Consider the following 56,009-nt stretch of genomic DNA (forward strand, 5'->3'; position numbering starts at 1 on the left):
GTCCTTGCGACCGGTCTTGCGCAAATCCTGGCTCTGGCAATTTGGACAGTCCATCCTTTTTCTCCCCACCAAATCACATGATAGGCAGCAGAAGAATCCAAAAACAGTCGGATGTAAACAATGCCCCACCTGTGGGGGAGATGTCCGGCAGGACAGAGGGGGGCGCCTCGCGATTCCGTCAAAACAGGAAACGCTCTAAAGCTTCGTCCAGGCGGCGTTCTTTTTCGACGATTTCACGCAGGCCTCGACAAAGGCGACGCCTTCGACCCCGTCCTTGACGGTCGGGTAGACAACGTCCTTTGCCGGCTTGCCGCCTTTGCGGCGTGCAGCGCGAATTGCGCGCGCGGCTTCCGCATAGATATTGGCAAAGCCTTCGAGATAGCCTTCAGGGTGGCCGGGTGGCACGCGGCTGACACGCGCCGCAGCAGGTCCGGCGCCCGCACCGTTGCGGGTGATCAACTGCTTCGGCTGGCCGAACGGCGTGTACCAGAGATAGTTCGGGTCAGCCTGCGTCCATTCCAGCCCGCCCTTGATGCCGTAAACGCGCAGTTTCAGCCCGTTTTCATTGCCGGGCGCGACCTGACTTGCCCAGAGCATGCCCTTCGCGCCGCCCTTGAAGCGCAGCATCACGTGGGCATTGTCGTCCAGCGCGCGGCCTTTGACGAAGGAATCGAGATCGGCCGAAAGGCTGTCCAGTTCCAGACCCGTTACGAAGCGGGCGAGATTATAGGCGTGGGTGCCTATGTCGCCCGTCGAGCCGCCGACGCCGGACTGTTTCGGATCGACGCGCCATGACGCCTGTTTCGAACCCGTATCCTCGACCTTCTCGGTCAGCCAATCCTGCGGATATTCGGCCTGCACGACGCGAATGTCGCCGAGCTGGCCTTTGGCGATCATCTCGCGCGCCTGCCGGATCATCGGATAGCCGGTGTAATTATGCGTCAGCACGAAAACCTTGCCGGTCTTTTCGACAAGGGCAGCAAGCTTCTTCGCATCGGCCAGATTGGAGGTCAGCGGCTTGTCGGAAATCACATGGATGCCAGCTTCGAGAAAAGCCTTGGCCGCCGGATAATGCATGTGGTTCGGCGTGACGATCGAGACGACTTCGATGCCATCGGGCCTTGCCGCTTCTGCCTTGGCCATTTCCTGAAACGAGGCGTAGCTGCGCTCCGGGTCGAGACCCAGCTCGGCCCCGGAAGCTTTTGCGCGCGCCGGGTCGGACGACAATGCGCCCGCGACCAGCACGAACTCATTGTCTATCCGGGCTGCTATGCGGTGCACCGCGCCGATGAATGCGCCCTGCCCGCCGCCGACCATGCCAAGCCTTATCGGCCGGTTTGCCTTTTCACTGCGTCCCTCTATCGCCATGCCGATTCTCCCTCAGATGCCCATCATGGAGCGGAGCAGTTTCTTGTCGGTCGTGCCGCTGGCGAAATCGTCGAACGCTTTTTCGGTGACACGGATGATGTGGCTCTGGATGAAGGGAGCGCCTTCGGCTGCACCATCTTCGGGGTGCTTGAGGCAGCATTCCCATTCGAGCACCGCCCAGCTATCGTAATCATAGCCGGAAAGCTTCGAGAAAATACCGGAGAAATCGACCTGCCCGTCGCCCAGCGAACGGAAGCGGCCCGCGCGGTTCAGCCAGCCCTGATAGCCGGAATAGACGCCCTGCCTGCCATCGGGATTGAACTCGGCATCCTTGACGTGAAACGCCTTGATGCGTTCGTGATAAATGTCGATGAAGGCCAGATAGTCGAGCTGCTGCAACAGGAAATGCGACGGGTCGTAATTGATGTTGCAGCGCTTGTGCCCCTTCACCGCATCAAGGAACATTTCGAAGGTCACGCCGTCGAAAATATCCTCGCCCGGATGGATTTCGTAGCAGAGATCGACACCGGCATCCTCATAGGCGTCGAGAATGGGCGACCAGCGCTTGCCGAGTTCGGCGAAGGCCTCCTCGATCAAGCCTGCCGGGCGCTGCGGCCAGGGATAAAGATAAGGAAATGCCAGTGCGCCGCTGAATGTGACCGAGGCTTTCAGGCCGAAATTCTTCGAGGCCTTCGCGCCCCAGCGAAGCTGCTCGACCGCCCATTTCTGGCGGGCCTTGGGATTGTTATGCACCTTTGCGGGCGCGAAACCGTCGAACTGCGCATCGTAAGCCGGGTGGACCGCGACGAGCTGGCCCTGAAGATGGGTCGAAAGCTCCGTCACCTCGACACCTGCGTCAGCGCAAATGCCTTTCACCTCGTCGCAATAGGTCTTCGACGATGCGGCCTTTTTCAGATCGAACAGACGCCCGTCCCATGTCGGAATCTGGACACCCTTATAGCCGAGGTCGCCTGCCCATTTCGTGATGCTTTTCAGCGAATTGAACGGGGCAACATCCCCGGCAAACTGCGCAAGGAAAATCGCAGGCCCCTTGATCGTCTTAGACATTCGCAATGTCCTCCCGGTTTAGAAATGACGTCTCAGAGACGTTCGTTTCAATTTTCTCCACGCCGGGCATCCGGCGCCTCTCCCCGCACAACATTCGACCGAGAAAGGCCAACAGTCAACTGGTCCTACCAGATTTTCGCGAACATCGTGCGGGGCAAGGAATTATCCGGTCAGGCGTTGCTTCCCCAAGGTCCGTGGAATGCGCCGGGTCCGTCGATCCGCTCAAAACCATGCGCGCCGAAGAAGTCGCGCTGTCCCTGAATGAGATCGGACGTGCCGCGGCCCTGACGGTAGCTGTCGAAATAGGCGAGGGCGGAGGCAAGGGCTGGCACCGGCAATCCGGCTTCCGAAGCTTTCGCCACGATGCGGCGCAGCGCCGGATGCGCTTCGCTCATCATCTCGACGAAGGCCGGAGCCATCAGGAGATTTGCCACTGGCGCGCCGCCGAAAGCGTCGGCCAGCGTGCCGAGAAACTGCGAACGAATGATGCAGCCTGCGCGCCAGATCTTGGCGACGGTCGGCAAGGGCAGGTTCCAGCCGAATTCTTTCGATGCCGCATCCATAACCGCAAAGCCCTGTGCATATGCGGCGATCTTGCCAGCAAAAAGCGCCAGTTCGAGATCGGCAAGCACCGCATCCCTGTCTTTCGAAAGTGCGGTGACATCCGGCTTGCCATAGGCTTTTTCGGCAGCCAGTCGCTGGTCTTTCATGGATGAAAGCACGCGCGCGGAAACGGCGGCCTCGATCGTGGTTGCTGGAACGCCCAGCGTCTGCGCCTCGATCGCCGACCATTTGCCGGTGCCTTTCTGGCCCGCGCGGTCGAGAATGATATCGACGACAGGCTTGCCGGTTTTCGGATCGTCGGCTGCAAGCACTTCCGCGGTGATTTCGATCAGGTAGGAATTCAGCCTGCCCTTGTTCCACTCACCGAACACTTTGCCGATGTCCTTCGGCGCCATGCCGAGCCCGTCACGCAAGATGCCGTAGACTTCGGCGATCATCTGCATGTCGCCATATTCGATACCGTTGTGGATCGTCTTGACGAAATGCCCGGCACCATCCGTGCCCAGCCAGGCAGAACATGCCTCGCCCTCATATTTCGCGGAGATCGCGGTCAGCACATCCTCGACGCGGGCATAGGCTTCCTTTGTGCCGCCAACCATGATGGAGGGTCCGTGACGCGCGCCTTCTTCACCGCCCGAAACGCCCATGCCGATAAAGGTCAGGCCGGAATTTTCGAGTTCGGCAAAACGGCGCACCGTGTCGCGGAAATTCGCATTGCCCGCATCGATCATGATGTCACCGTCCGACAGGACGCCGCGCAGATGTTCGATCTGTTCATCGACCGGCTGGCCTGCCAGAACCATGATGATGACCGGGCGCGGCGGGCGGATTGCCTCGGCCAGTTCCTCCAGCGACTTGCACGGAATGATCCGGTCGCGCAATTCGCCCGCACTGGCAACGAAAGCGTCCGTCTTTTCCGGCGTACGGTTATAGACCGCGATGCGGTGTCCTTTTTCCGCGATGTTCAGGGCGAGGTTGGAGCCCATGACGCCCAGACCGATGAGGCCGATATCGGCTTTTTCCATCACGCTATTCCTTTGCAGTTTGTTTCGGTCAGCCGGAAACGGCTGGCTGTTATGTTGAAATCGCTTTGTTTTAAACTAACCCGCGCGGCGCTTGCGTCCGTAGAGTTCCAATCTGTGATGGACGATATCATAGCCGAGTTCCCTGGCTATCTCGTCCTGCAGGGCCTCGATGCGGTCCGAATGGAATTCTATGACATCACCGGTGTCTAGGTCGATCAGATGATCGTGATGATCGCCATCCGCCTGCTCGAAACGCGAAGGCCCGCCCTCGAAAGCGTGCCTGTGTATCGCGCCCATGCCCTCCAGCAGCTTCATCGTGCGATAAACCGTCGATAGCGAGATCGAATTGTCGATCGCCACCGCGCGCTGGAAGATTTCGAGGGCATCGGGATGCGATCCCGTTTCACCCAGAATGCCGAGAATAATACGACGCGGCCGCGTGATGCGCACGCCCGCGCCCCGCAGCATTTTCTCGTAATCAGGGTTTCTATTCACCGTCTTTGCCATGGCACCACTATGCGCCAGATGACACCCAGTTGCAAAGATTGCCGGGGCAGAAAACCGTGGATGGATTTTCTTCTTGCAAACGATTTGCAATTGCATTGACAAGTTGCGAGCGCTGCCCTAGCTCTAGGGATGAGAATTCCGCACATCCGTAAAACCCCAAGAAAACCATCAAGGAAAAACCATTGAGACTTCTGCCTGCGCTCTTCGCTTCTCTCGCCCTGACCGGCATGACGCTCTTCCCGGCCGCGAGCCAGGCGGAAGAGAAAATGAAGGTCGTGACGACATTCACCGTCATTGCCGATATGGCCCGCAACGTCGCCGGTGAAGCCGCCGACGTCGAATCCATCACCAAGCCGGATGCCGAGATTCACAATTACCAGCCGACGCCGGGCGACATGATCAAGGCGCAGAATGCAAAGCTCATTCTCTGGAATGGTCTCAATCTCGAATTGTGGTTCGAGAAGTTCTTTTCCAATCTGAGCGACGTGCCGAGCGCTGTCGTCTCGGAAGGCGTCGAGCCGATGGGCATCGCCGAAGGCCCCTACACCGGCAAGCCGAACCCGCACGCATGGATGTCGCCTGATGCGGCGCTGATCTATGTCGAAAACATCCGCAAGGCATTCGCCGAGCAGGACCCGGCCAACGCTGAAATCTACGCGAAGAACGCCGCCGCCTATTCCGAAAAGATCAAGGCGACCTTCGTGCCGATCCGCGCGGAAATCGAAGCGATCCCCGAGGATCGACGCTGGCTCGTCACCAGCGAGGGTGCGTTCTCCTATCTGGCGCGCGATTTCGGCCTAAAGGAGCTTTACCTCTGGCCGATCAATGCCGACCAGCAAGGTACGCCGCAGCAGGTTCGCAAGGTCATCGATGCGGTGCGTGAGCACAAAATCCCGGTCGTCTTCAGCGAAAGCACGATTTCTCCCGACCCGGCAAAACAGGTCGCCCGCGAAACCGGCGCGAAATATGGTGGCGTGCTTTATGTGGACTCGCTCAGCTCCGAAAGCGGCCCGGTGCCCACCTATCTCGACCTGCTCAGCGTAACTGCAAAGACAATCGTGGATGGTCTATCGGAATGAACATTCTAAGCCAGGCCAGGGAAACCGACGCGCAGTCCGAGGGGCTGCGCGTCGAGCATATAAACGTCACTTATCGCAATGGCCATACGGCGCTTCGCGACGCGAGTTTTGCGATACCGCGCGGCACGATTACGGCGCTTGTCGGCGTCAATGGCAGCGGCAAGTCGACATTGTTCAAGGCGATCATGGGGTTCGTGCCGCTCGGCAAGGGCTCCGTTTCCATTCTGGGCAAGCCTGCCGCCGTGGCGCTCAAGGAAAACGCCGTCGCCTATGTCCCGCAAAGCGAGGATGTCGATTGGAACTTCCCGGTTCTCGTCGAAGACGTCGTCATGATGGGCCGCTACGGCCACATGAATTTCATGCGCGTGGCGCGCGCGGCGGACCGCGAAGCCGTTGACGCCGCACTCGAGCGCGTCGGCATGAGCGCCTATCGCAAGCGCCAGATCGGCGAATTGTCCGGCGGCCAGAAGAAGCGCGTTTTCCTTGCCCGCGCACTTGCCCAGAACGGCCGTATCATCCTGCTCGACGAGCCTTTCACCGGTGTCGATGTGCGCACCGAGGAAGCGATCATCACGCTCCTGCAATCGCTGCGCGACGAAGGCCGCGTCATGCTGGTTTCCACGCATAATCTCGGCAGTGTTCCGCGCTTCTGCGACCGCGCGGTTCTCATCAATCGTACTGTGCTTGCGGCGGGGAAAACCGAAGACGTGTTCACCCGCGAGAACCTCGAAAAAGCATTCGGCGGCGTGCTGCGCCAGTTCACGCTGGGCGGTGCTGACCTCCACGACGATGACGACAAGCGCAAGGTCACCGTTTTGACCGACGACGAGCATCCATTCGTCATCTATGGCGACGGCGACGACCGCAAGCCGGAAAACGTAAAATGATAACGCTGCTCACCGAGCCATTCACCTATGGCTACATGGTCAATGCGATGTGGGTCAGCGCGCTTGTTGGTGCCGTCTGCGCCTTCCTCTCGGCCTATCTGATGCTGAAAGGCTGGTCGCTCATCGGCGATGCGCTTTCACACTCCATCGTTCCAGGCGTCGCCGGGGCCTACATGCTGGGCTTCCCGTTTGCCTTCGGCGCATTCATCTCCGGCGGTCTGGCCGCAGGCGCGATGCTGTTTCTCAACCAGCGCACGAAGCTCAAGGAAGACGCCATCATCGGGCTGATCTTCACGTCCTTCTTCGGCCTTGGCCTGTTCATGATCTCGCTGTCGCCAGCCTCGGTGAACATCCAGACGATCGTGCTCGGCAACATCCTGGCGGTGACGCCAGAAGACACGCTTCAGCTAGTGCTCATTGCCGGCGTATCGCTTGTCGTCCTTCTGATAAAATGGAAGGATTTGATGGTCAGCTTTTTCGATGAAAACCACGCCCGCTCCATCGGCATCAACCCCGACCATATGAAGGTGCTTTTCTTCACGCTGCTCAGCGCATCGACGGTCGCAGCCCTGCAAACGGTCGGCGCGTTTCTCGTCATCGCCATGGTGGTGACGCCCGGCGCCACAGCCTATCTTCTCTGCGACCGCTTCCCGCGCCTGATCGGCGTCAGCGTTCTGATCGGCAGCGTCACAAGCTTCGTCGGCGCCTATGCGAGCTACTTTCTCGACGGCGCAACGGGTGGCATCATCGTCTGCCTGCAAACGCTGATCTTCCTCACAGCCTTCGTCTTCGCACCAAAACATGGAATGCTCGCCGCGCGTCGCCGTACGCGCGAAGCCTTGGAGGCGGGCCTATGATCGAAACTCTCATCCAACCTTTCGCCTTCCCCTTCATGCGGGAAGCCTTCGTCATCTCCATTCTGGTTGCGATACCGATGGCGCTGCTGTCGTCCTTCCTCGTCCTGAAAGGCTGGTCGCTGATGGGCGACGCGATCAGCCATGCCGTGCTTCCGGGCGTCGTGCTGGCCTATATTGCCGGTCTGCCGCTCGCCATCGGCGCTTTCGGTGCGGGTATGGTCTGCGCACTGGCAACCGGCTTTCTCAAGGAAAACAGCCGCATCAAGGAAGACACGGTCATGGGCGTCGTGTTTTCGGGCATGTTCGGGCTGGGCATCGTGCTTTACACGAAGATCCAGTCGGACATTCACCTCGACCACATATTGTTCGGCGACATTCTGGGCATTAGCTGGCGCGACGTTCTCGAAAGCGGCATCATCGCCGCGATCTCGACCGGTGCGGTCTGGATTTTTCGCCGCGATCTGCTGCTGCATTCCTTCGACCCGCAACACGCCCGCGCCATCGGACTGCCGGTGCGCCTGCTGCATTACGGCCTGCTCACTATCCTGTCGTTGACCATTGTCGGCGCACTTAAAGCAGTCGGCATCATCCTCGCAATCGCCATGCTCATTGCACCGGGCGCCATCGCCTATCTGTTGACCAACCGCTTCGACCGCATGCTCCCGCTCTCGGTCGCAATCGCCGTGGTCGCCTCTTTCCTCGGCGTCTATATCAGCTTCTTCATCGACAGCGCGCCTGCACCTACCATCGTGCTCATCATGAGCATCTTCTTCATCGCCGCGTTCCTCTGGTCGCGCTGGGCGATTGCAAAGACAGAGCGCAGCGTGACTTTGGAAAGCTAGAGCCCTTCGCTTTAGATAGATAAGCCGGCGGGACAGCGCCCCCCTCTGTCCTGCCGGACATCTCCCCCACAAGTGGGGAGATTACCCCATCATGAACGCTCGGCACTAATTACTGAACGCTGCAGAATGAAAGCGGAGAGAGTTGTGTCAGCCAATCTCCCCACCTGTGGGGTGAGGAATGGTCCGCGCAGCGGACGAAAAGCCAACGATTTGGCTTTTCGAATGACGAACGCCCGGAGCCATAGCGAAGGGCAGGGTCCGGCAGGACAGAGGGGGGCGCCTCGCGATTCCTTTAAACAACAGCGCGTGGATAAAAAACTCCAATTTCATGTTTTTTATTCACCCCCTTTTCCACACTCCTATCATCTCCCCACTGTCTGAGCGGGAAGCCGGTGCGCACCGGGTATCGGTTCAGACAGCGGTGACCTCCTATTTGCGACTGCGGTAGTCGTGAGACCCGAGGGGTGAGGCATGTCCGACCATAGGTCGGCAAAAAGCCAACGATTTGGCTTTTTGAATGTCGAACGCCCGGAGCCATAGCGGAGGGCCGGGACAGGTCGGCGCGTTGAAGATGCGTTCATGGCAGGAAGTGACAAACCCTGTCGATGAAACATCCCAAAGCGTGCGGAGAAACCGCGATGTTTTCCTGCACTATTGAATGCAGAAACATTGTGCCCGACCGACCGGATAGCAGGTGAGGAGCGGTCCGCGCAGCGGGCGAGAAGCCAACGATTTGGCTTCTCGAGCTCCGAACGGCGGGGTGCGGACGTCGCGCCACATAATTACTTACACTAGGAAGGCACGGCCAAGCGCCCCGCTTCCCGGTTCTTGACAATGGCCAGACGCAATTGCGGGCGTGGCGATGGTAAAGTGTGCGATTTTCACAGCACGAAGCACCCCCGCTATCGACAACCCCCGCCAAGACCGTTAGGCGAACCGAAAGATTTACGGAGCCAATGCCATGAGCGGAAAAACATTGATTGCGCCGTCGGTTCTATCGGCGGACTTCTCGAAACTCGGTGACGAGGTCGAGGCCGTGGCGGCGGCGGGTGCGGACTGGATTCATCTGGACGTGATGGACGGGCATTTCGTGCCGAACATCACTTTTGGCCCGCCCGTCATCAAGGCGATCCGCAACCGCACCGACAAGATTTTCGACTGCCATCTGATGATCGCGCCAGCCGACCCTTATCTCGCGGCATTCGCCGACGCAGGCTGCGACTACATTACCGTGCATGCCGAAGCCGGTCCGCATCTCGACCGCTCGCTCCAGACCATCCGCAATCTGGGCAAGAAGGCCGGCGTTTCGCTGAACCCTTCGACGCCCGAAAGCGTGATCGAATATGTGCTGGACCGGCTCGATCTCGTTCTGCTGATGACCGTCAATCCGGGCTTCGGCGGACAGGCTTTCATTCCGGCAGTCGTCGAGAAGGTGAAGCGCATCAAGGCGATGATCGGCAGCCGCCCTATCCTTATCGAGATCGATGGCGGTGTTTCGCCCGAAACCGCACCGCTCGTTACCGCAGCCGGAGCCGATGTGCTGGTCGCAGGCGCCGCAGTCTTCAAGGGTGGGAACGAAGACGCCTACCGCGCCAACATCGCGGCAATCCGCACGGCGGGCGACAAAGCGCGCAGCTAAGCCTCAAAAACAGGCGCGCCGTCAATCCAGACCTTTCGCACGACCAGATCGGCGGACAGCGCAACGATATTCGCCGCCGCTCCAGCGGTGAACCGCCCAAGCCTGTCGGCTTGCCCAACGCTCTCAGCCGGATAGAGCGAGGCCATGCGAAGCGCCTCGCCGAGTTCGAGCCCAATGCGCTCATGCATGAAACGGACCGCCGAGACCATGTCGAGATCGGCACCTGCCAGCGTGCCGTCGGCCAGTGTCAGGCGGCCGTTTTCGCGATAGACCGTGCGCCCGTTCAGCGTGAAGGATTTCATGTCCGTTCCGATGGTCGCCATCGCATCGGTGACGAGGAAAATACGGCCCGGCCCATTCTTGGCGCGCAGCGCAATCACCATCGTCGCCGGATCGACGTGAATACCATCCGCGATGAGACCGGCGGACAACGCGCCGACATCGATCGCCGCACCGACGAGACCCGGTTCGCGATTGCCGATCTGGCTCATGGCGTTGAACAGATGCGTGGTCATCGATGCGCCCGCCGCGGCATACTGCGCGGCGCGCTCATAGCCTGTATCGGAATGGCCGAGACTGACCACGACACCCGCCTCGGCAAGCGCCTTGATCTGCTCCGTCGAAACGGATTCCGGCGCGACCGTCGTCAAAAGAACCGGCATCGCCTTGCGGCCCGCGACGACCGAGGCCAGATCGTCGGCCTCCATCGGGCGGATCAAGGCCGGATCGTGCGCGCCTTTGCGGGCAAGCGAAAGATGCGGCCCCTCAAGATGAAGGCCGAGAAAACCCGGCACGTCCAGCCGTGCCGCTTCTGCTCCGGCATTCAGCGCGGCCCGCACTATCTCGCGCGTATCGGTGATCAGGGTCGGCAGCAGTGCCGTCGTTCCGAATGGCGCATGCGCGGCGCATATCGTTCTGATCGTCTCGACGTCCGGGTGGTCGTTCAGCATCACGCCGCCACCACCATTGACCTGAAGGTCGACAAAGCCCGGCACAAGCATATCTGCCTGCGCGGAAACTGTCGTGATATCGCCCGGCAAAGCGCCTTCAGGTACCACGCCTTCGACCGTTCCGCCGCGCACGATCAAGGCTGCATCGTCGTGCCAGCTTTCGCCGTCAAAAATGCGCGCGGCCCTTATGGCGTAGAGATCGCTCATACGGTTTCGGTCACTTTTCTGAGGTTGCGCGGCTCGTCGGGGTTCAGCCCCCTGTGACGCGCAAACGCCTCCACGAAGGCATAGAAGGAAACGATCAACGACAGCGGGTCGGTCAAAGGATGGCCGGTCGGTGCGAAGGGAAGCTTTGCCGCCTTTTGGCTAAGAGCCGATGTCGCATAAATCGACGCGCCCTTCTCGGCCAGGCGATCGGCGGTATCGACCAGCGACGCCTCGGATGCGTCGCGCGCGGTGAGTGCCAGAACGGGGAAGCCCGGATGAATGAGGGCCAGCGGGCCATGCATAACTTCGGCGGCGCTGTAGGCCTCCGCATGCATGCCGCAGGTCTCTTTGAATTTCAGAGCCGCTTCATTGGCAATCGCGACCGACGGTCCGCGTCCGAGAATGAACAGCGAAGGGTTGCCCGAAAGCACGCCTGCAATTTCCATCCAGTCGCAATCCACTGCCTTGCGAAAATGCCCCGGCAACTCGCGAAGTGCGGCGAGCAACGGCTCGTCATTCGTGCAATGCGCCATGAGCAGCAGGCCGGCAACCGCCGAATTGACGAATGTCTTGGTCGCCGCAACGCTCTTTTCGGTGCCTGCCAGAATGTCGATTGCATGGTCGGAAGCGGCAGCCAGCGGCGAATCTGCCGTATTGGTAAGTGCTATCGTCAGTGCTCCGGCCTTTCGCGCCATCTGCGCCATCGCAACGATGTCGGGGCTTTTACCTGATTGCGAAATTGCCAGGCAGGCCGAGCCGTTCAGCTTCAATTTCGCCTTGTAGATCGAGGCAACGGACGGCCCGACCGAAGCCACTGCCAGCCCCGCGGTCAACTCGATGGCGTATTTCAAAAACGTCGCCGCATGATCGGACGAGCCGCGCGCAACGGTGACGATAAAATTCGGATCGAGCGCATTGATGGCGCGGCCCGCAGTGGCAATTACGTCACCCGAACCGTCCAGCAAGCGCGCGACTGCATCGGGAATTTCGACGATTTCGCGGCGCATATGCGTTGTTTCAGTCAATTGCGGTCTCCTGCGCTGATTTCGGGCCGGGTCAGGCGCAATTCCGCGACGAAATCATAGGTATCGCCGCGATAGACCGAGCGCGTAAACTCGATCACCCGGCCGCTTTCGAGATAGGAAATGCGCTCGATATTCAGCCCCGCCGAACCCGCTGGAACCTGAAGAAGTTTTGCATCGGCCTCGCCAAGATTGGCTGCCGATATACGTTGCACGGCGCGCACCGGATGGTTTCCGGTCTGTCCCAAAGCCGCATAAAGTGAAAGGCCGATCGCTGCCGGATCAGGCAGAATGCTGGCCGAGATTGCGGCGCGCTCGATTGCCAGGGGCATGCCGTTTGCAATGCGCAGGCGGCTGATACGCGCAACCATCTCTTTGGACGAAAGCCCCAGCACCATCATTTCGTCCGGCGATGGCGGGAAGATGCCGCGATCCAGCCATCGCGAATGCACCTCCATGCCGCGCCGCGCCATGTCTTCAGTGAACGAAGTCAAACGCGACAGGGATTGCTCGACGCGTTCGACGCGCGGCGCGACGAAAGTGCCGGAGCCATGGCGCTGAACAAGAATGCCGCCCTTCACCAGATCCTGAACGGCCTTGCGCACCGTTACCCGCGAGACGTCCGCTTTAATTGCGATGTCGCGCTCGGAAGGCAGTGCGTCGCCCGGCCCGATCACGCCGCTGGTGACGGCATCCTCGATGCTGCGCTTGAGCTGGAGATAGAGCGGCGCGCCTTTGAGCGGCGCATCCTTTACGCTCGAAAATATCCGCTCGGCAGCATCAGACATGACCCGCCGGCTCCTTTTGGCCAAGCGCGCGCACCGCCATCATGACCGCGCCGCCCAGCGCATCCTGCAGCGGCGGGTGAACGATCTTGCGATAACGCTCCGAAAGATGCGGCGTGAAAAGCTGTGCGAGGCCGCCGAGCAGACAAAGACGATCATCCGCATCGAGCTTCAAAACGTCGAGCGCCTCCTCGATATCCGAAACGGCGCGCGCCAGAACGCGGACGGCCACCGCGTCACCCTTGTCGATATAGTCGAAAACCATCGGCGCGAATGTTCCGAAATCGGAAGGTTTGGAAGCTGCCCCGAATTTCACGATTTCGCGCGGATCGCCGGAAAACTTCTCCATAACCGCGCTGGAAAGTGCCGAACCCGGCCGAATGTCGTCATGGACGATGAGCGTTTCCTGAAGCAGATCGCGCCCCATGCGCGCACCGCCACCCAGGTCGCCCAGCATGAAACCCCAGCCGCCTATGGTGGTGAGTTTGGCGCTTTTGCGCGACATGAATATCGAGCCGGTGCCGATGATCGCGATTGCGCCGTCATGATCGCCAAGCGCGCCATTCAGCGCGATCAGCGCATCGCTTTCGACGAAGCTTTGGCGGAAAGGAAGAACATCCTTCAACCGCTGCCCATAGCCGCCGACATTGGTTCCGGCGAGGCCCAGAACGGCGGTCGTTTGCGGGATCAAAGCAGGGTCTTTTCCAGCGTCCACGAATGCCAGACGCGTGGCCTCGAGAATATTGTTTCTCGCGCCATCGAAATCGGACATGATGTTGGAAGGGCCGCTTTTACCACGGCCAAGCACCTCGCCTGACGAGGTTGCCAGAGCAGCCCTGCAGCTTGTGCCGCCGCCATCGATACCAAGCACCAGATCCACTGAAAGGCCTCCTGAACTGAATAATACCAATAAAATACCAATAGCCAAGGATTAATTTTTACAAGGCCAGCCGATCTATAGGATAACCAACAACTAGCTGTAATTGTTTAATTTTTCAAAAACTCACCCTTTTGCCTTCCTGACAATCGTTAACGCCGCTAGACAAGTGGTATTTTTTTGGTATTGTCGAGCGCAATGGGAGAACAGATATGGTGCTGGCGCGTACAGAAGCGATGCACAGGGATGCTGACGGGCTCGACACGAAGTCGCCCGAGGCTATTCTTCAACTTCTGAATGACGCGCAGATCGAAGCCGCCAAAGTACCGCTCGACGCAATTTCCGAGATCGTAGACGCTGCGAAGTGCTTCGCGCGCACCCTCTCCAATGGCGGTCGCATCGCTTATGCAGCAGCCGGAAGCTCCGGCCTGATGGCGCTGGCCGATGCGCTCGAACTTCCCGGCACTTTCGGCATTCCGCGCGACCGCATAATTATCATGCTGGCAGGCGGTGTTGAGGCGCTGACCAATCTTGCAGGTGCGCCCGAAGACGATGTCGATCAGGCGCTTTCGGACTTTAAAACGAATGGCCTGAAAAAAGGCGATTGCCTGATCGCAATCAGCGCCAGCGGTTCGACGCCTTATGCGTTGGCGGCACTTACCGAAGCCAAACGCGTTGGCTTGGAGACGATCGCGATAGCCAACAATGCCGGCACGCCGCTGATGCAAACCGCAGACATTCCAATCCTGCTGCAGACGCCGCCGGAAGTCGTCGCAGGCTCGACGCGCATGGGTGCGGGAACCGCCCAGAAAATCGCGCTGAACCTCATGTCCACATTGGCGGCGATCCATCTCGGCCATGTCCATGACGGCCATATGGTCAATCTGCATGCTGATAATATCAAGCTGCGTGTACGCGCCGCGCGCATCGTCGCTTCTATCGCAGGGTGTACGCAGGCAGAGGCGGAAAAGCGCCTCGCGGAAAGTAACGGCTCCGTGAAAGCGGCAATTCTTCTGGCCGCCGGGGCAAAGAGCATCGATGCTGCCAGAGAACTTCTCGAAGGGACAGGCCAGAAATTAAGGCCGGCCCTTTCGGAACTCGAGGGGAACAAAGCCTCTCATCAAAACCGAACCTGAACAGGTCAACAGGGAGAATAAAATGGGAAATGGATATTTTAAGGGGCTGCTTCTGGCCTCCAGCATTCTAGGCTCGGCAAGTGCCGCCTTCGCCCAGGATGTGACGCTCAACATCGAAAGCTGGCGCAATGACGACCTTGCCATCTGGCAGGAAAAGCTGATTCCGGCATTCGAAGCCAAGAACCCCGGCATCAAGCTCGTCTTCGCGCCTTCGGCTCCAACCGAATACAACGCGGCGCTCAATGCCAAGCTCGACGCCGGTTCCGCAGGCGACCTCGTGACCTGCCGCCCCTTCGACGCCTCGCTCGAACTCTTCAACAAGGGCCAGATCGCCGACCTGACCTCGCTGCCGGGCATGGAGAATTTCTCCGACGTCGCGAAATCCGCATGGACCACCGATGACGGCTCCAAGACGTTCTGCGTGCCAATGGCGTCCGTCATTCACGGCTTCATCTACAATGCGGACGCCTTCGAAAAGCTCGGCATCACGCCGCCCGCGACCGAGGCCGAATTCTTCGCAGCCCTCGACAAGATCAAGGCAGACGGCACCTACATCCCGCTGGCAATGGGCACCAAGGATCTCTGGGAAGCCGCCACAATGGGCTACCAGAATATCGGCCCGACCTACTGGAAGGGTGAAGAAGGCCGCCTGGCGCTGATCAAGGGCACCGAAAAGCTGACCGATCCGCAATGGGTCGAGCCATATGCCGTTCTTGCTAAGTGGAAGGACTATCTGGGCGACGGTTTCGAAGCGCAAAGCTATCCGGACAGCCAGAACCTGTTCACGCTCGGCCGCGCAGCGATCTTCCCCGCCGGTTCGTGGGAAATCTCGGTGTTCAACACGCAGGTCGATTTCAAGATGGGCGCTTTCCCGCCACCGGTGAAAAACGCCGGTGACACCTGCTACATCTCCGATCACAACGACATTGGCATCGGCCTGAACGCCAAGAGCAAGAATCCCGAAGCTGCGAAAACCTTCCTGACATGGGTCGCATCGCCGGAATTCGCCGAAATCTACGCCAATGCGCTGCCGGGCTTCTTCAGCCTGTCCTCGACGCCGGTGAAGATGGAAGACCCGCTGGCGCAGGAATTCGTTTCGTGGCGCGAAAAGTGCAAGCCGACGATCCGCTCGACCTACCAGATCCTGTCGCGCGGCACGCCGAACCTCGAAAACGAAACCTGGGTCGAATCGGCCAATGTCATCAACGGCACCGATACGCCTGAAGTCGCCGGTGAGAAGCTCCAGAAGGGTCTCGATAGCTGGTACAAGCCGGCTAAGTAAGGCAGCGACGACGCCCCTCATCCGCCTGCCGGCACCTTCTCCACGTGAACGGGGAGAAGGATCAATGGCGCGGTGGATGCTCCCATGAGGGAAAATAGCGTAGACATAAGCCCCATCCTTCCTTCTCCCCGCCTGCGGGGAGAAGGTGCCGGCAGGCGGATGAGGGGCAGATGCGAAAACCATTTCGCTGAAACCAGGAAAAATCGAATGGCGGAAGAAACAGAACGCAGGAGGCCGATCCGCTGGCACATCGCGGTCTTTCTCGCGCCCGCCGTTCTGATCTACACGATCGTTATGATCCTGCCGCTTTTCGGCACGCTGCAATTGTCGTTCTTCCGGACGCAGGCGCAGGAACTGTCCTTCGTCTGGTTCGACAATTTCCGCACCCTGTTCGGCGACCCGCGCTGGTCTGCCAGCTTCTGGAACGCGCTGGGCAACAATACGTGGTTTTTCATCATTCACATGCTGGTGCAGAACCCGATAGGTATCGCACTGGCAGCCTTGCTTTCCAGCCCCAAGCTGCGGTTTTCGAGTTTCTATCGAACTGCGATTTTCATTCCGACGATCCTTTCCTTCGTGATCGTCGGCTTTGCATGGAAGCTGATACTCAGCCCGCTCTGGGGCATCGCGCCCAATATGATGGATATGGTTGGCCTCAAAAGCTGGTTCACGCCGTGGCTTGGCAAGGAAGAGTATGCGCTGACGACGCTCAGCCTGATCTCGGTCTGGCAGTTCGTCGGCATTCCCATGATGCTGATCTATGCCGCGCTGCTTTCCATTCCCGACGAGGTGATCGAGGCCGCCGAATGCGACGGCATTACCGGCATGGCGCAATTCTGGAAGATAAAGCTGCCGCTCATCCTGCCCTCGATCGGCATCATCTCCGTGTTGACCTTCGTCGCCAATTTCAACGCCTTCGACCTGATCTATTCGGCGCAAGGCGCACTGGCCGGGCCGAACTATGCAACCGACATTCTGGGCACTTTCCTCTACCGCACCTTCTTCGGTTTCCAGTTGCAGACCGGCGATATGCATATGGGCGCGACCATTGCATCGATGATGTTCGTCATCATTCTCGCGGGCGTGTGCCTCTATCTCTTCGCCGTCCAGACGCGCCTGCGTCGGTATCAGTTCTGAGGGGATGATAAAAATGACAAGCGCCCCCACTCCGTCTCGCTCCGCTCGCCACCTCTCCTCCTGTCCGTGGGAGAGGAATCGCTGCCGCAACACCAGAGCTAATCCAGCTTGGGTTCCTCTCCCCCGGGCAGGGGGAGAGGTGGCCCGAAGGGCCGGAGCGGGGGTGCTTCACATTTCAGGAATGGCGCCATGAGCCGCGCGACGCAATCGCTTCCCCGCAATATCGCAGCCCATGCGATCCTGCTGACTTACACCGCAATCGCTCTTTTCCCGGTGGTCGTCATCATCATCAACTCGTTCAAGTCGCGCAATGCGATCTTCCGTTCGCCGCTTTCGCTGCCGACACCGGAAACCTTCGATTTGATCGGCTACACCACCGTTCTGCGGCAGGGCGATTTCTTCCTCTATTTCCAGAACAGTGTCATCGTCACCGTCGTTTCGCTGACTCTTGTCCTGATCTTCGGCGCCATGGCGGCGTTCGCGCTTTCTGAATACCGCTTCAAGGGCAATAGCCTGATGGGGCTCTATCTGGCGCTCGGCATCATGATACCGATCCGCCTCGGCACGGTCGCGATCCTTCAGTTGATGGTGGCAAGCGGGCTGGTCAACACGCTGACCGCGCTGATCCTCGTCTACACGGCGCAGGGCCTGCCGCTTTGCGTGTTCATTCTCTCCGAATTCATGAAGCAGGTTTCCGACGATCTGAAAAATGCGGGCCGAATAGACGGCCTTTCAGAATACCGCATCTTCTTCCGGCTGGTGCTGCCGCTGGTGCGCCCGGCCATGGCGACGGTTGCCGTCTTCACCATGATCCCGATCTGGAACGATCTGTGGTTCCCGCTGATTCTTGCGCCTTCGGAAGCCACCAAGACGGTGACGCTCGGCGCGCAGATATTCATCGGGCAATTCGTGACCAACTGGAACGCGGTTCTGGCAGCACTGTCGCTCGCCATCCTGCCCGTCCTCATTCTTTATCTGATCTTCTCGCGGCAGCTTATCCGCGGCATCACATCCGGGGCAGTCAAGTGAGCAGTACGAAAGATCAACCCTTGCGCGTGCTGGTGGCCGGGCTTGGCAATATGGGCCGCAGCCATGCGCTCGCCTATCACGACAATCCGGGCTTCGAGATCGTCGCGATGGTCAACCGATCCGATGTGCCGCTGCCGTCCGAACTGTCAGCTTATAAAATCCGCCGCTCGTTCGAGGAGACGCTTGCCGAGTTGAAGCCGGATGTCGCGTCGATTAACACCTATTCGGACAGCCATGCCGAATATGCGATAAAGGCGCTGGAAGCTGGTTGCCACGTCTTCGTGGAAAAGCCGCTGGCGACCACCGTCGCCGATGCGGAGCGTGTGGTGGCCGCTGCGAAGGCCAATGGCCGCAAACTGGTGATCGGCTATATTCTGCGCCACCACCCTTCATGGATGCGGCTGATTGCCGAAGCACGCAAGCTTGGCGGGCCTTACGTGTTCCGCATGAACCTCAACCAGCAATCGAGCGGCGCGACCTGGGCAACCCACAAGCAGCTCATGAAAACCACTTCGCCGATTGTCGATTGCGGCGTGCACTATCTGGATGTGATGTGCCAGATAACCGATGCCAAGCCCGTTCAGGTGCGCGGCATGGGCGTACGCCTGTCGGACGAAATTGCCGACGACATGTATAATTACGGGCATCTTCAGGTGCTGTTCGATGACGGATCGGTTGGCTGGTACGAGGCAGGCTGGGGGCCGATGATTTCGGAGACGGCCTTCTTCGTGAAGGATGTCATGTCGCCCAACGGGTCGGTCTCGATCGTCATGGACGAGAATGCTAAATCCGACGACATCGACGCGCATACCAAGACCTCGACGATCAAGCTGCACAGCGCGAAGACCGCTGCGGACGGCGCATTCGCAAGGCAGGACGAATTGCTTTCCATGGCAGGCGAGCCCGGCCATCAGGAGCTTTGCGATCTGGAACAGGCTTTTGTGCTGAAAGCCATTCGCGAGGATATCGATCTGACGCGCCATATGGACGACGCTGTGAAATCGCTGCGCGTCTGCCTTGCCGCCGACGAAAGCGTTCGCAGCGGTCAGGCGGTGATGTTGTGATGCGGGCAAACACCCCCACTCCGATTTGCTACGCAAACCACCTCTCCCCCTGCCCGGGGGAGAGGAAACGCTGCCGCGAGGCCGGCGCTTTTCCAGCCTGGGTTCCTCTCCCCCTTGCAGGGGGAGAGGTGCCCCGAAGGGTCGGAGTGGGGGAAATTCATTCTATCGGGGGCGGCGCATGGGCTCTTTAACAATCGAAAACATCAAGAAATCCTTCGGCCAGGTCGAGGTGCTGAAGGGCGTCGATCTGGATGTGAAGGATGGCGAACTCATCGTCTTCGTTGGGCCTTCTGGCTGCGGAAAATCCACGCTGTTGCGCATTATCGCCGGGCTCGAGGATGCGACGTCCGGCAGCATAAAGATCGACGGCAAGGCTGTGAACAACGTGCCGCCCGCAAAACGCGGCATCGCCATGGTGTTCCAGACCTATGCGCTCTACCCGCATCTGACGGTCAAGAACAATATGGGGCTTGGCCTCAAACAGGCAGGTACACCGGCCGCCGAAATCGAAAAACGCGTGGCGGATGCGTCCTCGATGCTTTCGCTTGAACCATACCTCGCCCGCCGCCCCGCCGAGCTTTCGGGCGGGCAACGCCAGCGTGTCGCCATCGGCCGGGCGCTGGTTCGCGAGCCGAGCCTGTTCCTGTTCGACGAGCCGCTTTCAAACCTCGACGCCGCACTTCGCGTCAACACGCGGCTGGAGATTGCACGGCTTCACCGGCATCTCTCCGCAACGATGATCTATGTGACGCATGATCAGGTGGAGGCGATGACGCTGGCCGACCGCATCGTCGTGCTGAACGCCGGGCGCATCGAGCAGATCGGCGCGCCGATGGAGCTTTATAACGATCCGGCAAATCTGTTTGTGGCAGGCTTTATCGGCTCACCGAAGATGAATTTCATCGACGGCAAGCGTGTCGGCGACGAGGCGGCCACGATCGGCGTTCGGCCGGAGCATCTGACTGTCAACGCCAAATCCGGCACTTGGAAAGGCACGGTCATCCACGCAGAACATCTGGGCGCGGACACCAATCTTTATCTGGAGAGCGAACAGACGGGACTGATCACAGTGCGCATTTTCGGCGAGTATCAGGCCGATCCCGGACAGGAACTTTATGCAACGCCCGACGCCAACCGCACATACCGCTTCGGCACGGACGGTCAGCGTATACGGTAGATTAGCCGACGAAAGCGCGCTCGACGACGAAGCTATCTGGCTTGTTGAGCGAGCCTTCCTCGAAACCGAGGCTTTCGGCCAGTTCCTTGACGTCTTTCAGCATATGCATCGAGCCGCAGATCATGATGCGGTCCGTTTCAGGGTTCAGCTTTTCGATGCCGAGATCCGTATAGAATTTACCGGAACCGATGAGTGCGGTGATGCGGCCCATGCGCTCGGAGGTTTCCTGCGTCGTGCTGTTGTAAAGCGTCACGCGGCCATGCGTCAGTTCACCGATCAGCGGATCGTCCTGCAGCGCATCGATAAGCTCGCGGCCATAGGAAAGCTCGGCCACATCGCGGCAGGTGTGCGTAAGATAGACGTGCTCGAAGCGGTCATAAGTATCCGGATCGCGCAGCAGGCTGGCGAAGGGCGCAATGCCGGTGCCGGTCGAAATCATGAACAGGCGCTTGGCAGGCGTCAGTGCGTCAAGAACCAGCGTGCCGGTCGCCTTCTGGCGCAGCAGCAGCGTGTCGCCGGGCTGTATTTTCTGCAGCTCGGAGGTCAGCGGACCATCCGGCACCTTGATCGAGAAGAATTCGAGTTCTTCGTCCCAGCTTGGGCTGGCAACCGAATAGGCGCGGAAGACAGGCTTTTCTGCATTCGGCAGGCCGATCATCACGAATTCGCCCGAACGGAAACGCAGCGTCTGCGGACGCGTCACGCGGAAAGAGAACAGACGGTCCGTGTAATGTTTCACCGATACGATCGTCTCGGCATAGACATTTGCCGGGATCGGAAACTTCGGTGAACGATCGTCTTGCGCTTGTGCGGATACAGGCTGCATGCTTACGGAACCTTTCGTGACATGCTGAAGAATTGCGCCGAATATGGTGCGCCGGTTCTAATAACAAAAGAAACCGGAGAAAAAGCGGGAAAAGCGCGCTCTTGTGTCGCGGATTTTCTATGACGGAAATGCCCATCGGGTCAAGATTGCTGACCGAAACTCCTTTCCAATCTTATGCGGCATCGAGGCGGTTTGTTTTGCATTTTGGCCTGAAATGAGAAATTTCTCTCAACATGCAAAGCTGTCAGAAATTTTGTCCTAATTTAGCGTTTTTCCCGGTAGCGGATTGACGTAACGGCCCTTTGCCGCTTTGGCTAATATACACGCAGAAGGAGCCGGGAATGAGCCAAGAAGCCCTGATCGTCATCGACGTGCAGAACGATTTCTGCCCCGGCGGCGCGCTCGCTGTCGTCGGCGGCGATGAGATCGTTCCGCTGGTCAACGATATGATCCGCAGCTTCGACCACGTGATCTTAACGCAAGACTGGCATCCGGCGCGGCATTCCAGCTTTGCTTCCGTTCATTCCGGCCGCGAGCCGTTCCAGACGATCACCATGCCTTATGGCGAGCAGACGCTGTGGCCGGATCATTGCATTCAGGGTTCGGGCGGTGCTGCCTTTCACCCCGCGCTCAAATGGACGAAAGCCGAACTCGTCGTGCGTAAAGGATTCCGCGCCGAGATCGACAGCTATTCGGCATTCTTTGAAAACGACCGCACGACGCCCACCGGTCTTGCGGGCTATCTGAAGGAGCGCGGCATCAATTCGGTGACGCTTGTCGGGTTGGCGACGGATTTTTGCGTCGCCTTTTCCGCGCTCGATGCGGTTACACACGGCTTCGATACGACGGTTCGCATGGATGCATGCCGGGCGATTGATCTTGGCGGATCGCTGGAAGCCATGACCGCACGGATGAAGGATGCGGGTGTAAAGCTGGTTTAAACGCCGACGTAACGGCGAACCAGCGAAGGGTCGGCGCGCAGCGTTTCGACCGTGACCGTTTCACGGTTGCGACCGTTTTCGATGAAGGCGATGCGGTCGGCAACGGGAAGTACTGCATCGACGCGCTGCTCCACCAGAATGGTCGAGACGCCACGGCTGCGCAGTTCCGTCACCGTCTCGCGTATCTTGGCGATCATCGACGGCATCAGCCCTTCGGTCGGCTCATCGAGCAACAGAACGTCCGGCTCCAGACACAAGGCACGGGCCATGGCCAGCATCTGCTGTTCGCCGCCCGAAAGCGTGCCGGAGCGCTGTTTCAGCCTCTCGCGCAATATCGGAAACAGGTCCAGCACGCTGTCGCGCGTCGGCTTGCCCTTGCCGCGCGCCATCAGGCCGATTTCGATATTCTCGGCAACGGTGAGTTCGGCAAAAAGCCGCCTGCCCTGCGGCACATAGGCGACGCCCGCCTTCGGCACTTCATGTGCGGCAAGCGTTGTCAGCTCACGCTCGCCCAACAGGATCGATCCTGACCGTGCGGGCACAAGACCCATGATCGCCTTGAGCAGCGTCGTCTTGCCTGCGCCATTGCGGCCGAGCAGGCAAAGCACCTCGCCCTTCTTCAGGTCGAGGTTCAGCCCGTGCAAAATCTGCACTTCGCCGTAGAAGCAATCGAGGCCGGTGATCGTCAGCGCATTATCCATCGACGGTTGATCCGAGATAGGCGCGCTGCACCGCTTCGTTTTCGCGGATTTCGGAAGGAATTCCTTCGGCAAGAATGCTGCCGGATTCGAAGACGGTTATGCGATCCGCCAGCGCCATGACGACCTGCATATTGTGCTCGATCAGCATGATCGTCGCATCGCGCGCTATCTCGCGCACCAGTTCGATGAAGGTTTCGATTTCGCCATCGGACAGCCCTTGCGTCGGTTCGTCGAGGATCAGCAGGCGCGGTTTAAGCGCAAGACCCATCGCGACTTCGAGCAGCCTTTGATGCCCGTAGGCGAGGTTTCCCGCCTGCGTCTGCGCATAGCTGGCCAGGCCCGTGCGCTCCAGCGCCGACATGATTTCATGATCGAGGCTGTGGCCGGAAAGCCCGCGCTGAACGGCCAGCGCGACATTGTCGTAAGCGCTCAGATTGGCGAAGACGCTGGTGATCTGGAACGTGTAGGCGATGCCCAAACGAACGCGGCGATGCGCAGGCAGATCGGTGATGTCCTGCCCGTCGAAAAAGATGGAGCCGGAGGACGGCGTCGTGCGCCCGCTGATCATGTTGACGAAGGTCGTCTTGCCCGCGCCATTCGGCCCGATGACGGCGCGTATCTCGCCGCCCGGCAGCGTGAAATTCGCATCGTTTACGGCACGCAGGCCGTCGAAATGCTTGGAAAGATTTTTGGTGATGAGAAGCGGCTTCATGGCAGCCACCTCAACCAGCGGTCACGCAATGCTCCAAGCATGCCTTTCGGGAAATAAAGCACGAGAAGCACCAGCGCCACGCCGACAATGCCCAGATAGCTGATGTCCCAGGACGGTATGTAGGCGTTGATGAAATCGTTCGACAGATCGATCAGATAATACATGACGAACGTGCCGAGCAGCGGCCCAAGCGTCGTGGCTGTGCCGCCGACCAGCACCCATAGCAGCGGCAAAATGGAATAGTGAACGGCGGCGAAAGACGAGCCGACATATCCGAACAGCAGCGCATAGGCCGCACCCGCAGCGGCACAAATGGTGCCCGACGCCACGACCGCCAAGAGCTTGTTGGCGAAGGTGTCGTAACCCAGCATGCGTGCGCGTTCCTCATTCTCGCGGATCGCCACAAGCACGCGGCCATGGCGCGAGCGCACGATGGCCAGCGTGATCAGCAGGACAATCGAAAAGAGCGAAAGCGCCAGCATGTAACGCGTGGTCGGGTCGGCAAGGTTGAGCTGAAATGCGCCGAACTCCATACGTCGCGCCTGCAGCACCAGCCCTTCATCACCGCGCGTCCATTCGCTGAAATAGAGCGTAAGCAGATAGACGACCTGCGAGAACATCATAGTGACTATCATGAACGCGACGCCGGTCGTGCGCAGCGCGAGCGCGCCGATGACCACGGAAAGCAATGCACCGGAAACGATGCCCGCTGCAAAGCCCGCCGGCACGCTCCATTCCAGATGGTAGACGGTGAGCCCCGCACCATAAAGACCGGCGGCGAAGAACATCGCATGGCCGAGGCTCAACAGTCCGACATAGCCGAAGAGCAGATTGTAGCCCATGGCGAATACTGCCAGCACCAGAATGCGCGCCATGACGCCGTGATGATATTCGGGCAGCACGAAATTCAGCGCGACCAGCCCGGCAATGACCGCCAGATGAAGCACGATGGCTTTTGTCGATGCGCCGCGTTCCATCATTTGACCGCCGTGCCGAACAGGCCGGACGGACGGAACACTAGCACCATGGCAACCAGCATTGTCGCGATGATTTTTGCCAGCGTTGGCGAGAAGAACATGGATATGACGCCGTCACTGACGCCGATCAGCAATGCGGCAACGACCGTGCCGCGCAGCGAACCCAGCCCGCCGATGATGACGACGATGAAGGAGAGCAGCAGCGGGTCGAAGCCCATCAGATAATGGGCCTGGCTGATCGGCACGATCAGAACGGCGGCGATTGCAGCCAGCATCGCACCCAGCGCAAACACGCCCGCATAGACCTTGTCGACTGCAATGCCGAAGGCCTGCGCGGTTTCGCGGTCATATTGCGTCGCGCGCATGATCAACCCGGCCCTTGTCCGCGTCAGGACGAGCCAGGTCACGATCAACAAGAGAATCGAGACACCGATGATCGCGAGCTTGTAGCCGGAATAGCCGAACCAGGGCAGCAGGATGCGATAGTTGAAAGGCGGTGAGACGGGCCGGGCGTCGGGGCCGTAGAAGGTCAGGGCCGCCTGCTGGATGATATAGAGAAGGCCGATCGTCGCGACGATCGTCGCTTCTGGATTATAGTTCAAGCGGCGCAGAACGAGCCTTTCGGCAACGAGCGCAACGGCACCGACGATCAGCGGGGCGATGACAAGGGCTGCGAGAAACCCGATGGCCGGGTGGCCCGAAACGAGGCTCGACACCCACCACGCAAGCACCGCGCCCAGCATGTAGAACTCACCATGCGCGACATTGACCACCCGCATGACGCCGAAGACGAGCGACAGTCCAAGCGCCATGAGCGCCAGAACCGCAGAGGTTACGAGGCCTTCGAGGGTTGCCAGAAGGAGGTGCGGTCCGAAGGCCATTATGGGGTTTGCCTGCGGGAGGAGGATCGGAGCGAGGCAGCACCCCCCTCTGGCTTGCCAGCCATCTCCCCCTCAAGGGGGGAGATCAGATGCCAAATTGGTTTTCGAAAATCTTCATCGTAATTGCAGGGTTGGCGAAACTGCCAATCTCCCCCCTTGAGGGGGAGATGGCTGGCAAGCCAGAGGGGGGTGTCACTTGACGCAAACACAACCAAACAGGATCAGAACGGCTGCGTCGAGTAATCGGCTTCGACGTCGTAAAGCCCATCCTCGATTGCCGTGCGGTGCACGACCTTCAGCTTGCCGCCTTCCAGCTTCGAGATATTCTGATGGCCGTAGACCTGATGGTTCTTGCCGTTGAATATCTTGTCGCCCTGCGGATGCTCGCGGCCTTCCTTGAATTCGGTCAGCGCTTCGGTCGCCTCGATCAGCTTTACCCGGTCTTCCGGTCCGCGATAACCGGATGCTTCCATGGCCTGCTTGATGACGTAGAGCGTTTCCCAGCAACCGAACATGTGGCCTGCCGTCGAGATGTCGCGCGGATCGGCAACGCTTGCGCCATCCGCATTGATGCCGACCGCATCGCGATAGAATTTCTCGGCGTCCGACGCATTGTCCTGCAGATAGCGCGGCATGCCTTCCCAGAAATGGCTGCCATCCAGGAATTCGAGGCCGGGACTGTTGATGTCGACGGCTTCCAGCGAATCGATGAAGCCGAAAAGCTCCGGCCGGTTCGAACCGTAAAACTCGCCCAGTTCCTTGACGAAGGTCAAAACGGCAGGTCCCACCATCACATGATAGATAACTTCCGTCTCGGCCGGAATTTGCGGCAGATAGCGGGTGAAAGAGCTTTCCGTCGGCGGGATCGCAATCTTGGCGATCACCTCGCCGCCCTGCGCTTCGATGGCTGCCGGGAAATAATCGCGATGGTCGTAGCCGAACGCGTAATCCGGGTAGATCATCGTGACCTTCTTGCCGAGATTGGCGCCGATCCACGGCGCGACCGAAACGACCTGCGAGCGGACATCCGTGATGCCCGGCTGAAGCACGTAGCGGTTCAGCTTGCCAGAGGCGACGTGAAAACCTTCGCTGACGACATAATAGGGAATCTTGAGTTCGCCGGCGGTCGGGGCCGAACCGGTGACGACATGGCTGAACAGCGTTCCATAGACCAGATCGGCCTTGTGCTGGCTGGCGAATTTGGCGACCACTTCGGCGCCGCGCTTGGGGTCCGTGCCGTCATCCTCGACGATGATTTCGACCGGGCGGCCATTGATGCCGCCAGCCTCATTGATGAGCTTGACTGCGGCGTTGGTCGTTCTTTCATACCAGCGGCCATAGGCAGCGCCGATGCCGGTGCGATGCGCCTGAAAGCCGATCTTGATGGGCGCTGAACTCTGCGCCTGCGAATAGCGGACGAAACCGGGCGCGGCGGTCAGAGCCACAGCCGAAGCGGCTATGCCCTTGATGGCATCGCGGCGTGTGATGAGATTTTTCGTCCCCGAAAATCTGGATTTCACTTCAATGTTCCCTCAAACAAGCGGCTCGTCCAATCGAGACGCTTCATGCGCCCGAGCCGAAATGCGCGCAACCTAAAACATCTCGGTGCTGCATTGCAACAAGCATTCCCCAGCGTCAACCGGCTGTAGGCGTGGAAAGCAGCCAGAGGCCGAAAACCGTATAGAGGATCATCAATACAGTTAGCGGAATCTGGCTTTTTACGGCATCGCTGTTTTTCGGGTGAAGCCTGAACGCCAGCCCGTGGGCAACGAGAACGGCCAGAACATGCCCGCCGACAATCGCTGCCGCCTGAAGGTTCCAGACAACCCATGCCGGGCCATGCCCCATCATAATTGCCGCCTCGACATTCATGTTCGATGTGCCGAACAGGTTCCAGCCAAGCGCAAAGGGATCGGAAAGCGCCTTGAGCGCATATTGCCCATCGACGGCAAGCGACGTCAGATAGTGCGAGAAATGATAGGCGAAGGCGATCGGCACGATCGACCAGACGAGCAAACCGGCTGAAGAACGAAATGTCGATCTGTTCGAAACCAGCCACTCGCCAATGAAAACGGCAAGAAAATAAGCCGACAAAAGCACCAGCGGCGCGAGCAGCAGGCCAGTCGTGTTTATGCAGGCCAATGCGGAGCGGCCGGGATATTCGAGCGGGTTGACGCCGATGCCGCCCAGCCAGAAAAACGTCTTTGACAGCCCGTCAAAAGATACGGATGCCAATGTCAAAAGCAGGAAGGCGATGCCGCTGAGCGGCAAAGCCTCGGCTTTCCAGAGTTTTGCGCCCGGCCAGCCCAGCGAGAGCAATCCTTTTTCATCACGCTCGAAGATCGAAAACCGCGAAAGCATACCGAAAAAGACGGACAGGAATTCGCCGCGCGCGCTCCATTGTTCATGACCGAAAGCCAGCATCAGAATGAAGGTCGCAATCCAGTAACACGCGACCGCCTGCGCAAGGATCGCCGGATCGCTGGGCGCGGGATAGACGAGTTCGAACCATGCGAAGGCGAAGAACAAAGCTACCGCGGGCCAGTAGGCGAGACGCGGGGCGAGCGCGAACGGCGCTTCCTTGCCGGTCAGAAGACCGACGATCCGCACCGGCCCGGACCAAGGGTTTATCCAGTGCCAGAGATTGCCGAACACGCTTTGAACCAGCGAAAGCCCCACCCAGAGAAGCGTCCAGATGACCAGCGGAAGTGGGTTTGAAAGCGGGTCGCGGCTGCCGAACAGGCCAGCGGCGACCAACGCGATCAGAACGCCAAAGGAGATGAGGCTGACGAAGATGCGCGGCGCGTCTGAAACGCGGAACAGCTTTAGCCGCTTGGCCGCAATAGCATCTAGCGCAGCGGGCGGAATGAGCAGCAAAACCAGAAAGCTGGCCAACACGGCCAATGCGCCGCCGACCAGATAGTGCCCGGTCGGCAGAAGCAGAACATGCCCGCGCTCGGAGGCATGGGCCAGCGCCTCGCCGCTCCACGCCAAAACACCCAGGAAGATCGTCAGTCGAAAACGCATTGTCGCGTTAGACTTTCACAAGCTGTTCCACGCGATCACTATCGCCGAAAATCCGCAAATAGCGTTCGATTTCCTTCAGGTCACCAGTCGCCTTGGCCGGATTGTCCGAAAGTTTGACGACCGGACGGCCATTGGCTTGCGTGACCTTGCAGACCAGCGAAATCGCCTTCAGGCCTTCGGTTTCGACCGGCGCGCAATCCTCGAAATCATTGGTCAGATTCGTACCCCAACCAAACGACATGCGCACTTTGCCGGAGAAATGCCGGTAGGTTTCTTCGATGCTATCGGTGTCGAGACCGTCGGAAAAAATCAGCAGTTTCTTACGCGGATCAACGCCCTTTTCGCGCCACCACGCCATGATCTTTTCGCCAGCCTCGATGGGCGGCGCGCTATCTGGCCGGAAACCGGTCCAATTGGTGATCCAGTCCGGTGCGTCGCGCAGAAAGGCGCTCGTCCCGAAAGCATCCGGCAGGACGATCAGGAGGTTGCCGCCATAATAGCGCTGCCAGTCCTGAAGCACGCGGTAGGGCGACTGCTTCAGTTCTTCCTCGGTATCGGTCAGTGCGGCGAACACCATCGGCAATTCATGGGCGTTGGTGCCTAGCGCTTCGAGGTCGTTGTCCATGGCCAGCAGCACATTGCTGGTGCCTGTGAATGCTTCGCCGATGCCTTCCTTCAGCGCCTCGACACACCAGCGCTGCCAAAGGAAGCTGTGGCGCCTGCGCGTGCCGAAATCGGAAATCTTGAGATTGGGGAGCTTGCGCAGCCGTTCCGTCTTCGCCCACATCTTGGCCTTGGCGCGCGCATAGACCACATCCAGCGAGAAGGGACCGAAGCGGCGCATGGCGGCGCGCGAACGCAACTCGTTGATGATCGAAAGAGCGGGAATTTCCCACAGCGTCGTGTACATCCACGGCCCGTGGAATTCGAGTTCGTACTGGCCGTCGCGCTTGCTCAGTTCGTATTCCGGCAACTGGAAATTGGCGAGCCAGGCGAGGAATTCCGGCTCGAAAATCTGCTTGCGGCCATAGAAAGTGTTACCGCCGAGCCAGATCATCTCCTTCTTGCTGAAGCGCAGCGTGCGGGCGTGATCGAGTTGCTCGCGCAGTTCCTGTTCGTCGATCTCGTCGGCCAGCCGGACCTTCGTCGTCCGGTTGATCAGGGAGAAGGTCACATCGACATTTGGATACATGCCCCAGATCATCTGCAGCATCAGAAGTTTGTAGAAATCCGTGTCGAGCAGACTGCGCACGATCGGATCGAGCTTCCAGGTATGGTTATAGACCCGCCGCGCAATATCTGTCTTGGCCATTTACTTCCCCTCCACGCTCGCAAATGCAAAGGCGAACGCTTTTAGACAATCCCGTCCAAATCTTTGGATTCGCGCGCGATCTCGTTAAACCGCTAACATTTCACAACGACGCGCACCAGCCATTAGGAATGTTGCCCTGCTAATGCGTTGGAGCGGCGATCTTTAGGGCCAATCGACATTCATCGATCGGTCCTAGAAGGAAGCCAGACGCAGCTCGCCGCGCCGCAGCCAGCGCGACAGAAGCAGCACGGCCACGACCGCAAGGCCGCAGGACAGGCCGATCCAAATTCCGTTTCCGCGAAAGCCCAGCGGGAAAGCAAGCAGCACACCGAGCGGCAGGCCGATGCCCCAATAGCCTATTGCCGCATAGATCATCGGCACCTTGGTATCGTGAAGCCCGCGCAGCATGCCCGCAGCCACGGCTTGCGCTCCATCGAAAATCTGGAACAGGGCGGCAAAGGCCAGAAAGCTGACGGCAAGGGCGATAACGTTGAAATTCACCGGATTGGTCGTGTCGATGAACGCGCTGATGAGCAGGTTTGGCCAGATGAGCATGATCGATGCCATCACCGCCATGAAGCTGACGCCAAGCACGAAAGCCGTCCATCCGGCACGGCTGATGGCTTCCCCGCTTCCCGCGCCATAGGCCAGGCTGACACGCACCGTGACCGCCTGGCTGAGGCCCATCGGCACCATAAAGGTGACCGAAGCGATCTGCATTGCTATTGCGTGCGCGGCAAGCGAATCCGCATCAAGCAGCCCCATCAGCATTGCGGCAGCGTTGAAGATCGTCACCTCGAAGGCAAGAATTCCGGCAATCGGCAGTCCAAGACGCAAAAGCGCACGAAAACGCGGCCAGTCCGCGCGCCAGAAGCGCCCGAAAAGGCGATAACGCCGAAACTGCCTCTCCCATGAGACGACGATGGCCAGACCGATGAACATGAGGAAGCTGGACAAGGTCGTCGCCAGGCCCGAACCGGCGATGCCCATGGCCGGAAAACCGAGATTGCCGAACATCAGGCACCAGTTCGCCAGCACGTTGAAGGCAACGGCAAACAGCACGATCGCCAGCGCCCAGCCGGGTCTTTCCAGCGCGGCGATAAAGGAGCGGAGCACGATGTAGCCGTAGAATGGCAGCACGGCCCATTGCAGCCAGCGCACATAGATGCCTGCCTCCACGGCGAGGGCAGGCTCCTGCCCCATGGCCAGCAGAATGCGCTCCGCATTCCAGAGCACGATCCAGATCGGCACGGAAATCATGATCGCGACCCACAGACCCTGACGCACCGTGCGGCGAAGATCGCGCACGGAATAGCGCTTGCGACCAAGTTCTGTAGCGATCATCGGCGACGTCGCCAGCATAAGGCCGAGACCGAAAATCATCGGTGCGAAATAGAGGTTGGAGCCAAGAGAACCGGCCGCAAGCGTATGCGCGCCCAGCCGTCCCATCATCATGACGTCGGTCGCAGTCATCGCCGTCTGGGCGAGGTTGGTCAAAACCATCGGCCAGGCAAGTGCCAGCATCGCCCGTATTTCGCGACGCCAAGGGCTTTCCGGAGCTTTCACACCGGCATCTATCGCAGACATTTTTGTCGTCTTTCAGTGGTCGCGCAGGCCAAAACTTGCCGCTTCGCGCGCAATTTCGGCAAAAACAAACGCAGTTTTGGCCGGATTTTCGTATTTGTACGAAATTTTTGGCGACGACAAGGTTTATACGTTTCTATCGGTTGAGCCAGAAACGTCAGGCCATCTCGTCGAGCACGCGACGCTGGCGATGCATTTCGAGGAAAATCCGGTAATCGCGGTCATAGCGCGCAGCCATGTTCTCATTGCCCTCATGGCGGCGAACCCCATGCCTCATCGCCTTGGCTGCATCGGCAACCGAAGGGAAAAGTCCGGCAGCAGCGGCAGCAACCATGCCTGTGCCGAGCAACACTGCATCTTCCGCCAAAGGCTCGACGACGGCGCAGCCGCAGACATCGGCATAAAGCTCCATCAGGACGGGATTTTTGGTGTGACCGCCGGTGACGTGCAGGGTCTCGATCGCGCTGCCGTCACGGTTCAGCGATTCCAGAATGTGTCGCACGCCAAGCGCGATGCCGACCGATGTGCGCCAATAGAGCCTGCACAGACTGTCGAAGGAGGCATCAAGCGTCAGCCCGCTGACGACGCCGACCGCATGCGGGTCGGCAAAGGGCGAGCGGTTGCCATGGAAATCCGGCAGGACATGCAGGCGGGCGGCGAAGTCGACGCCTTCGGCTGCGCGCAGGGCGGCGATGCGCTCGCCGATGCGCTTGTGCATTGCCGCATCCGGCTCACCGCCTGCGCCATGCCAGCGAATGATGTGATCGAGCAGCGCGCCCGTTGCCGACTGCCCGCCCTCCGATATCCAGAATTCCGGCAGGGCCGCGCCAAAATACGGACCCCAGCCGCCCGAAAAAGGACGCGGGTTTTCAGACATCGCCATAACGCAGCTCGATGTGCCGGCAATCAGCGCCAGATGACTGCTGAGCCCTTCAGGATCGGCTGAAAAACCGCCAAGCACGCCAAGCGCGCCAGCATAGGCATCGATCAGACCAATCCCGACACGGCAATCGGCGGTCAGCCCAAGTTCTTCAGCCGATTGCGGCGTCAGCGCGCCTATATCGGCGCCGATAGGACTTGCTCTATCTGGCAGGCCGCCGCGTTCCAGAAGGTCGCCCACACCGACCATTTCCAGAAAATCGGGCTTCCAGCCCGGTTCTTCATGCGCGAGGTATGTCCATTTGCAGGTGAGCGTGCCTTGCGAACGGGCAAATGAACCGGATGCGCGATAGGTCAGGAAATCGGCGAGGTCGAATATATGGCCGGTGCGCGCCCAGCTTGCAGGCAAATTGCGCTTCAGCCACATCAGCTTCGGGATCTGCATTTCCGGCGACATGACGCCGCCGATATGGTCGAGCACGCGATGCTTTGTGGCTGTGCATTCATCGGCCTCGGCCAGCGCGCGGTGATCGAGCCAGACGATCGTGTCCCAGCGGTCCTCACCCGTTACCGAAGCACTGACCTGATCGCCGTTTCCGTCACGCAATACGAGCGAACACGTGGCGTCGAAGCTGATGCCGCGAATGTCGCCGGGGCTGACGCCTGCCTTTTCCACCGCGGCGCGCACCGAAATGCAGACGGCAGACCAGATGTCTTCCGAATCATGCTCGGCATGTTCGGATTTCGGGCGGTTCATGCGAATGGGATGCTCGCAGCGTGCGAGCAGACGGCCGTTCCTGTCGAGGATGCCTGCACGCGCGCTGCCGGTGCCGACATCGACTGCGCAGACCAGCTCCTGCATCAGGAGGCTTTCCCCAGCGCCGCATGTCCGGCGATCAATTCCGGCAGCTTACTCATATTGTTGAAGATCAGGTCCGGTTTCAAACCTTCAAGCGTGGTCGCGAGCGATGCAGCGCCCGCATGAGAACCGCCGGTGAAACCGAACACCGTCATGCCTGCGCTCTTTGCGGCCTGGATGCCTGCCGGGCTGTCTTCTATGACGAGACAATCCTGCGGCGCGACTCCCATACCGCTTGCCGCATGCAGGAAAAGGTCGGGTGCTGGCTTGCCGTTTTTGACCATGGAAGCACTGTATATATGCGGATCGAGCAATTCCAGCAGTCCCGTCAGCGACAGGGTCAGCCGGATTCTCTCAAGCTGGCTGGAGGACGCGACGCAGCATTGCGTGTCGATCGCCCGGATGGCGTCTCCGACGCCCGGTATCGGCTTCAACTCGGCATGGAAGCGTTCGAGAAGTGCTGCCCGCATGTGACCTAGATGCTCATCGTTGAACACCAGACCGAAATCGCTGCTCAGCGTATCGCGGATCGTCGCCATGCTGCGTCCGAGAAAGCGCAGATAGGCGGTTTCCTCGCTGACCGTTCCGCCCGCACGGGCGATGATGTCGAGAAGAACCGAAATCGAAATCGTCTCGCTATCGACGAGAACGCCGTCGCAATCGAAAATGACAAGCTGCGGCCAATGCGCGGACATGAAGTCTCCAACCAGGATTCTGATTTTAGCGCGCGAGATAGCGCGTCAGAACCTCGCGAGTGCCATGTTCCCACAATGATCTCAAGTGCGCGGCGAATGTCTTTGCAAAGATTTCCGACGTGCCGACCGCACCGAAAATATCGCTCATGGCAAGAAATGCGCTCGGATCGTCCTTTGCCTTCAGCGCTTCTTTCTTCAGACGCTCGGCGCTCGCATCATTGTAATCGGTCGGTTTTCCACTGTCGGTGGTGCCCGCGCAAAAACGGCACCAGAGCGCGGAAACCAGCGCCAGACCGGTGATGTCCTTGCCCGCCTTCAGCCGGTCCGCGGTCGATGGCAGGATGAATTTTGGCTGCCGGTTGGAGCCGTCCTGACACAGACGCGGGATCGTGTCGCCGATGCGCGGATTGGAGAAGCGCTTTTCGATGAGCTGGAAATACTCGTTCAGATCGGTATCGGGCACGGGCGGCACGATCGGAATGATCTCTTCGCGCTCCAGCTTGGCCAGAAAATCCCGGATGAGCGGTTCTTCCATCGCCTCATGAACAAAATGAATGTCCATGAGCGCTGCCGGATAGGCAATCGCCGCATGGCCGCCATTGAGAATGCGGATTTTCATCAACTCGTAGGGGCTGACATCTTTGACGAAAGTTACGCCAGCGTTTTCGAGACTTGGACGGCCAGTCGGGAAATTGTCTTCCAGCACCCATTGCCTGAACGGTTCGCAGAACACCGGCCAATTGTCTTCCACCCCGAAATCGTGTGCCAAGCTTTTGCGCTCGCGGTCCGTGGTGGCAGGTGTGATGCGGTCCACCATGCCGTTCGGAAAGGCGACGTTTTCCTTCACCCACGCAGCGAGTTCAGGATCGCTGAGCTTTGCAATGCCGATTACGGCGTCTGCGGTGACATGGCCATTATGGGGAATGTTGTCGCAGGACATGACGGTGAAGGCTGGCGTGCCTTCCTCGCGGCGGTGTTTCAGCCCGGCGAGGATCAGCCCGAAAACCGTCTTTGGATGCGTCGGGTTCTGCGCATCCTTCACGATGTCGGGATGATCGGGATTGAATGTTCCCGACGCCGGATCGATGAAATATCCGCCTTCGGTGATCGTCATGGACACGATGCGGATTGCCGGATGGGCGAGCCGCGCGACCAGCGTTTCCGTGTCGCCGGGCTCGATGAAATCGATCATCGCACCAGTGACATGCGCTTCGAGATGTCCACTGTCCTGCTCGACCACGGTGGTTAGCCAATCCTGAGCGGCGAGCTTTTCGCGGCCGGCCTTTTCCGCGTCGAACACGCCTGCGCCGATCAGCGCCCAATCATGGTCCTGTCCCGCATTGAACAGATCGTCGAGGTAAACGGCCTGATGCGCGCGATGAAAATTGCCGACACCGAAATGCAGGATACCAGCCTTCAGATCACCCACGCTGTAATTTGGCCGCCCGACATTTTCAGGCAGTTGCCCGAGGGTTTCGGCAGAGAGTTTGACGCTCATTGGGCCATGCCCTTTCCAAATAACTTTTCGTGCGGAACCTTGCGTCACAAAGCTTTTCCATCCACCCCGAAGCGGTGCAGCTTGGCCGGATCCGGCGACAGATAGATTGTCGAGCCGTGGTCGAGGCCGATCTCGCCTTCGGCACGCACGGTGATCTGACCGACACTGCCCGCATCGACATGGAGGAAGGTGTCGGAGCCAAGATGCTCGGCCACGCCGACCTTGCCCTTCCACATGCCTTCAGTGGTCGAAATCTTCAGATGCTCCGGGCGGATGCCGATGGTTTCAGCACCGTTTTTCACGGCGGATTCCCCTGTTATGAGGTTCATGCGCGGCGAACCGATGAAGCCTGCGACGAAGAGGTTCTGCGGGCTGCGATAGAGGTCGAGCGGCGAGCCGACCTGCTCGATATTGCCCGCATTCAGCACGACGATCTTGTCGGCCATGGTCATGGCTTCGACCTGATCGTGCGTCACATAAATCATCGTGGTCTTGAGCTGATGGTGAAGCTCGCTGATTTCCAAGCGCATGGTGCCGCGCAGCGCCGCATCGAGGTTGGACAGCGGTTCGTCGAACAGGAAGGCTTCCGGCTGGCGAACGATGGCGCGGCCGATGGCGACGCGCTGGCGCTGACCGCCGGATAGCTGGCCCGGCCGCCTTTCAAGATAGTCGGTCAGGTTTAGAACGCGCGCGGCATCCGTCACCTTCTTGTTAATGGCTTCCTTGCTTTCGCCGCTCATTTTCAGCGGAAAGGCGATGTTATTGTAGACCGTCATATGCGGGTAGAGCGCATAGGACTGGAACACCATTGCCAGCCCACGCTTTGCAGGCGCCTCGCCTGTCACGTCGCGGCCATCGATGTTGATGTTGCCGCCGCTTACGTCTTCCAGACCTGCGATGAGCCGGAGCAGCGTGGACTTGCCGCAGCCGGAAGGACCGACGAAGACGACGAACTCACCATCGGCAATTTCGAGGTCGATATTGGGGATGATGCTTGTCGCGCCGAAGGATTTCGACACGCCGTTCAGCCGGATATTTCCCATGATGACCTCCTATTTCACTGCGCCGAAGGTGAGACCGCGGATAAGCTGGCGTTGCGAGAACCAGCCCATGATGAGGATAGGTGCAATCGCCAGCGTCGAGGCTGCCGAAAGCTTCGCCCAGAACAGACCTTCGGGACTGGAATAGGACGCGATGAACGCAGTCAGCGGTGCCGCTTTCGACGCCGTCAGATTGAGCGTCCAGAACGCCTCGTTCCAGGCGAGGATGATGTTGAGAAGCATGGTGGAGGCGATGCCGGGAATGGCCATCGGCGTCAGAACGTAGATGATTTCCTTCCACAGAGACGCACCATCCATGCGGGCCGCTTCAAGGATTTCACCGGGGATTTCCTTGAAATAGGTGTAGAGCATCCACACGATGATCGGCAGGTTGATCATGGTCAGCACCATCACCAGCCCCAGCCTCGTATCGAGAAGGCCGCCATCGCGGAACATCAGATAGATCGGCAGGAGCACGCCGACCGGCGGCAGCATCTTGGTGGACAGCATCCACATCAGAATGTCCTTGGTGCGCTTGGTCGGCGAAAAGGCCATCGACCATGCGGCAGGGACTGCAATGAGCAGGCCGAGCAGTGTCGAGCCGATCGATATGATGATCGAATTCGTTACGAAGCGGAAATAGTTCGATCGGCTTTGCACCTCGAAATAGTTCTGCAAGGTCCAGTCGAAGAGCAGGAATTGCGGCGGGGATGCGACCGCATCGGCTTCGGTCTTGAAGCTCGTCAGAACCGTCCACAGGATCGGGAAGAAGATGAGCAGCCCGATCAGCCAAGCAAAGAAGGTGAAGGTCAGTTTGCGACGTGTCGAGATTGCGCGTGCCATGGCTCAGATCCTCACTTGTCCAGGTTCTTGCCGATAAGGCGGATAAGGAAGAAGGCGACGATGTTGGCGAGGATAACCGCGACGATGCCGCCTGCGGACGCACCGCCCACATCATATTGCAGAAGCGCCTGCACATAGATCAGGTAAGTGAGGTTCGTGCTCTGCACACCCGGCCCGCCATTGGTCGTGACGAGGATTTCGGCGAAGACCGAAAGCAGGAAGATCGTCTGGATAAGGACGACGACGGTGATTGCCCGCGACAGATGCGGCAGCACGATATAGCGGAACCGCGAAACGACGCCCGCACCGTCCATTTCGGCGGCTTCCTTCTGTTCCTCGTCAAGCGATTGAATTGCGGTGAGCAGGATCAGCGTCGCAAAGGGCAGCCATTGCCACGCGACGATGATGGTGACGGAAAAGAGTGGCCATTGCGCCAGCCAGTCGACCGGCTGGAGGCCGAAACTTTTGGCAATCCAGGCGAACATTCCGTTCACCGGATGCATCAGCATGTTCTTCCAGACCAGCGCCGAAACGGTCGGCATGACGAAGAAAGGCGCGATGACCAGAAGCCGGACTATGCCCTGCCCGAAGATCGGCTGGTCGAGCAGGATCGCCAGCGCAGTGCCGCCGACGACCGTGATGAGAAGCACGCCGCCGACCAGAAGAAGCGTGTTCTTCAAGGCCGCGCCGAAGGCTGGATCGGTGAGGAAGTAATAGTAATTGTCGAGGCCGGCCCATTCCTCCATCCCCGGCATAAGGAGATTGTAGCGGAGGAACGAGAAATAGATGGTCATGACCAGAGGCACGATCATCCAGATGAGAAAGAGGATGACAGCAGGTGCAAGCATAAGCCGAGCGCTCGCGCGCGTGTTCTGCGTCGCCATGGTTTCCTCCAACGGCAGGCCGTAAGACAGGCTTGAAAAAACCGGGGCCGCGACTGGGAAGCGCGGCCCCGGGCTTGGGAGAACTACTTGATGTAGCCGGCGCGCGTCATTTCACGCGTCGCCAATTGCTGCGCATTCTGGAGCGCCTGATCGACCGTCACCTGACCGGCAAGTGCTGCCGCGAATTGCTGGCCGACCGCCGTGCCAAGGCCCTGGAATTCAGGAATGGCGACGAACTGCACGCCGACATAAGGCACCGGCTTGACCGTCGGCTTCGTCGGATCAGCGGAGTTGATCGAGTCCAGCGTCATCTTCGCGAAAGGTGCTGCCTTCTGGTACTCGGCATTCTCATAAAGCGACTTGCGGGTGCCCGGAGGGACATTCGCCCAGCCTTCCTTGCTTGCTACCAGTTCGGCATACTGCTTGCTGGTCGCCCAGGAGATGAACTTCTCTGCAGCTTCGACCTTCTGGCTGCCTGCCGGAATGCCGAGGTTCCACGCCCAGAGCCAGTTGCCGCGCTTGCCGAGGCCATTGTCGGGAGCCAGCGCGAAGCCGACCTGGTCGGCAACCTTTGATTCTTCCGGGTTGGTCACGAAGGATGCGGCAACCGTCGCGTCGATCCACATGCCGCATTTGCCGGTCTGGAACAAAGCGAGGTTTTCATTGAAGCCGTTGGAGGATGCACCGGGAGGGCCAGCTTCCTTCATCAGATCGACGTAAAACTGAAGCGTCTGCTTCCATTCCGGCTGGTCGAATTGCGGCGCCCATTTTTCATCGAACCAGCGCGCTCCGAAGGAATTTGCGGTCGCCGTCAGGAACGCCATGTTCTCGCCCCAGCCGGCCTTGCCGCGAAGGCAGATGCCGTATGTCTCGGTCGATTTGTCGGTCATCTTTTTGGCGGCGTCCGCCACGAATTCCCAGGTCGGCGCATCGGGCATCGTCAGCCCGGCCTTTTCCATCAAATCCTTGCGATACATGACCATCGAGCTTTCGCCGTAGAATGGTGCCGCGTAGAGCTTGCCATCCGTGGTCAGGCCGCTGCGGATCGCGGGGAGAAGGTCGTCGACATCGTAATCGGCGCCGAGATTGTCGAGCGGCAGAAGCCAGCCCTGCTTCGACCAGATCGGCACTTCATACGTTCCGATCGTCAGAATGTCGTACTGACCGCCCTTGGTGGCGATGTCGGTCGTCACTCTCTGGCGGAGGATATTTTCCTCCATCGTCACCCATTCGAGTTGGATGTCGGGGTTCTTGGACGTGAAATCATCCGTCAGCTTCTGCATGCGGATCATATCGCCATTGTTGACGGTGGCGATGGTGAGCGTTTCGGCATGGGCTGCGAAAGCCAGCACGCTTGCCGAACACATGCCCAGAACGAGCTTGGTCAGTTTCATTGAGGTTCCTCCCTTGAAGACATGAGCATTTGCCTTGTCTTTGGGCAATTATTCACTGCTCGTGATTTATGTCAAGGCAGATTCATTGCTGCGGCGCAGCAGAAGGGCATTCAGGGAAAGATGAAAAGTTGGTGCAAACTGGAACACCCCTCATCCGACCTCGCTTCGCTCGGCCACCTTCTCCCACAAGGGGAGAAGGAAACGCGCTCTCCCTTCTCCCCTTGTGGGAGAAGGTGCCCCGAAGGGGCGGATGAGGGGTGTTGGACGGAGAGCGACGGTATTTGAACTACGATCTCGCCCGTTCGATTTCCTCAAGCAGCCAGGCTCTGAAGGCCCTGACCTTCGGCGCATTGCGGCGCGCTTCGGGATAGACCAGCCAATATGAATTGCCGTCATTGCAGACGAGATCGAATGGCTGGATGAGGCGACCAAGCGCAAGCTCATTGCGAAAGAAATCCGGGGTCAGAAGCGCCACGCCCTGCCCGGCAATGGCAGCGCTCGCCTCTATCGATTGCGAACCCGTCGCAACACGCCGGCGCTCGCTCAACCCCTCTGTAGAAACGCCCGCCGCCTTCAGCCAGATCGCCCACCACAGGTCGGCGGGATCGATGATCCTGAGCTTCAGCAGGTCGGCAGGTTCCTTCACGCCGCCGATCGATGCAGCCAGTTCGGGGCTGAGCATCGGCGTGAAATCGGTCGGCATGATGTGGTGTTTCGCGAGGTCCGGCCAATTGCCGCTGCCTGCGCGAATGGCGACATCGAAGTCCTCGCGGGCGAAATCGGCAAATTTGGGCGAGGTGTCGAGCCGCACAGCCAATTCAGGATGCGCCATCTGGAACGAACCGAGACGTGGTGCCAGCCAATGCGAGGCAAATGTCTGGACCGTGGTGATCGCAAGCGTGCCCCGCGCCCCGCTGCGCACCGACGCGTATGCCTCGGCAATCTGGGCAAACGCTTCGCTCAGAACCGGTGCGAAGCGCCGCCCGACATCGGTCAGAACCACCTGCCGCGGACGCCGCAGAAACAGCGGCGCGCCGATACGGTCCTCCAATTGCTTGATCTGGTAGCTGACGGCGGCCTGCGTCATGCCGAGTTCGTCCGCTGCCTTGGTGAAACTGGCATGGCGCGCCGCAGCCTCGAAGGCGCGTATCGCTGCAAGCGGCGGAAGCTGCATGCTCATATGGATAAACTCACCTTATGTATTCCTATCGATGTTCAATTGGAAAATAAGGGAATTCTGGCGCAAATAATAGTCCGACGCATAAAACAGGAGCGGCTTAGACGCCGGAAGCACCATGCAACGGATCGCAATCGCACCTTCAACAATCAATACGAAAAAGACTGCCGGAATTGCACAGCTTTTCCGCATTCTCTGGCCTGTCAAAACGCGCAAACGAAAGCTTGACGTGAACGGCCTCTCGGATCATTTGAAGCGCGATATGGGATTTCTGGACGGTGGTGACACCAAGGGAAGACGCAGATAATCAGCTTTTCAGCAGAGCTTCCGCCGTCTGCTCGTCGGTAATCAGCCCGTTTATCAGGCGCCGCGTTGCAGCGGCAAGAATACCGGGCAGCTTTCGCTCTCCCTTGGCAAGCGCCACGACCAGCGAGGTTTCGCGCGACGGCAATTGCGCGGAAGCCACTCGGTCATTGGTGATCCCGTCGATGAGCCTGCCTTCGCGGTCATACGCCCAGCCGACTATTTCGCCGACAGCACCCGCCTTTTGAAGCGCCTTCAGTTCGGCCTCGGAAATGAACCCATCCTCGTAAAGCGGGGCTTTCGGACCAAGATCGCCTATGCCTACGAAGGTAACATCGGCGCGGGCTGCAAGCGCCAGGGTCGGCTGAATCATCGGCTGGCCCAGCAGCATTTCGCGCTCTTCCGGCGACGAGGCTATTACCGGCAGAGGCATAGGGAAACTGCGCGCCTTGATCCTGTCCGCCATCGTGAAAATCACATTGTAGAAGGCGGCGGAACCATCGGGTGCTATGTTGCCGGTCAGCGAGACGACCTTGTGATGCTGACACTCCATCTGCGGCAATTGCTCTGCAGCGGCTTTCAGCGTCCGGCCCGTTCCGATGGCCAGCACGATGGGCTCCACGGAACGCAAACGCCGCTCGATTTCAGCTGCGGCGGCCTGCGCGATACCGATCGTGGTGGATGTCGAATCCGGGTCCGTCGGCACGACTTCTGCCAGATCCAGCGCGAAACGCGCCTTCAGCCGCGCCGCGAGATCCAGGCAATTGGCGATGGGATGATCGACGCGAACCTTGATAAGACCTTCGGAAACGGCGAGCGAAACGAGCCGCTGCGCGGTCTGGCGCGACACGCCGAGCTTGCCTGCAATTTGGTCCTGCGTGTTGCCCGCGACGTAATAAAGCCAGCCGGCGCGCGCCGCTTCGTCAAGTCTCTGGTTTCCGGTTTCGGGTCGGGCGCTCATGCGTTCTTTCTCTTCTCTCATTCCCCCGAAGAGGACAAATCATCATACAGCCAACAGAGCAATTGCCAATCGCCTGCTATATTTGATCGCGGGCACCGGCAATGCGTATCTTATCATTATTCCCGCCACCCATGTTTATCTCTCGCGGCAAAGCCTCTATGACTTTTCGCGAAAGAAGGAAGGCATCATGACAGTAAAAGCCGTATATTGGGACATGGATGGAACGCTGATCGACAGTGAACCGCTGCATGAAGAATGCCTCGCCATCGCACTCAGAAGCGTCGGCGTCGAGCCGCCGTCGGATCTGCATGACAAGATCATCGGCATAGCGGCCCGCCCGGTCTACGATCTGCTTCGCGCCGAATACGGTTTCGACCTGCCTTTCGATCAATGGATCGGCATAAAATACGCGCATTACCTCTCCAAGGCAGCCTCACTGAAGGCGCGTTCCGGTGCTTTGGAAATCTTTCTCGAATTGAAGGCAAAGGGCGTCGTGCAGGCGGTGGTTTCGAATTCCGACCGCCTCGTGGTCGATACCAATATGCGCGCGCTGGACATTCACGAACCGGCGTTCAAATCCGTCAGCCGCAACGATGTACGCCTCGGCAAGCCGGACGCCGAACCCTATCTGCGCGCCGCCTATCTGACCGGAATCGACCCCACGCATACGATCGTGATGGAAGACAGCCGTACCGGCGCGTCTGCTGGTGTGGCCGCGGGCATGAAGACATTGCTCTGGCCGCAGCAGAAGATGGAGCCGCTTTCAGGCGCGCTCTACATCGAAAACCTCGAAGATGTGCGAGCCGAACTCGGCCTTTGAACCGCAAGCCTTAACCGCAAAAACCCGCGATCTTTACCATTCTCGGCAAATTTGCAGCTCTTCGCCTCAAAAAAGGTGAAGTCCCGGCAACTTTGTGGTTGTATTGAGGCAATTATCGTGGCGCAATCAGACGTTGCGGCCGTTACCGGGCAATTTTGCCGGAGGCGGTAGTGTTGGTGTTCAGATTATTGTCGGGTTCATCCAAAGACAAAAGCTGTTGGCCCGTTCATAATCTGCCCGTTCGTTTGAAACTGGAACTGGAGTTTTGACATGGGTATTTTCGACAAGATCAAAGGTGCGATTTTTGGCAGCGCACAAGCGGCCCCGGCGCCGAAGGCTGAACCAGCCTCGCCAACCACTCCCTCGGCTGCACCTTCCACACCGAGCGCGGCTCCCGCACCAGCACCATCAGCGCCACCGGCTACAAGCAGCGCTCCTGTCGATGTCGCAGCCGTTCTCGAAAAGGCCGTCGCATCAAAAGGCCAGAAGCTCAACTGGCGCACATCGATCGTCGATCTGATGAAAGCGCTCGATCTCGACAGCAGCCTCGGCGCCCGCAAGGAGCTGGCGAAAGAACTCAACTACACCGGCGACACGGGCGATTCAGCCACGATGAATGTCTGGCTTCACAAGGCGCTCATGAAGAAACTCGCCGAAAATGGCGGCAAGGTCCCGGACGATCTCAAAGATTGATCTTGTGAAACTCAGCTGACGCCATCGACCTTCAAGACGAGGGACATTTACGGTCTCGATAAGAGACCAATCCCTTGATATTTCTAAAAGTGTAGGGTGGGTTCATCCGATGCGGCACTTCTGGATATTGGTTTCGATAATTAGTGCGATGCTGCTTGCAAGCCCGGGAATAGCCCTGGCGGATAGTTGTGCTGCCATTGCAAGTCAGATGCGCGCTGGCGCCAGTGCCTCCAACTCACAGGCGGCGCAACTTCGCCGTCAGATCGCTGCCATTCGCTCACTCGAAAGACAGCGTTCATGCACAAACGAAAAAGCCTCCGCCGGAGGCTTTTTCAATGCCTGCAGGGGCCTTGCTCAACAGCGCGCGAATGTTGAGCGACAAATCTCACCGAGAGGCGCTGACAACAAAAACACCGCCGCATTGCAGGCACGTTATCGAGCTCTTGGATGCGAAGTTCGGACTAAGAGAAAACCCGCACAAGAGCGAGTGGCTAAGAATTCCACTCCCAAACAGGCAGTACCCGAATACAGGGGCAGCACACTCTTCTATTGCGTGCGGCTTTCGGACGGCTATCTTTTTCCTGCGCCAAACTCGCAATTCGCGAAGGACGACTATTTGAAGACTGCCGAGGAACAGTGCCGTTTCCTTTGCGAAAACGAGGCCGTGGCCTTGTATGTACTGGAAGATCCGGAGCTTGAAACGGATGAAATGATCTCGGTGGCAACAAAGAAGCCGTACCGGGAGCTTCCCACAGCCTTTCGCTATCAAGCCCAAGAAACCTTCAACGCCTGTAATTGGCCGCGTTACTTTGCACGTATCAACGAATTCAGAGCGCGTACCATCACTCCACGGAATTTGGAGAACGCCATCATCCCGCTACCGACACGCCGGCCGAACCTGAAATCGTCGCCATTGTCGGTGGCCGAAATCGAAATCGAAGAGACGTCCAGCATCGGCGCGCAAGACAATGTTCGAAAAGTCGGCCCGGTGTTCCTTCCCGATAAAAAAATCGAATTTGGTGCGAGAAATGCTTATGCCGAGGAGTAATATCGCTGAGCGCAATCTGTATGCGGCGGTCTAAGCCGTCAGACGTTCAGCCACGCGCAGGCCGCCATTATCGACGATGAAATCCACAACCTCCTGAAGTCCTTTTCTGCGTGAAAGATCGGTAAAGCCGAAAGGCCTGCCACTGCGCATGCGGGCAGCGTCGCCTTCCATGATTTCCAGATTGACGTTCACATAAGGCGCAAGGTCGCTCTTGTTGATGACCAGAAAATCCGAGCGCGTGATGCCCGGCCCGCCCTTGCGGGGGATTTCCTCGCCCTGGCAGACCGAAATGACATAAAGCGTCAGATCGGCGAGGTCTGGCGAGAAGGTTGCGGCCAGATTGTCGCCGCCAGACTCGATGAAGACGATGTCCAGATCGGGAAATTTGGCATTCATTTCGGCAATCGCGGCCAGATTGATCGAAGCATCCTCGCGGATCGCCGTATGCGGGCAACCGCCGGTTTCCACGCCCATGATGCGCTCTTCCGGCAACGCCTGCAGACGCGCCAGCATCAATGCGTCTTCCTTGGTGTAGATGTCGTTGGTGACGACGGCGATGGAAAACTCCTTCGCCATGGCCTTGCAGAGTTTTTCGGTCAGCGTCGTCTTGCCGGAGCCGACCGGGCCACCGATGCCAACGCGAAGCGGGCCATTGTTTTTCGTCATGTTCTTTAGCCTTTCAGGACCGAAACAAGCGCGAATGCTGCGTTTCATGCCGCATCGCCATGATTTCCGAGATTATCGTCGCGGAGCCCAGATCGTCGAGTGAACTTTCCGCCGCGCGGGACGCCAAGCCGAGATGAAGCGGCTCAAGTGCTGCAATCGTTTCGACCGCGCCGGATTGTCCCGTCACGCCAAGACGGATTGCCGCCTGCACGAGATTGGACGAAAACGCCTGCAACCATGCTGCCAGCGCATCGGCAAGAGCGATGCCATGCGCACCGGAGATCGCACCAGCCGCGACGCAATAGGCGCAGTCATTTGGCAGGCGTTCGAAAACGAGGCTCGGCCATGCCTTGGCTGCGGTCAGAAATGCACTGCCCTGAAGCATGGTCTCGCGATGACGCTCAAGCGAACCGGCAAGCCCTTCGGCCAGTTCTGCGACTTCGTTCAAATCGCCGCCATGGCGGGCGCGCCGCCAGCTCTCGGCAAACAGCACCGCGTCGTTCCAGCCCGAACCATGGTCGAGTAATTGCCGGAGCCAGTCCTCGAGACTTGCGCGATCGACAATCAGGCCATCGTGAACCGCGCGTTCGAGCCCGTGACTGTAGCTGAATCCGCCGACCGGAAAGGCCGGCGAGAGCCACGCCATCAGCCGAAGCAGCGAGGCCTGCTGCCTATCCATGATGATGCGTGTGGTCGTGGCCATGACCGGAATAAGCGCCGCGAAGCGGACGGAAGCGCTCGACAACATCGCTGACTTGCGCGCCCAGACCTTCCAGCATCGCCTTGATGACATGATCGCGCAGGATCAAAATCCGGTCCGCCTCGATTGCGGCTGCAAGATGCCGGTTGCCGATGTGCCAGCTAAGTTGGGCCAGATGCAGCGCATCGCGCCCGCGAATCTCATAGAGTTCTTCTTCCGCCGCCAGAATGCCGACATGGCGGCCATCTTCGAGAACGAGAAAGTCGCCATGGCCAAGCATGACCGGCTCCGGGAAATCGACCAGCACGCGCTCGCCGCCGTTCAGCGGCAATACCTTTCGGCGCAAATGGCGCTCGTCATGCGCGAGCGTCACGCTGTCCAGAGGTGCTTCGCCTTCAGGCAGCCTGTGGCGATGGTCTATGGCACGCAGCATTGTTTTCAGTCCTTAATCAAAACAGGAAGTAGCGCTGCGCCATGGGCAGCACGGTTGCGGGTTCGCATGTCAGCAATTCGCCATTCGCACGAACCTCATAGGTTTCCGTGTCGACCTCGACGTCAGGCGTCGCATCGTTGAGCACCATGGAGTGCTTACCGATGCCGCCGCGCGTGTTTTCGACAGCCAGCATTTCCTTGTCCGTGCCGAGACGCGATCTCAGACCGGAATCGAGTGCTGCCTTTGAGACGAAAGTCACGGATGAATTCGTCATCGCCTTGCCGAACGAGCCGAACATCGGACGATAATGGACAGGCTGCGGCGTCGGGATAGAGGCATTCGGGTCGCCCATGGGTGCTGTCGCAATCGTGCCGCCAAGCAGCACCATGTCCGGCTTCACGCCGAAGAATGCAGGGTTCCACAAAACGATATCGGCGCGCTTACCGACTTCGATCGAGCCTATTTCGCGGCTTAGACCATGCGCGATGGCCGGATTGATCGTGTATTTCGCGATGTAGCGGCGCACGCGGAAATTGTCGTTGTCGCCGGTTTCCTGCGCCAAGCGTCCGCGCTGGCGCTTCATCTTGTCGGCGGTTTGCCATGTGCGGATCGCGACTTCGCCGATGCGGCCCATCGCCTGGCTGTCGGACGAGATGATCGAAAACGCGCCCATGTCATGAAGAATGTCTTCCGCCGCAATGGTTTCCTTGCGGATACGGCTTTCGGCAAAGGCGATGTCTTCCGGGATCGACGGCGAAAGATGGTGGCACACCATCAGCATGTCGAGATGCTCGGCAATCGTGTTGACCGTGTAGGGCCGCGTCGGATTGGTCGAGGACGGGATGACATTGGGCAGGCCACAGACCTTGATGATGTCCGGCGCATGGCCGCCGCCTGCGCCTTCGGTGTGGAAGGCATGGATCGTGCGGCCTTTGAAGGCGGCGACCGTGTCTTCCACGAAGCCGCTTTCGTTCAGCGTGTCCGTGTGGATCATGACCTGCACGTCATATTCATCCGCAACCGTCAGGCAGCAATCGATTGCGGCAGGCGTGGTGCCCCAATCCTCGTGAAGCTTGAGCGCGCAAGCGCCGCCCAGAATCATTTCCTCAAGGGCTGCGGGGCGCGAAGCGTTGCCCTTCGCCGACAGGCCGATATTCATCGGGAAAGAATCGAAAGACTGGATCATGCGGGCGATGTGCCAAGGCCCCGGCGTGCAGGTGGTGGCCAGCGTGCCGTGGGCAGGCCCGGTTCCGCCGCCCAGCATCGTTGTGAAACCAGCGGTCAGCGCCTCCTCGATCTGCTGCGGGCAGATGAAATGGATGTGTGCGTCGAAACCGCCGGCAGTGAGGATGCGTCCTTCGCCCGCGATGATTTCCGTGCCGGGACCGATAATGATGGTGACGCCCGGCTGCGTATCGGGATTTCCGGCCTTGCCGATCGCGTGAATGCGCCCGCTTTTGAGGCCGACATCGGCCTTGTAGATGCCGGTGGAATCGACGATCAGCGCATTGGTGATGACGGTATCGACGGCACCCTCGGCGCGCGTCGTCTGGCTCTGGCCCATGCCGTCGCGGATAACTTTGCCGCCGCCGAATTTCACCTCCTCGCCATAGACGGTAAAATCCTTCTCCACCTCGATGAAAAGTTCCGTATCGGCAAGCCGTATGCGGTCGCCGGTCGTGGGACCGAACATTTGAGCGTAGGCACTGCGCGAGATTTTTGCGGGCATGTCAGTCCGTCCGGTGATTTATCGGAGTGTCCGTTGAAAAATGAGCCATAGAGCGGCGTAGGAATGCTCTTGTCGGCTTTTCGTCACGTTCGTTCTTTAGTAAAATGGGCGCGCGGTTCGGCTTATAAGGAACCGCCTGCGGTGAACGCACGTTAGAGCAGCATTCATCCTCGATAGTATTTGAATAACGAAAAGGCAGAGAATGACCGATATCTTCCTGAATGAGCGCGCATGGCTCCACACCCTGTTTGGTGCGGCGTTGCTCGTATCCGCTTCCGCGACCGTGCCGCTTTCGGCTCAAGGACTCGAGAGCGAGCAGGCGATCGACAAGATCATCGGCTCCGAGGTGCAGCAAGAAGAACAAAGCGTCGAGGCTGACGCCGGACGTATCATCGCGGCAATCGACAAAACGGTCGAGAATACGGAGACGGTGCGCAAGACGTCGAACCTCGACAAGGTCGATATCGTGTTTCTGCCCGATGCAGTCGACAGCGGCCCGCCCGCAGAGGTCGAAGCCAAGCTGAAGGAGCGCGAGCGTGAAATCGTCCTGCTTCGCCAGGAACTGGAAGGCAACGCCATGCTGTATCACGCGATCAATTCGCGGTCGGTGATGATGCGCGACGTGCTGGCGGTCGAATTCGACGGGTCGATGAGCGTGACGATTTTCGCGGCTGCCAAGCCGACGAATTGAGGAATTCGGGCGCGAATTACGCGTGATTTTTCGCGAAACGCGCCGCATTTCCTATAATTTTCCCATGATTTTTTGCTGAAATCCGTAAATTTCGCGGCTTCCGGCAATGGGAATGAGCGTCACGTCGCGCTCCTGCCCCGGCTCGAAACGCACCGCCGTTCCCGCAGCGATGTCGAGACGCATTCCCCGCGCGCTATCGCGGTCGAAGCGCAGGCCCTCATTCGTTTCAAAGAAATGATAGTGACTGCCGACCTGTATCGGGCGGTCGCCGGCATTGGCGACCTTCAGTGTCACAACCGCCTGACCGGCGTTCAGTTCGATTTCGCCGGAAGCGGGAAAGATTTCGCCGGGGATCATGACTTACCCCGCCAATGCGAGGAAAACGCCGCCAAGTGCGGTCGCAGCACCTGCGGCGCGGCTGACATAGCGGAATACGCCATTTCCGAAAAAGTGCCCGAAACCAACGCCGATCGCGTGCAGAACGGCTGTGGCGACAATGAAGCCCAGCGCATATTGCACTATTCCGGCAGAGCCGATCTCACCGCCATGCGCGTGACCGTGGAAGAAGGCGAAAAAGCCGACAAGTGCCGCGCAGGGCCAGACCGGCAGCGGGGCGGCCAGCGCCACCATCAGCCCAAGCACCACTACGGATGCCAGAATGACCGGCTCGACGAAAGGCAGCGGAAGGCCTGCGAGTGCGGCGGCGAAGCCCAACGCCATCGTCCCTACGAAAGCTGTCGGCACCAGCCAGATTGCGCGACCGCCGAGCATGGAAGCCCAGAGGCCGACCGCGACCATCGCCAGAATATGATCGAGCCCGAAAATCGGGTGGGTGAAACCGGCGACAAAGGAGCCATGCTCCGTCGGATCGAGATGCGCGAAGGCCGGAGCAGCCCCTATCATCAGTAGCGCGGTTGCGAGCGACAGTTTCCTGAGCATGGTTTGTCCTGCGTGTCTTGGGTTTAGCGGATCGGTTCGTGAACGGTGACGAGCTTCGTGCCGTCAGGGAAGGTCGCTTCGACCTGAACGTCGTGGATCATTTCGGCTATGCCTTCCATGACCTGCGCGCGGGTGATGACGTGGGCGCCTGCCTCCATCAGATCTGCGACAGAGCGGCCATCGCGCGCGCCCTCGACCACGAAATCGCTGATCAGGGCTATGGCTTCCGGGTAATTCAGCTTCACGCCGCGTTCGAGCCGCCGCCGCGCCACCATCGCCGCCATGGAAATCAGAAGTTTGTCTTTCTCGCGGGGCGTCAGGTTCATATTGGCGTCTAATTCCTCAAAGTGACCAAACTTTCGGCAGACCTGCCTGCCCGTTGAGCAGCTCTACGAGCGGCACCAAACGTTTGCGCAGGTTGTAGCTGTCCTCATCGATGAGCCTCGCAAGAAGCTTGCCAGTTCCGGCGACCTTCCAGAAACTTGCGCCGCCGCCTTCGCCGATGATGGCACGAACGGCATCGAGCTTTTGTTCGGCTTCAGGCGAGACGAACAGGATGTTGGCGATTGCAGCCGCGCCATTGGCAACCGCACGCCCCTTCAAAAGCGCACCAATATCGGGACCGATGGAAAATGCCTCGGCGTGAACGAGGCGTCCTTGCTGCCTGACATTCCATCTGTCCCTGAACAGGCCATTGGCCGTTCTCTCGCCCATCGCCAGGCGGCCGAAAACGACCGATTCCAGCAAAAGCGCTTGCGAATCCGCCTCCATATCGAGATCGATGGTCCGGCTAAGCTGTGCACGATCGAACATGATCGTTTCCTGCGGAAGCCAGGACAGATGCCCGCCACGCCCGACCGACAAACGCACGGCAACGCGCGCCTCATCGCCCATGGAGCGATAGACTTTCTCGCAGGCCTGTGTGGTGACGGTGGCGGCGGCATCTTCTTCGACATCCACCTCCCAATCGACCCGATCGCCGCCGGTCAATCCGCCGGCCGTGTTGATAAGCACGGCCTGGAACGCTCTATCGGCGGTTTTGGGCAAACGGATTTTTGCAGCGCCTTCCTGATAAAGGCGCGAAATGCCTGTTATCTCGTCTTTTCTGACGCATGACAGGCGCCCGATTCCCTTGACGCGCTGCGCCGCGAGGGCCGAATGATCCGATATTGCGTCGGGAACCAGAGAATCCATCAATCGTTAGCCTATACTTTCGCCAAAAGTGATCTCTGGTTGCCACCCGTCATTTCAATTTCTATACAGATACGGGGTTTCAGTCATGGGCGGCAATGCAGTCATTCATAGGCGCACTTAAAACAATACAAGCGTGGACGCACAAGAAACGCGCACTCTAGGGAAACACGTAATGACTGACAAACTGACGAACGACATAATCACAAAGGTCAAGGCGCATGCCGACCCGGATGCAGGCGAGATTACGCGCGAAACCGAACTCACCGCGCTTGGCATTCATTCGCTCGAACTGACCGAGATCATCTTCGATCTCGAGGAAGATTATGGCATCGATATCGAGATGAATACGGTCGAGGCTTGGGGCAGCCTGAAGAATGTCGGCGACATGGTGGAAGCGGTGCGGGCTCTTATCGCACAAAAAGCATAAAACATGAGCCGTCAACGCGTCGTCATCACCGGCATAGGCGGGCTTTGCGCGCTCGGCACCAATGCACCCGCCATCTGGAAGTCGATGCGCGAGGGGCAATCCGCCATCGGCGAAATCACCACAACTGCCCTGCACGAACTCAAAGTACGCATCGGCGCGGAAATCAAAACGCTGCCGCCGCACGGGCTGGACCACAAACGCCTTGTGACTATGGACCGTTTCAGCCTGCTTGCGGTCATTGCGGCGGGCGAAGCGTTGCGCAATTCCGGCATCGAGATAAATGAGAAGAACGCGACACGCGCTGGCGCGATCATCGGCACAGGTATTTACGGCGCCGAATGCGCGGAAGAAAATTACCGCGCGCTGTTCATCGAAGGCAAAACACGCGCGAATGTCTTCTGCGTGCCGCGCATCATGCCCGGCGCACCTGCGGGTCAGATCAGCATGCAATATGGGCTGAAAGGCCCCGTTTTCGGCGTGACATCCGCCTGCGCATCCTCAAACCATGCATTCGCTTCGGCAGTCGATCAATTACGGCTCGGCCGGGCCGATGTGATGGTGGCAGGCGGCACCGATGCACCGCTGATCTATGGCGTGCTGAAAGCATGGGAGGCGCTTCGCGCACTTGCCCGCGAGACATGCCGCCCGTTCAGCGCCGACCGTGACGGGCTGGTTCTGGGCGAAGGGGCGGCCATGGCCGTTCTGGAAACCTACGAACATGCCAAGGCACGCGGCGCGACGATCCTTGCCGAAATCGCCGGTACCGGAATGAGCGGAGACGCCACCGATATTGTCGCCCCGACCGTGGAAGGGCCTGCGGCCGCGATGAGCCTGTGTCTGGCCGATGCGGGCCTCGCGCCGGAAGACATCGACTATATCAACGCGCATGGCACCGGCACCAAGGCGAACGACCAGATCGAAACCGCCGCGATCAAGCGCGTTTTCGGCGAGCATGCGAAGAAGGTTTCGGTCTCCTCGACCAAATCGATGCATGCGCATTGCATGGGCGCGTCGGGCGCACTTGAAATGATTGCCTGCGTCATGGCCATGCGCGATGGCATCATCCCGCCGACCGCCAATTATCGCGCCGAAGACCCGGAATGCGACCTCGACGTTACGCCCAATGTCGCGCGTGAACGGGTCGTGAAGGCCGCCATCAGCAACGGGTTCGCCTTCGGCGGGACCAATGCCGTTGTTGCTTTCAAAGCCATCTAGGAGTGGTGCGGCACTTGTCGCGCCTTTCCGTAAGACCTAACTGCGATTGCGACTTTCAAATCCGCCTCGGAGTTTTTCATGTCAGATCTTTCAGCTTTCCCGATTACCAAAAAATGGCCCGCCCAGCATCCTGACCGGTTGCAGCTTTATTCGCTGCCGACGCCGAACGGCGCGAAAATTTCAGTTGCGCTCGAAGAGCTGGGCCTGCCTTACGAGCCGCATCTGGTCGATATCTCCAAGGATGAGACCTGGACGCCCGAATTCCTTTCGCTGAACCCGAACGGCAAAATCCCGGCAATCATCGATCCCAATGGTCCCGGCGGCAAGCCGCTCGGCCTTTTCGAATCCGGCGCGATCCTGACCTATCTGGCCGAAAAAACCGGCAAGCTCCTGCCTGCCGATCCGGCTGCACGCTACGAGACGCTGCAATGGGTGTTTTTCCAGATGGGCGGCATCGGCCCGATGTTCGGCCAGCTCGGCTTCTTCTACAAATTTGCAGGCAAGCAGATCGAGGACAAACGTCCGCTCGAACGCTATGCAAATGAATCGCGCCGCCTGCTCGGCGTTCTGGAAACGCGCCTCGGCGATGGCCGGGAGTGGATCATGGGCCGCGAATACACGATCGCCGACATTGCGATTTTCCCATGGGTGCGCGGCGTGAAGGTGTTTTACGAGGCGGACGAAATTCTTGGCTTCAAGAATTTCCCGAAGGTCATGGAGTGGCTTGACCGCGCCATCGAGCGCCCTGCCTCGCAAAAAGGTCTGTCGATACCGGCGCGGGGCTAATCCAATACGTTCTGGCGCATCACCATATCTGCAGAGCGGCGGCGCGCCAGAACCCTGTCTGCATTGGGCAGATCGTTTGACGTGACGCGCTGGCGGGCCTGATCTTCCGTGTGATCATGATCCAGCCAGCGCTCGATCAACCGGCGTTCAAGCTCGGTGCGCTCGACTTCAACGAAAATGCTGTAATCGAAAAGCGATGAGAGGCCAGCCCATGGTGCCTCGTCGAGCAGCAGATAATTGCCTTCAACAAGCACGAATTTGACATCCGGGCCAATGATCGATGCCGCTGCGCGCGACAGTTCCATAGTCCTGTCGAAGACCGGGATCGCCACTTCCTGATCGGCAGCGCGGATGCGCCGGATAAGTGTTTCGAACCCTGCATAATCGAAAGTTTCGGGAGCGCCCTTGCGCGGCAACAGTTCCTTTTTGGTGAGGATTGCATCGTCATAATGAAACCCGTCCATTGGAACGACAACGGCGGAGCCTTCCGGGAAAAGCCCTAGAAGATTTGCAGAGAGGGTCGATTTGCCTGACCCCGGCGCACCGGCAATGGCAACGACGAAGCGTTTCGACTTTCCGGCATGTTTGAAAATTGCAGCAGCTATCGAAGCAATTTCGGACATCGGCAACCCTCGCTTAACGGAACCGCAATAGTGATAGTAGAGCATCGGACCGAAAAGTGGTCACCGGTTTTCGGATTATTCCGATGCTCACTTAAAGTGTCAGATCGTCCTTTGTGCGGACGCACGGCGATCTAATGCTACCAAAATGACACAGGCTTGGGCAGACCGAAATGCGGCATGAATACGAACTCCTTCCCGCATGGACGAATGTTTGCGAGTCGGATAATCAAAACTCGCTGAAACGTCCCGCCACACCTGCTTTTTGGAAGAGTTGCTTGTTGGTTCCGAAAGACGCTGCATTTTCATCGATATTCACGCGTTTCGCGGCGCTTCTGGTCATGATGTTCGCCCTTTCGGCGTGCAGCACGACATCGGCGCTCGATGTTCCCTCTCCCATTGTTTCGGCAGCGCCCACCAAATATGCCGCGCTGGTTGTCGATGCGAACAATGGCAAGGTGCTTTTCCAGTCGAATTCCGATGCGCCGCGCTACCCGGCATCTCTCACCAAGATGATGACGCTCTATTTGATGTTCGAAGCACTGCAGGAAGGCCGCATCTCCAAGTCGACGCAGATTCCGGTTTCCGCAAATGCAGCGCGCCAGCCGCCGTCGAAGCTTGGCTTGCGATCCGGCAGCTCGATAGACGTGGATACGGCGATCCGGGCGCTTTCGACCAAATCGGCCAACGACGTAGCGGTGGCAGTGGGTGAACTTCTCGGCGGCACCGAAGAGGGCTTCGCGCAAATCATGACCGCCAAGGCGCGCCAGATGGGCATGCGCAACACCTTCTTCGTAAACGCCTCCGGCTTGCCGGACGAAGCTCAGAAAACGACCGCACGCGACATGGCGGTGCTTGGCCTTGCCCTGCGCAAACGCTTTCCGACGCATTATCACTATTTCTCCGAGAAAAGCTTCGTGCACAACGGAAAGACCGTGCGCGGCCACAACGATCTGATCGGCAGCGTCGAAGGCGTCGATGGCCTCAAGACCGGCTATATTCGCGCTTCCGGCTTCAACATCGTGACCTCAGTGAATACGGGCGGAAAGCGGCTTGTCGTCGTGGTTATGGGCGGCGATACGGCGCGCGCGCGCAACAGCCATGTCGAAGAGCTTATCGCGCGCTATCTGCCGCAAGCCTCGCGCGGGCAAGTGATCGCCAGCGCCCAGTAAACGCCGGCGGTTCCGATTTCATGGCCGATGCGCTAAAACCTCTATTATAGATGAGGTTTTGCAATGGCCATCAAATCGGAACTCAGCGTGGGGCAAGTCGCCGAGCGCAGCGGGTTGCCCGTCTCGACCATCCATTTCTATGAAGCCAAGGGGCTGATTTCCAGCGCGCGGAACCGCGGCAATCAACGGCGTTATCATCGCTCGGTGCTGCGACGGGTTGCCGTCATCAAGGTTGCGCAGCGCACCGGTATTTCGCTGGCGGAGATCAGCGAACAACTGGCATCGCTGCCGCAGGACCGGCCCGTAACCGCCGCTGACTGGGAAAAGCTCTCCGCGACCTGGCGAAAAGACCTCGATGCGCGCATCGAACGCCTGACCGGATTGCGCGATCAGCTTTCAAGCTGCATCGGCTGCGGCTGTCTCTCGCTACAGGAGTGCCCGTTGCGCAATCCTCACGACGAACTCGCAGATGAGGGCGCTGGCCCGCGCCTGCTCGATCCGGCATAACGCTTTTTCCACACGCAAAACTTGCATGGATTTTCAGTGATCTGCGTGGCATGAGATTTGCTGTCGTTTCCACTGGGAGGCGCAACAGGGGTCATCGCCATGCAATCGACAACCACAGTCAATACCGACGGGAATACGCTATTCCCCATCGTGCTTTCAATCGTCGCGGCTGCCGCAACCGGCGTGCTGTGGGCCTATGCAAATCCCATCCAGCTCGTGCCCGGCGTCATCCAGTGGCGCATTTTCGCGTTTCTGCCGCCGCTGGTCGGCATTCTGCTCGGCTGGAAAAGCGGCTTCATCTGCGGCTATCTCGGCACGATTGTCTGGTCGCTGCTCGCCGGTACATTCATTCCTGCCCATTCGCTTATCGTCG

At 59.1% G+C, this 56,009-nt stretch carries 57 protein-coding genes (1 of these 57 running past the window's edge); 22 read left to right on the forward strand and 35 right to left on the reverse strand.

Going from position 1 to position 56,009, the window contains the following annotated elements:
- Positions 1-195 precede the first annotated feature (195 nt).
- The 4 genes from ABFT80_RS00005 to ABFT80_RS00020 all read right to left on the reverse strand — a co-directional run bounded on the left by ABFT80_RS00005 (position 196) and on the right by ABFT80_RS00020 (position 4,532).
- Positions 196-1,368, reverse strand: coding sequence for a Gfo/Idh/MocA family protein (locus ABFT80_RS00005; protein ID WP_347969811.1), 1,173 nt, complete (start codon positions 1,366-1,368; stop codon positions 196-198).
- 12 nt (positions 1,369-1,380) lie between these two features.
- Positions 1,381-2,436 (reverse strand): sugar phosphate isomerase/epimerase family protein, encoded by a 1,056-nt coding sequence (locus ABFT80_RS00010; protein ID WP_347969812.1) that lies wholly within the window; start codon positions 2,434-2,436, stop codon positions 1,381-1,383.
- A gap of 170 nt (positions 2,437-2,606) precedes the next feature.
- The gene (gndA, locus tag ABFT80_RS00015) at positions 2,607-4,025 is read right to left on the reverse strand and encodes an NADP-dependent phosphogluconate dehydrogenase (RefSeq protein ID WP_347969813.1); all 1,419 of its coding nucleotides are present in this window, start codon (positions 4,023-4,025) and stop codon (positions 2,607-2,609) included.
- Between the two features lie 75 nt (positions 4,026-4,100).
- Entirely contained in the window at positions 4,101-4,532 is a 432-nt protein-coding gene (locus ABFT80_RS00020) for a Fur family transcriptional regulator (RefSeq protein ID WP_347969814.1), read from the reverse strand.
- A 227-nt stretch (positions 4,533-4,759) separates the two neighbouring features.
- Between ABFT80_RS00020 and ABFT80_RS00025 the strand changes: the two genes are divergently transcribed.
- The 5 genes from ABFT80_RS00025 (at position 4,760) to rpe (ending at position 9,836) form a co-directional block, all read left to right on the forward strand.
- Positions 4,760-5,611 carry a metal ABC transporter substrate-binding protein gene (locus ABFT80_RS00025; RefSeq protein ID WP_347970791.1) on the forward strand — a complete coding sequence of 284 codons (852 nt, stop codon included), beginning with the start codon at positions 4,760-4,762 and terminating at the stop codon, positions 5,609-5,611.
- Entirely contained in the window at positions 5,608-6,498 is an 891-nt protein-coding gene (locus ABFT80_RS00030) for a manganese/iron ABC transporter ATP-binding protein (protein ID WP_347969815.1), read from the forward strand. The genes ABFT80_RS00025 and ABFT80_RS00030 overlap by 4 nt, the downstream gene beginning before the upstream one ends.
- Complete coding sequence (locus ABFT80_RS00035) at positions 6,495-7,355, forward strand: metal ABC transporter permease (protein ID WP_347969816.1); 861 nt, start codon at positions 6,495-6,497, stop codon at positions 7,353-7,355. Before ABFT80_RS00030 ends, ABFT80_RS00035 begins: the two co-directional genes overlap by 4 nt.
- The gene (locus tag ABFT80_RS00040) at positions 7,352-8,197 is read left to right on the forward strand and encodes a metal ABC transporter permease (RefSeq protein WP_347969817.1); all 846 of its coding nucleotides are present in this window, start codon (positions 7,352-7,354) and stop codon (positions 8,195-8,197) included. Before ABFT80_RS00035 ends, ABFT80_RS00040 begins: the two co-directional genes overlap by 4 nt.
- Positions 8,198-9,158: 961 nt before the next feature.
- Positions 9,159-9,836, forward strand: a complete 678-nt coding sequence (gene rpe, locus ABFT80_RS00045) for a ribulose-phosphate 3-epimerase (RefSeq protein ID WP_347969818.1) — start codon at positions 9,159-9,161, stop codon at positions 9,834-9,836.
- Here the strand turns inward: rpe and nagA are convergent.
- The 4 genes from nagA to ABFT80_RS00065 are packed head-to-tail and all read right to left on the reverse strand — an operon-like array spanning position 9,833 to position 13,680.
- A complete protein-coding gene (gene nagA / locus ABFT80_RS00050; RefSeq protein ID WP_347969819.1) occupies positions 9,833-10,993 on the reverse strand; it encodes an N-acetylglucosamine-6-phosphate deacetylase in 1,161 nt (386 codons plus the stop codon). The two genes, rpe and nagA, sit on opposite strands and share 4 nt — an antisense overlap.
- Positions 10,990-12,000, reverse strand: coding sequence for an SIS domain-containing protein (locus ABFT80_RS00055; protein ID WP_347970792.1), 1,011 nt, complete (start codon positions 11,998-12,000; stop codon positions 10,990-10,992). Before ABFT80_RS00055 ends, nagA begins: the two co-directional genes overlap by 4 nt.
- A 14-nt stretch (positions 12,001-12,014) precedes the next feature.
- A complete protein-coding gene (locus ABFT80_RS00060) occupies positions 12,015-12,803 on the reverse strand; it encodes a GntR family transcriptional regulator (RefSeq protein ID WP_347969820.1) in 789 nt (262 codons plus the stop codon).
- Positions 12,796-13,680, reverse strand: a complete 885-nt coding sequence (locus ABFT80_RS00065; RefSeq protein WP_347969821.1) for an N-acetylglucosamine kinase — start codon at positions 13,678-13,680, stop codon at positions 12,796-12,798. Before ABFT80_RS00065 ends, ABFT80_RS00060 begins: the two co-directional genes overlap by 8 nt.
- A 209-nt stretch (positions 13,681-13,889) precedes the next feature.
- Between ABFT80_RS00065 and ABFT80_RS00070 the strand changes: the two genes are divergently transcribed.
- From ABFT80_RS00070 to ABFT80_RS00095, 6 genes are all read left to right on the forward strand, one after another.
- Positions 13,890-14,813: an N-acetylmuramic acid 6-phosphate etherase gene (locus ABFT80_RS00070; RefSeq protein WP_347969822.1), complete on the forward strand. Its 924-nt coding sequence runs from the start codon at positions 13,890-13,892 to the stop codon at positions 14,811-14,813.
- Positions 14,814-14,835: 22 nt separating this feature from the next.
- Positions 14,836-16,095 (forward strand): ABC transporter substrate-binding protein, encoded by a 1,260-nt coding sequence (locus ABFT80_RS00075; protein ID WP_347969823.1) that lies wholly within the window; start codon positions 14,836-14,838, stop codon positions 16,093-16,095.
- Positions 16,096-16,302: 207 nt separating this feature from the next.
- The gene (locus tag ABFT80_RS00080; protein WP_347969824.1) at positions 16,303-17,232 is read left to right on the forward strand and encodes a carbohydrate ABC transporter permease; all 930 of its coding nucleotides are present in this window, start codon (positions 16,303-16,305) and stop codon (positions 17,230-17,232) included.
- Between the two features lie 189 nt (positions 17,233-17,421).
- Positions 17,422-18,261 (forward strand): carbohydrate ABC transporter permease, encoded by an 840-nt coding sequence (locus ABFT80_RS00085; protein ID WP_347969825.1) that lies wholly within the window; start codon positions 17,422-17,424, stop codon positions 18,259-18,261.
- Positions 18,258-19,325 carry a Gfo/Idh/MocA family protein gene (locus ABFT80_RS00090; RefSeq protein WP_347969826.1) on the forward strand — a complete coding sequence of 356 codons (1,068 nt, stop codon included), beginning with the start codon at positions 18,258-18,260 and terminating at the stop codon, positions 19,323-19,325. The genes ABFT80_RS00085 and ABFT80_RS00090 overlap by 4 nt, the downstream gene beginning before the upstream one ends.
- A gap of 178 nt (positions 19,326-19,503) precedes the next feature.
- Positions 19,504-20,502, forward strand: a complete 999-nt coding sequence (locus tag ABFT80_RS00095; protein WP_347969827.1) for an ABC transporter ATP-binding protein — start codon at positions 19,504-19,506, stop codon at positions 20,500-20,502.
- Between the two features lies 1 nt (position 20,503).
- On the opposite strand, the gene ABFT80_RS00100 is transcribed toward ABFT80_RS00095, so the two are convergent.
- Complete coding sequence (locus ABFT80_RS00100) at positions 20,504-21,328, reverse strand: ferredoxin--NADP reductase (RefSeq protein WP_347969828.1); 825 nt, start codon at positions 21,326-21,328, stop codon at positions 20,504-20,506.
- A 341-nt stretch (positions 21,329-21,669) separates the two neighbouring features.
- Here ABFT80_RS00100 and pncA point away from each other — a divergent pair, with 341 nt between their 5' ends.
- The gene (gene pncA, locus ABFT80_RS00105; protein ID WP_347969829.1) at positions 21,670-22,269 is read left to right on the forward strand and encodes a bifunctional nicotinamidase/pyrazinamidase; all 600 of its coding nucleotides are present in this window, start codon (positions 21,670-21,672) and stop codon (positions 22,267-22,269) included.
- Here pncA and ABFT80_RS00110 read toward each other — a convergent pair.
- From ABFT80_RS00110 to ABFT80_RS00190, 17 genes are all read right to left on the reverse strand, one after another.
- On the reverse strand, positions 22,266-22,970 hold the full coding sequence (locus tag ABFT80_RS00110; protein ID WP_347969830.1) for an ABC transporter ATP-binding protein: 705 nt from the start codon (positions 22,968-22,970) through the stop codon (positions 22,266-22,268). The two genes, pncA and ABFT80_RS00110, sit on opposite strands and share 4 nt — an antisense overlap.
- Positions 22,963-23,682: an ABC transporter ATP-binding protein gene (locus ABFT80_RS00115; RefSeq protein WP_347969831.1), complete on the reverse strand. Its 720-nt coding sequence runs from the start codon at positions 23,680-23,682 to the stop codon at positions 22,963-22,965. The genes ABFT80_RS00110 and ABFT80_RS00115 overlap by 8 nt, the downstream gene beginning before the upstream one ends.
- Positions 23,679-24,659, reverse strand: a complete 981-nt coding sequence (locus ABFT80_RS00120) for a branched-chain amino acid ABC transporter permease (protein ID WP_347970793.1) — start codon at positions 24,657-24,659, stop codon at positions 23,679-23,681. The genes ABFT80_RS00115 and ABFT80_RS00120 overlap by 4 nt, the downstream gene beginning before the upstream one ends.
- Positions 24,659-25,540: a branched-chain amino acid ABC transporter permease gene (locus ABFT80_RS00125; RefSeq protein ID WP_347969832.1), complete on the reverse strand. Its 882-nt coding sequence runs from the start codon at positions 25,538-25,540 to the stop codon at positions 24,659-24,661. Before ABFT80_RS00125 ends, ABFT80_RS00120 begins: the two co-directional genes overlap by 1 nt.
- 221 nt (positions 25,541-25,761) lie before the next feature.
- Positions 25,762-27,060 (reverse strand): ABC transporter substrate-binding protein, encoded by a 1,299-nt coding sequence (locus ABFT80_RS00130; protein ID WP_347969833.1) that lies wholly within the window; start codon positions 27,058-27,060, stop codon positions 25,762-25,764.
- 115 nt (positions 27,061-27,175) lie between these two features.
- A complete protein-coding gene (locus ABFT80_RS00135) occupies positions 27,176-28,567 on the reverse strand; it encodes a hypothetical protein (RefSeq protein WP_347969834.1) in 1,392 nt (463 codons plus the stop codon).
- 7 nt (positions 28,568-28,574) lie between these two features.
- Complete coding sequence (gene pncB / locus ABFT80_RS00140; protein WP_347969835.1) at positions 28,575-29,879, reverse strand: nicotinate phosphoribosyltransferase; 1,305 nt, start codon at positions 29,877-29,879, stop codon at positions 28,575-28,577.
- Between the two features lie 192 nt (positions 29,880-30,071).
- Entirely contained in the window at positions 30,072-31,466 is a 1,395-nt protein-coding gene (locus tag ABFT80_RS00145; protein ID WP_347969836.1) for an MATE family efflux transporter, read from the reverse strand.
- 154 nt (positions 31,467-31,620) lie between these two features.
- On the reverse strand, positions 31,621-33,204 hold the full coding sequence (locus tag ABFT80_RS00150) for an FGGY-family carbohydrate kinase (protein ID WP_347969837.1): 1,584 nt from the start codon (positions 33,202-33,204) through the stop codon (positions 31,621-31,623).
- Positions 33,204-33,896 (reverse strand): HAD family hydrolase, encoded by a 693-nt coding sequence (locus tag ABFT80_RS00155; protein ID WP_347969838.1) that lies wholly within the window; start codon positions 33,894-33,896, stop codon positions 33,204-33,206. The genes ABFT80_RS00150 and ABFT80_RS00155 overlap by 1 nt, the downstream gene beginning before the upstream one ends.
- A 25-nt stretch (positions 33,897-33,921) precedes the next feature.
- Complete coding sequence (locus ABFT80_RS00160) at positions 33,922-35,394, reverse strand: mannitol dehydrogenase family protein (protein ID WP_347969839.1); 1,473 nt, start codon at positions 35,392-35,394, stop codon at positions 33,922-33,924.
- 44 nt (positions 35,395-35,438) lie between these two features.
- A complete protein-coding gene (locus ABFT80_RS00165; protein WP_347969840.1) occupies positions 35,439-36,437 on the reverse strand; it encodes an ABC transporter ATP-binding protein in 999 nt (332 codons plus the stop codon).
- Between the two features lie 9 nt (positions 36,438-36,446).
- Entirely contained in the window at positions 36,447-37,277 is an 831-nt protein-coding gene (locus ABFT80_RS00170; protein ID WP_347969841.1) for a carbohydrate ABC transporter permease, read from the reverse strand.
- Between the two features lie 11 nt (positions 37,278-37,288).
- Positions 37,289-38,161, reverse strand: a complete 873-nt coding sequence (locus tag ABFT80_RS00175; RefSeq protein WP_347969842.1) for a carbohydrate ABC transporter permease — start codon at positions 38,159-38,161, stop codon at positions 37,289-37,291.
- Positions 38,162-38,244: 83 nt separating this feature from the next.
- Positions 38,245-39,555 (reverse strand): ABC transporter substrate-binding protein, encoded by a 1,311-nt coding sequence (locus ABFT80_RS00180; RefSeq protein WP_455189850.1) that lies wholly within the window; start codon positions 39,553-39,555, stop codon positions 38,245-38,247.
- Between the two features lie 286 nt (positions 39,556-39,841).
- Entirely contained in the window at positions 39,842-40,735 is an 894-nt protein-coding gene (gene gcvA / locus ABFT80_RS00185; protein ID WP_347969843.1) for a transcriptional regulator GcvA, read from the reverse strand.
- A 304-nt stretch (positions 40,736-41,039) separates the two neighbouring features.
- Entirely contained in the window at positions 41,040-41,996 is a 957-nt protein-coding gene (locus ABFT80_RS00190; RefSeq protein ID WP_347969844.1) for a sugar-binding transcriptional regulator, read from the reverse strand.
- 187 nt (positions 41,997-42,183) lie between these two features.
- On the opposite strand from ABFT80_RS00190, the gene ABFT80_RS00195 reads away from it, so the two are divergent.
- The 3 genes from ABFT80_RS00195 (at position 42,184) to ABFT80_RS00205 (ending at position 44,557) form a co-directional block, all read left to right on the forward strand.
- On the forward strand, positions 42,184-42,816 hold the full coding sequence (locus ABFT80_RS00195) for an HAD family hydrolase (protein WP_347969845.1): 633 nt from the start codon (positions 42,184-42,186) through the stop codon (positions 42,814-42,816).
- A gap of 270 nt (positions 42,817-43,086) precedes the next feature.
- The gene (locus ABFT80_RS00200) at positions 43,087-43,509 is read left to right on the forward strand and encodes a DUF3597 domain-containing protein (RefSeq protein WP_347969846.1); all 423 of its coding nucleotides are present in this window, start codon (positions 43,087-43,089) and stop codon (positions 43,507-43,509) included.
- Between the two features lie 148 nt (positions 43,510-43,657).
- Positions 43,658-44,557 (forward strand): DUF2865 domain-containing protein, encoded by a 900-nt coding sequence (locus ABFT80_RS00205; RefSeq protein WP_347969847.1) that lies wholly within the window; start codon positions 43,658-43,660, stop codon positions 44,555-44,557.
- Positions 44,558-44,587: 30 nt separating this feature from the next.
- On the opposite strand, the gene ureG is transcribed toward ABFT80_RS00205, so the two are convergent.
- From ureG to ureC, 4 genes are read right to left on the reverse strand one after another with little or no spacing between them, the layout of a single operon-like run.
- Positions 44,588-45,223 (reverse strand): urease accessory protein UreG, encoded by a 636-nt coding sequence (gene ureG, locus ABFT80_RS00210; RefSeq protein WP_347969848.1) that lies wholly within the window; start codon positions 45,221-45,223, stop codon positions 44,588-44,590.
- A 13-nt stretch (positions 45,224-45,236) separates the two neighbouring features.
- Positions 45,237-45,926, reverse strand: a complete 690-nt coding sequence (locus tag ABFT80_RS00215; protein WP_347969849.1) for an urease accessory protein UreF — start codon at positions 45,924-45,926, stop codon at positions 45,237-45,239.
- Complete coding sequence (gene ureE / locus ABFT80_RS00220) at positions 45,895-46,356, reverse strand: urease accessory protein UreE (protein ID WP_347969850.1); 462 nt, start codon at positions 46,354-46,356, stop codon at positions 45,895-45,897. Before ureE ends, ABFT80_RS00215 begins: the two co-directional genes overlap by 32 nt.
- A 16-nt stretch (positions 46,357-46,372) precedes the next feature.
- Complete coding sequence (gene ureC, locus ABFT80_RS00225; protein WP_347969851.1) at positions 46,373-48,085, reverse strand: urease subunit alpha; 1,713 nt, start codon at positions 48,083-48,085, stop codon at positions 46,373-46,375.
- Positions 48,086-48,287: 202 nt separating this feature from the next.
- Here ureC and ABFT80_RS00230 point away from each other — a divergent pair, with 202 nt between their 5' ends.
- Positions 48,288-48,776, forward strand: coding sequence for a hypothetical protein (locus ABFT80_RS00230; protein ID WP_347969852.1), 489 nt, complete (start codon positions 48,288-48,290; stop codon positions 48,774-48,776).
- A 51-nt stretch (positions 48,777-48,827) separates the two neighbouring features.
- Here ABFT80_RS00230 and ABFT80_RS00235 read toward each other — a convergent pair whose 3' ends face one another.
- The 4 genes from ABFT80_RS00235 to ABFT80_RS00250 are packed head-to-tail and all read right to left on the reverse strand — an operon-like array spanning position 48,828 to position 50,909.
- The gene (locus ABFT80_RS00235) at positions 48,828-49,133 is read right to left on the reverse strand and encodes an urease subunit beta (protein WP_347969853.1); all 306 of its coding nucleotides are present in this window, start codon (positions 49,131-49,133) and stop codon (positions 48,828-48,830) included.
- 3 nt (positions 49,134-49,136) lie between these two features.
- Positions 49,137-49,715 carry a HupE/UreJ family protein gene (locus ABFT80_RS00240; protein ID WP_347969854.1) on the reverse strand — a complete coding sequence of 193 codons (579 nt, stop codon included), beginning with the start codon at positions 49,713-49,715 and terminating at the stop codon, positions 49,137-49,139.
- Between the two features lie 23 nt (positions 49,716-49,738).
- Positions 49,739-50,041 (reverse strand): urease subunit gamma, encoded by a 303-nt coding sequence (locus ABFT80_RS00245; protein ID WP_347969855.1) that lies wholly within the window; start codon positions 50,039-50,041, stop codon positions 49,739-49,741.
- Between the two features lie 16 nt (positions 50,042-50,057).
- Entirely contained in the window at positions 50,058-50,909 is an 852-nt protein-coding gene (locus ABFT80_RS00250; RefSeq protein ID WP_347969856.1) for an urease accessory protein UreD, read from the reverse strand.
- Between the two features lie 172 nt (positions 50,910-51,081).
- Here ABFT80_RS00250 and ABFT80_RS00255 point away from each other — a divergent pair, with 172 nt between their 5' ends.
- The 3 genes from ABFT80_RS00255 to ABFT80_RS00265 all read left to right on the forward strand — a co-directional run bounded on the left by ABFT80_RS00255 (position 51,082) and on the right by ABFT80_RS00265 (position 53,337).
- Positions 51,082-51,336 carry an acyl carrier protein gene (locus ABFT80_RS00255; protein WP_347969857.1) on the forward strand — a complete coding sequence of 85 codons (255 nt, stop codon included), beginning with the start codon at positions 51,082-51,084 and terminating at the stop codon, positions 51,334-51,336.
- A gap of 3 nt (positions 51,337-51,339) precedes the next feature.
- Positions 51,340-52,551, forward strand: a complete 1,212-nt coding sequence (locus ABFT80_RS00260; RefSeq protein WP_347969858.1) for a beta-ketoacyl-[acyl-carrier-protein] synthase family protein — start codon at positions 51,340-51,342, stop codon at positions 52,549-52,551.
- A gap of 78 nt (positions 52,552-52,629) precedes the next feature.
- Positions 52,630-53,337 (forward strand): glutathione S-transferase N-terminal domain-containing protein, encoded by a 708-nt coding sequence (locus ABFT80_RS00265; RefSeq protein WP_347969859.1) that lies wholly within the window; start codon positions 52,630-52,632, stop codon positions 53,335-53,337.
- On the opposite strand, the gene ABFT80_RS00270 is transcribed toward ABFT80_RS00265, so the two are convergent.
- Positions 53,334-53,960: a nucleoside triphosphate hydrolase gene (locus ABFT80_RS00270; protein WP_347969860.1), complete on the reverse strand. Its 627-nt coding sequence runs from the start codon at positions 53,958-53,960 to the stop codon at positions 53,334-53,336. The two genes, ABFT80_RS00265 and ABFT80_RS00270, sit on opposite strands and share 4 nt — an antisense overlap.
- Before the next feature lie 338 nt (positions 53,961-54,298).
- Between ABFT80_RS00270 and ABFT80_RS00275 the strand changes: the two genes are divergently transcribed.
- The 3 genes from ABFT80_RS00275 to ABFT80_RS00285 all read left to right on the forward strand — a co-directional run.
- Complete coding sequence (locus ABFT80_RS00275) at positions 54,299-55,129, forward strand: D-alanyl-D-alanine carboxypeptidase family protein (protein ID WP_347970795.1); 831 nt, start codon at positions 54,299-54,301, stop codon at positions 55,127-55,129.
- A 63-nt stretch (positions 55,130-55,192) separates the two neighbouring features.
- Complete coding sequence (soxR, locus tag ABFT80_RS00280; protein ID WP_347969861.1) at positions 55,193-55,636, forward strand: redox-sensitive transcriptional activator SoxR; 444 nt, start codon at positions 55,193-55,195, stop codon at positions 55,634-55,636.
- 99 nt (positions 55,637-55,735) lie between these two features.
- Positions 55,736-56,009 carry the 5' end (the start) of an aminotriazole resistance protein gene (locus ABFT80_RS00285; protein ID WP_347969862.1) on the forward strand. 299 nt of this gene lie beyond the right edge of the window, so only the first 274 of its 573 coding nucleotides appear in the window; it begins with the start codon at positions 55,736-55,738; its stop codon lies beyond the right edge, outside the window.

This window comes from Foliimonas ilicis (genome assembly GCF_039939195.1).
Lineage (GTDB): Bacteria > Pseudomonadota > Alphaproteobacteria > Rhizobiales > Rhizobiaceae > Foliimonas > Foliimonas ilicis.

Bases quoted from the DNA above. Each gene is read 5' to 3' on its own strand.
- ABFT80_RS00035 (WP_347969816.1), top strand. From the start codon at position 6,495: ATGATAACGCTGCTCACCGAGCCATTCACCTATGGCTACATGGTCAAT.
- ABFT80_RS00120 (WP_347970793.1), bottom strand. From the start codon at position 24,659: ATGGAACGCGGCGCATCGACAAAAGCCATCGTGCTTCATCTGGCGGTC.
- ABFT80_RS00085 (WP_347969825.1), top strand. From the start codon at position 17,422: ATGAGCCGCGCGACGCAATCGCTTCCCCGCAATATCGCAGCCCATGCG.
- ABFT80_RS00265 (WP_347969859.1), top strand. From the start codon at position 52,630: ATGTCAGATCTTTCAGCTTTCCCGATTACCAAAAAATGGCCCGCCCAG.
- ABFT80_RS00235 (WP_347969853.1), bottom strand. From the start codon at position 49,133: ATGATCCCCGGCGAAATCTTTCCCGCTTCCGGCGAAATCGAACTGAAC.
- soxR (WP_347969861.1), top strand. From the start codon at position 55,193: ATGGCCATCAAATCGGAACTCAGCGTGGGGCAAGTCGCCGAGCGCAGC.
- ABFT80_RS00025 (WP_347970791.1), top strand. From the start codon at position 4,760: ATGACGCTCTTCCCGGCCGCGAGCCAGGCGGAAGAGAAAATGAAGGTC.
- ABFT80_RS00055 (WP_347970792.1), bottom strand. From the start codon at position 12,000: ATGCGCCGCGAAATCGTCGAAATTCCCGATGCAGTCGCGCGCTTGCTG.
- ABFT80_RS00075 (WP_347969823.1), top strand. From the start codon at position 14,836: ATGGGAAATGGATATTTTAAGGGGCTGCTTCTGGCCTCCAGCATTCTA.
- ABFT80_RS00195 (WP_347969845.1), top strand. From the start codon at position 42,184: ATGACAGTAAAAGCCGTATATTGGGACATGGATGGAACGCTGATCGAC.
- ABFT80_RS00245 (WP_347969855.1), bottom strand. From the start codon at position 50,041: ATGAACCTGACGCCCCGCGAGAAAGACAAACTTCTGATTTCCATGGCG.
- gndA (WP_347969813.1), bottom strand. From the start codon at position 4,025: ATGGAAAAAGCCGATATCGGCCTCATCGGTCTGGGCGTCATGGGCTCC.
- ABFT80_RS00125 (WP_347969832.1), bottom strand. From the start codon at position 25,540: ATGGCCTTCGGACCGCACCTCCTTCTGGCAACCCTCGAAGGCCTCGTA.
- ABFT80_RS00095 (WP_347969827.1), top strand. From the start codon at position 19,504: ATGGGCTCTTTAACAATCGAAAACATCAAGAAATCCTTCGGCCAGGTC.
- ABFT80_RS00250 (WP_347969856.1), bottom strand. From the start codon at position 50,909: ATGGATTCTCTGGTTCCCGACGCAATATCGGATCATTCGGCCCTCGCG.
- ABFT80_RS00200 (WP_347969846.1), top strand. From the start codon at position 43,087: ATGGGTATTTTCGACAAGATCAAAGGTGCGATTTTTGGCAGCGCACAA.
- ABFT80_RS00180 (WP_455189850.1), bottom strand. From the start codon at position 39,555: ATGAAACTGACCAAGCTCGTTCTGGGCATGTGTTCGGCAAGCGTGCTG.
- ABFT80_RS00150 (WP_347969837.1), bottom strand. From the start codon at position 33,204: ATGCAGGAGCTGGTCTGCGCAGTCGATGTCGGCACCGGCAGCGCGCGT.
- ABFT80_RS00145 (WP_347969836.1), bottom strand. From the start codon at position 31,466: ATGTCTGCGATAGATGCCGGTGTGAAAGCTCCGGAAAGCCCTTGGCGT.
- ABFT80_RS00190 (WP_347969844.1), bottom strand. From the start codon at position 41,996: ATGAGCGCCCGACCCGAAACCGGAAACCAGAGACTTGACGAAGCGGCG.
- rpe (WP_347969818.1), top strand. From the start codon at position 9,159: ATGAGCGGAAAAACATTGATTGCGCCGTCGGTTCTATCGGCGGACTTC.
- gcvA (WP_347969843.1), bottom strand. From the start codon at position 40,735: ATGAGCATGCAGCTTCCGCCGCTTGCAGCGATACGCGCCTTCGAGGCT.
- ABFT80_RS00230 (WP_347969852.1), top strand. From the start codon at position 48,288: ATGACCGATATCTTCCTGAATGAGCGCGCATGGCTCCACACCCTGTTT.
- ABFT80_RS00155 (WP_347969838.1), bottom strand. From the start codon at position 33,896: ATGTCCGCGCATTGGCCGCAGCTTGTCATTTTCGATTGCGACGGCGTT.
- ABFT80_RS00080 (WP_347969824.1), top strand. From the start codon at position 16,303: ATGGCGGAAGAAACAGAACGCAGGAGGCCGATCCGCTGGCACATCGCG.
- ABFT80_RS00010 (WP_347969812.1), bottom strand. From the start codon at position 2,436: ATGTCTAAGACGATCAAGGGGCCTGCGATTTTCCTTGCGCAGTTTGCC.
- ABFT80_RS00175 (WP_347969842.1), bottom strand. From the start codon at position 38,161: ATGGCGACGCAGAACACGCGCGCGAGCGCTCGGCTTATGCTTGCACCT.
- ABFT80_RS00215 (WP_347969849.1), bottom strand. From the start codon at position 45,926: ATGGCCACGACCACACGCATCATCATGGATAGGCAGCAGGCCTCGCTG.
- ABFT80_RS00170 (WP_347969841.1), bottom strand. From the start codon at position 37,277: ATGGCACGCGCAATCTCGACACGTCGCAAACTGACCTTCACCTTCTTT.
- nagA (WP_347969819.1), bottom strand. From the start codon at position 10,993: ATGAGCGATCTCTACGCCATAAGGGCCGCGCGCATTTTTGACGGCGAA.
- ABFT80_RS00060 (WP_347969820.1), bottom strand. From the start codon at position 12,803: ATGTCTGATGCTGCCGAGCGGATATTTTCGAGCGTAAAGGATGCGCCG.
- ABFT80_RS00165 (WP_347969840.1), bottom strand. From the start codon at position 36,437: ATGGGAAATATCCGGCTGAACGGCGTGTCGAAATCCTTCGGCGCGACA.
- ABFT80_RS00160 (WP_347969839.1), bottom strand. From the start codon at position 35,394: ATGAGCGTCAAACTCTCTGCCGAAACCCTCGGGCAACTGCCTGAAAAT.
- ABFT80_RS00020 (WP_347969814.1), bottom strand. From the start codon at position 4,532: ATGGCAAAGACGGTGAATAGAAACCCTGATTACGAGAAAATGCTGCGG.
- ABFT80_RS00260 (WP_347969858.1), top strand. From the start codon at position 51,340: ATGAGCCGTCAACGCGTCGTCATCACCGGCATAGGCGGGCTTTGCGCG.
- ABFT80_RS00005 (WP_347969811.1), bottom strand. From the start codon at position 1,368: ATGGCGATAGAGGGACGCAGTGAAAAGGCAAACCGGCCGATAAGGCTT.
- ureC (WP_347969851.1), bottom strand. From the start codon at position 48,085: ATGCCCGCAAAAATCTCGCGCAGTGCCTACGCTCAAATGTTCGGTCCC.
- ABFT80_RS00275 (WP_347970795.1), top strand. From the start codon at position 54,299: ATGATGTTCGCCCTTTCGGCGTGCAGCACGACATCGGCGCTCGATGTT.
- ureG (WP_347969848.1), bottom strand. From the start codon at position 45,223: ATGACGAAAAACAATGGCCCGCTTCGCGTTGGCATCGGTGGCCCGGTC.
- ABFT80_RS00255 (WP_347969857.1), top strand. From the start codon at position 51,082: ATGACTGACAAACTGACGAACGACATAATCACAAAGGTCAAGGCGCAT.
- ABFT80_RS00270 (WP_347969860.1), bottom strand. From the start codon at position 53,960: ATGTCCGAAATTGCTTCGATAGCTGCTGCAATTTTCAAACATGCCGGA.
- ABFT80_RS00205 (WP_347969847.1), top strand. From the start codon at position 43,658: ATGCTGCTTGCAAGCCCGGGAATAGCCCTGGCGGATAGTTGTGCTGCC.
- ABFT80_RS00135 (WP_347969834.1), bottom strand. From the start codon at position 28,567: ATGCGTTTTCGACTGACGATCTTCCTGGGTGTTTTGGCGTGGAGCGGC.
- ABFT80_RS00240 (WP_347969854.1), bottom strand. From the start codon at position 49,715: ATGCTCAGGAAACTGTCGCTCGCAACCGCGCTACTGATGATAGGGGCT.
- ABFT80_RS00030 (WP_347969815.1), top strand. From the start codon at position 5,608: ATGAACATTCTAAGCCAGGCCAGGGAAACCGACGCGCAGTCCGAGGGG.
- ureE (WP_347969850.1), bottom strand. From the start codon at position 46,356: ATGCTGCGTGCCATAGACCATCGCCACAGGCTGCCTGAAGGCGAAGCA.
- pncB (WP_347969835.1), bottom strand. From the start codon at position 29,879: ATGGCCAAGACAGATATTGCGCGGCGGGTCTATAACCATACCTGGAAG.
- ABFT80_RS00110 (WP_347969830.1), bottom strand. From the start codon at position 22,970: ATGGATAATGCGCTGACGATCACCGGCCTCGATTGCTTCTACGGCGAA.
- ABFT80_RS00070 (WP_347969822.1), top strand. From the start codon at position 13,890: ATGGTGCTGGCGCGTACAGAAGCGATGCACAGGGATGCTGACGGGCTC.
- pncA (WP_347969829.1), top strand. From the start codon at position 21,670: ATGAGCCAAGAAGCCCTGATCGTCATCGACGTGCAGAACGATTTCTGC.
- ABFT80_RS00100 (WP_347969828.1), bottom strand. From the start codon at position 21,328: ATGCAGCCTGTATCCGCACAAGCGCAAGACGATCGTTCACCGAAGTTT.
- ABFT80_RS00115 (WP_347969831.1), bottom strand. From the start codon at position 23,682: ATGAAGCCGCTTCTCATCACCAAAAATCTTTCCAAGCATTTCGACGGC.
- ABFT80_RS00040 (WP_347969817.1), top strand. From the start codon at position 7,352: ATGATCGAAACTCTCATCCAACCTTTCGCCTTCCCCTTCATGCGGGAA.